This is a genomic window from Arthrobacter sp. NPDC097144, assembly GCF_044762205.1.
In the GTDB taxonomy this organism is placed as follows: Bacteria; Actinomycetota; Actinomycetes; order Actinomycetales; family Micrococcaceae; genus Arthrobacter_B.
The window spans coordinates 1-56,108 of the sequence record NZ_JBIWDW010000004.1; the positions used below are offsets into that span (position 1 = coordinate 1).

Below are 56,108 nucleotides of genomic sequence, written 5' to 3' on the forward strand. Positions count from 1 at the left end.
CCGTAGGTCGGATGAGTGTGGTAACCCATATCGAACCGGAGACCCTCGCCTATTTAACTTTTGCCACGCCGTTCACAACCACCGTAAGAGTTACAACTAGCGGCAGAGCCGGCGGGAAGCAGAAGCGGGAACCGCAAGGTTCCCGCTTCTGCCCGTTAAGCGGCCGTGCGGCGGGGGATCGTTGGGGCAGAGGGGCGGCCTGGTGTGGCCTGGATTGGCCTGGTCCCGGCCATCGGCACACTTCCCCCGGGTGGCCGGCGCGGCAGTTACTCTGATCCGACCCTGGCCCCGCCGCATGCGCCGGGACAAGGGACAACACCAGCCGTGGATGACACTGCGGCTTAGACCGATGTATCCGAGCAACGAAAGCGACTAGATGACAATGACGTCAGTGCTGCCTCAGGCATCCTCCATTTCCCGCGTGCCGGCTCTCTCCCATCCGGGACCGGCCGATGCCCCGGCAACAAAGTCGGCAGGCCACGTCATTGTTGATTCACTATCAGCGCATGGGGTGGAGCGGGCCTATGTGGTGCCGGGCGAGAGCTTCCTCGATGTGTTGGACGGACTGCATCATTCGTCGATTGAAACCGTCGTGTGCCGGCACGAGGGCGGGGCCGCCTACATGGCCGAGGCCGCCGGCAAGATGCAGCAGCTGCCGGGCATCGCCATGGTCACCCGCGGGCCGGGCGCCGCGAACGCGCACGTTGGCCTGCACACGGCCTGGCAGGATTCCACTCCCATGGTGCTCTTTGTGGGACTGATCCCGTTTGAGCACCGGGACCGCGAAGCGTTTCAGGAATTCGATATCAAGGCCTGGTTCGACACCGGAGCCAAGCGCGTTATGGTGCTGGACCACGCCGAGCGGGCGTCCGAAATTGTGGCCGAAGCGATCTTCGCCGCCATGAGCGGCCGTCCTGGCCCCGTCGTCGTCGGACTTCCTGAAGACATCATCCGGCAGGAAATCAGCGCGGTGCTGCATCCGCCGATTCCCGTTGCCCCGGGCGGCATGACCGTGACGGACTGGAAAGCCCTCAAAGCCGCCCTGAAGGAAGCAGACAAACCGCTGTTTGTCACCGGCGGCAATGACTGGACGCAGGAAGGAGCAGACGCCCTTACCCGGTGGCTGGAGGACCATCACCTCCCGGCCGCCGCCGAGTGGCGGTGCGAAGGCACGGTGCCGTTCGACTCACCCTCCTACGTGGGGCCGATCGGGTACGGCCGGCCGAAGCCGACCTATGACCTGTTGGAAGAGACCGATCTGCTGGTTTTTGTAGGCACCGTGCCCGGCGATGTGATCACTGACGGATTCCTGGTACGCCAGGACTGGACCAACAAGAATTTCCTCGTCACGATTGACCCCTCAATGCGGGGCCGGTCCGGACCTGTTTCCTACCAGATCGTCGCCAAACCGGACGTCTTTGTCCGTGACCTGGTGCTGATGGATCTGCCGGTCAAGGATGAGTGGAAGGCATGGACCTCGCGGATGCGCCGCGAACAGGAGGCGTTCTCCGCCCTGCCGCCGGCTGCTCCCGGAAACGGCCAGGCGCGGATGGACACCCTGATGGCCCATCTGGTGCCGATGCTGCCGGATGATGCCATGATCACCCTGGGCGCCGGTGAGCACACCAACTGGGCCCACCGCTATTTCCCCACCAAGACTTATGCCTCCATGGTCAGCGCCCGCAACGGGTCCATGGGTTATTCCGTTCCGTCGGCGGTCGCCGCGTCGCTGACCTACCCCGGCCGGCGCGTCGTGACCATCGCCGGAGACGGTGAGTTCCTGATGAACGGCCAGGAGCTGGCCACCGCCGCCCAATACGGGGCAACCCCGCTGGTGATCGTGATGGACAACCAGGAGTACGGCACCATCCGCACCCACCAGGAACGCCACTACCCGAACCGGGTTTCGGGTACCCAGCTGAAAAACCCTGAGTTCGCGCTCATGGCCCAGGCCTTTGGCGGTTTTGGCATCAAGGTGGAGCACGACGCCGATGTTCCCGCCGCCGTGGAGGCTGCGCTTCGAGCCATCGACGAGGAGAAGATCTTTGCGCTCATCCACCTGGTTGTCGAGCAGCGGGTTCGGGCCTACTGAGGAAGGCGTGCAGCGGGTAGTCACGTCCCGTCGGGCGGAGGTCCTTCCCCGGGGGAATAAGCCAACGCATCCGGGGCCGGGCTGGCTTGAAAGGGAAAGCCCGGCAGGCAACGGCGCTAACCGCGGGGTAAAGGGCGCCGCAAACAGGCACCGGGCAAGCCTCCGTTCGTGTGTGCCCGGGTCCCAAACCCTAGGATGGAACAGTGACCGGATCCTCGAAGTCCCCCAGCCTGACCCCATCCGCCCGCAGCACTGAACCGAATGCGGCAACCAGCCTCAGCTCGCTGCAGGCGGCCCGCTCCGCGGTTTCCGCGCTGGCAGCCGCGGGGGTGACCGACGTCGTCGTCGCCCCCGGCTCACGCAGCGCGCCGCTGGCCTACGCACTGGCGGAGGCCGAAGTGCAGGGCCGGGTCCGGGTCCATGTGCGGATCGATGAAAGGGTCGCCGGGTTCACCGCCCTCGGCCTGGCCCGGGGCGGGCACCGTCCCGCCGCCGTTGTCACCACCTCCGGAACGGCGGTGGGAGAACTGGTTCCGGCCGTGATGGAGGCTCACCACTCCGGTGTTCCCCTGGTGGTGCTTTCTGCGGACCGGCCCGCTGAACTGCACGGCACGGGCGCCAACCAGACCACCGTCCAGCCCGGTATTTTCGCGCAGTTCCCCGCTGCGGCCGCTGACGTTAGGGCCGGGGAGGATCCTGCCGGCGCCATTGCCGCTGCCTTTGGCCGGGTGGGTGCGGAAACGCCCGCCGGACCGATCCACATCAACCTGCAGTTCCGCGACCCGCTGATTCCGCAGGCCGGCGACGAAGGGGAGCTGCCCGCGGTGGACGACGACGGCGGTACCGCCGTTGCCCCGCCCTCCGAACCCGCCGCCACCGGCCGGGAAGCATCAGCGCTGAACCGCTCCGGTGTGCACCGAACCGTGGTGGTGGCCGGCGACGGTGCCGGAGAGATTGCGGCACTGTTTGCCCAGCGGGCAGGCCTGCCGCTGCTGGCGGAGCCCTCTTCCAATGCCCGTTTCGGGCCCAATGCGATCGGCGCGTACCGGCTGCTGCTGGAAGAACTCGGTCCGGACATTGAACGGGTGGTTGTCTTCGGCCGGCCCACCCTCTCCCGGCCGGTGGCCGGGCTGCTGGCCCGCCGCGACGTCGAAAAAGCCCTGTATGTGCCGCGCCCGGTCAACTGGTTCACGCCGGGCCGCCGGCCTGAAACCGTCATCACGGATCTGGGCGGGCTCTTCGATTTCGCCGGCGCCGGAGCACCGGGCTGGCTGCGGCGCTGGCAGGACGCATCAGCGGCCGCCATGGCCGCGGTGTCGGACCTGCTCGAGGCGGAACCCGAACTCACCGGACTGCACGTGGCGGATCTGGTCTGGGACCATGCGGACGGGAACCTGGTGCTCGGCTCATCCAACACCATCCGGGACATGGACCTGGTGGCCGCCCCGGACTGGCATCCGCTGGACGTCTATGCCAACCGCGGGCTGGCCGGGATTGACGGCACCATCTCCACCGCCGCCGGCATTGCCCTGGCCAACGGCATTCCCACCCGGCTGCTGATCGGGGACCTGACCTTCCTGCATGACGCCGGCGCCCTGCTCCTGGGGACCGGAGAACCGGAACCGGATCTGCAGATTGTGGTGCTCAACGACACCGGCGGCGGTATTTTCTCCCTGCTGGAACACGGGGAACTGGGGGAGCGCAAGGAATACGGAGCCGCCGTCGAGCGCTTCTTCGGCACCCCGCACACCGCCAACCTGGCCGCATTGGCCGCCGGCTACGGCGTTCCCCACCGGCTGGTGCACAGCATCGATGAGCTCGACGCCGCCCTGGACGCCCCGGTGTCCGGCCGCTCCATCATTGAGGTTCCGGTGCGGCGCAGCTCGCTGCGGAACCTGCATGCACGGGTCAAAGACGCGGTGAACGCCGTACTGGCCTGACCCGGCCGGCCGCTAAAGACAAACAGCAGCGCTCCCGCACTTTCCAGTGCGGGAGCGCTGCTGTTGTTACGGATGAAACCGCTAGAGCACTTTGGAAAGGAACTCGCGGGTGCGCGGGTGCTGCGGGTTGTCCAGCACTTCGCCGGGGGTCCCCTGCTCCACGACAACACCGCCGTCCATGAAGACCACGCGGTCGCCCACCTCGCGGGCAAAGCCGATCTCGTGCGTCACCACCATCATCGTCATTCCTTCTTCGGCCAGCTGGCGCATGACGGCGAGGACGTCGCCCACCAACTCGGGGTCCAGGGCGGACGTCGGCTCATCAAAAAGCATCATGTCCGGATCCATGGACAGCGCCCGGGCGATGGCTACGCGCTGCTGCTGTCCGCCCGAGAGCTGGGCGGGGAAGGCATCGCCGCGGTCCGCCAGGCCAACCTTGGCCAGGTTCCTGCGGGCGACTTCCTCGGCCTCAACCTTGCCGCGCTTCTTGGCCCGGCGCTGGGCCAGGGTGAGGTTCTTCAGCACGTTCAGGTGCGGGAAGAGGTTGAACTGCTGGAACACAATGCCGATCCGGGTGCGGACCTTGTCCAGGTCCGTCTCGGGGTCGGTGATGTCCACGCCTTCCACCAGGATGGTGCCGCTGGTGGGCTCCTCGAGGCGGTTGACGCAGCGCAGCAAAGTGGACTTGCCGGAACCGGACGGGCCGATCACGCAGACCACTTCGCCCTGGTCCACATGGAAGTCGATGCCCTTGAGCACCTCGTTGGAACCGAAGCTCTTGTGCAGGTCGCGCACCTGGATGGCGGGCACTGCGTTGCTGGCGGCGGCGGGGGAGCTGGTTGCTTCAGTGCTCATGACCTTCACCGGCCTCTCTGGTTGTGTCGTTCAAGCCGTGCCACGAGCTGTGTCAGCGGCAGCGTAATGATCAGGTACATCAGGGCGGCCAGCACCAGCGGGGTGGCGTTGGCGTTCTGCGAGACTGCATCGCGGGCAAAGGTGGTGAGTTCCCGGTCGCCCAGCGCCATGCCGGCGATGAACAGCAGTGAAGTGTCCTTGATCAGGATGACCAGTTCGTTGGTCAGCGGCGGAGTGATGATGCGGAAGGCCTGCGGCAGGGTCACCGAGACCATCGTCCAGGCCGGGCCCATGCCCAGGGAACGGGCGGCTTCGATCTGGCCTGCGGGAACAGCCTGGATGCCGGCGCGGATGGTTTCGGCGATGTAGGCTGCCGAGACCACGATCAGGGCAATCAGGCCGGCACCGGCGTTGCCGCCCGGCGGACGCCAGGAGAAGGCAATCGGCACCGCGAAGGCAAAGGCAAAGATCACCAGCAGGGCCGGAAGTCCGCGGAAGATTTCAATGTAGGCAGTGGCGGCCCAGCGGTAGGGCGCCACGGGAGAGAGCTTCATCAGGGCCAGGATGAGGCCCAGCGCCAATCCGCCGGCAAAGGCTATGGCGGTGTAGATGATCGTGTTCTTGGCAGCCACGGTGATGATCGTCGGGAAGGCCTTCTTGGCCACCTCGGGATCAAAGAAGTTCACCCCGATGGCTTTCCAGTCCGCGAGGAAGACTATGGCAGCGATGACCAGGATGAAGACGGCATACAGGACTCCCCGGAAGAGGAGTCTGCGGGTGGACGGTTTCAAGATGGAGCCTTCCGGGGAAGATGTATGTGGCGCCGTCCCGGATCGGTTCTGATCCGGGACAGCGGAACGTTCAGTGCTTTGTCAGTGCTTAGTCAGCGAAATACGAGTCGTAGATTTCGGTGTACTTCCCGTTGTCTCGCAACTCGGTCAGCTGGGTGTTGATTTGTTCGACCAGTTCGGTGTTGCCCTTCTTGGCGGCAAAGCCGTAAGACTCGTCGGTCGGGTACTCCTCGACAATATCGAAGGCACCGTCCTTGGTGTGGTTCGCATTGACGGCAATGTCCTGCAGGATCACGTCAATGCTGCCGGCCTTGATGGCCTGGAACATCTCGCCGTCGCCGGGGTATTCGATGATCTCGGCGTCCTTGGTGTTTTCCTTGGCATAATCCGCGCCGGTGGTGGACTGCTGTACGCCTACCGTCTTGCCGGCCAGGTCATCAATTCCCTTGATGTCGGAGCCTGCCGGAACCAGAAGAGTCTGCACCGAATCAAAGTAGGAGTCAGTGAATTCGATGTTCTGGGCACGCTCCTCCGTGATGGTGATGGCGCTGGCGCTGATGTCGCACATTCCCGCGTTCACCGCGGTACCGCTCTGGATAGCTTCAAACCCCTGCTGCTGGATTTCCACGTCCAGATCCATGCCGGCGCCGATCGCCTTCATCAAATCGATGTCGAAGCCGGTGTATTCGCCGTTTTCCTCATACTCGAAAGGCTCAAAAGGAATCTCGGAGCACACCGTCAGGGTGCCTTCGGATACCAGGCCAAGCCCGGCATCACCCGTGCCCTCGGCCGTTGAATCGTCACCGCCGCAGGCGGTCAGTGCCAGGGCGCTCAGTGCTACAGCGGTGAGCGCGGTTCTGCGTGCTTTGTTCAGCATGGATCTACAACCTTTTCGTGGACGGAGCCAGTGGCGATTGCCCCTTCATAAACAGATGAAAGCAATCTAGATTCTACGCACGTCATATTTCATTAAGATGAATACTCCCGCGCGCCGGGCCCCGTCCTGCCGAGTCAGGTATTTATTCGGTGAAGTACTCGTCGTAGATTTCCTGGTACTTTCCGTTGCTGCGCATCTCGGCCAGCTGGGCATTGATTTCCTTGATCAATTCCTCGCTGCCGTCCTTTTTGGCGGCCAGTCCGTAGGACTCTCCGGTGGGGTAGGTTCCCGCGATGCTGAACTTTCCGCCGTCGGTGTGGTCGAGGTTGACGGGCAGGTCCTGGAGGACGCCGTCAATGGTGCCGGCCTGCAGTGCCTGGAACAGCTCGCCGTCGGTCTGGAACGCGAGGACCTCGGCGCTGTCCGGGGCGTTGTCCCGGGCGTAGGTCTCTCCGGTGGTGCCCTGCTGGATGCCGATCTTCTTGCCGGCCATGTCTTCCAGCGAGGCGGCCGGCGAATCGGCGGGAACGAGCAGCGACTGCAGGGAGTCGTAGTAGGGGTCGGAGAAAGCCAGGTTGGCCGCGCGCTCTTCGGTGATGGTGACGGCGGCGGCAATGATGTCACACTGGTTGGCGGCCAGGACGGTCCCGCTCTGCAGGCCGTCGAAGCTGGCGTTCTGGACTTCCATTTCCAGGCCCATGCCGGCTGCGATCTCGCGGCTGAGATCCATGTCGAAACCGGTGTATTCACCGTCTTCGCCAACATATTCGAAGGGCTCGAAGGGGACATTCGAGCACACCGTCAGTGTGCCCTCGTTGACCAGGGGAGCCCCGGATTCTGTTTCCGCTGCGCCGCCGCCGCTGCAGGCGGTTGCGGTCAGGGCGGCGACGGCCAGAACGGCCGACAATGCGGTGCGGGCTTTGAACTGCATGGGAGTTAGAACCTCAGATCGGAAGGACGGGGCCGGCTCCGGTGAGCCGGCGCAGCTGCCTTGGTGGGCGATGCATAGTTATGCACGCTCACTCAATTATACGCACTCCGAGGCGATGTATATACACAACCTTCGTCACACCGTCAAGGGTGCCTCTTAAAGTCTAGGAGCAGGGCGGACGCGGTCCAGGTCCAGGGCTTCCAGCATCGGCCGGAACTTGCTCCAGGTCTCGGCCAGTTCCGCGGCCGGATTGGAGCCGGCGACGATGCCGCAGCCTGCATAAAGGCGCACGGTGCGGGGATCTTCGATCACGGCGCCGCGCAGCGCGATGCCCCACTCTCCGTTGCCCGCCGCGTCCATCCATCCCACGGGTCCCGCGTACGGTCCGCGGTCCATGTGTTCAAGTTCGCTGATCAGCTCGCCGGCCACGCTCGTGGGGAAACCGCACACCGCCGCAGTGGGGTGCAGCGCTTCCACCAGCGCGAGAGATGTGGGGATCCCGCCGTCGGGCCCGGGAGCCAACTCGGCGGCAACATCCGAGGCCAGATGCCACACATTGGGCAGTTCCAGGACAAAGGGTTCGCTGTGCGAGGTCATGGAAGAGGTGAAGGGCAGCAGCTGGCGGGTGAGCGAATCAATCGCGATCTGATGTTCGTGGCGCTGCTTGTCGGAGCCGACCAGCACCCGCTGCGGATACCCGGGGTCGTCAGCGGGGGCCGTGGCGCGGTCCAATGTTCCGGCCAGGACCCGGGCGCGGGCAACGCCGTTCTCCACTTTGATCAGCATCTCCGGCGTGGAGCCAATCAATCCGTCCACGGAATAGGTCCAGCAGCTGCTGTAACGCAGGGCCAGTTCCCGCAGGACCTGCGCTGCGGACACCGGAGAGGTGAGGGAGGCCACGATGTCACGGGCCAGCACAATCTTGCTGAGGTCCCCGGCGCTGATGTGCGCCACCGAGCGGGTGACGGCGTTCTTCCACTCGGCTTCGCTGAGGACGCCGGGCAGCAGGCGGTCACCGGTGTCCGGTTCACGGGCAGGCGGGAGGGCGTCCAGATGCAGGGCGAGGGCTGCCTGCGCGGACGCCAGGCTCAGCTCGGCATCAGGGTCCGCAGTGGTCTGGGTAATCCAGGCGACGCCGTCCCGGGAACCGACCACGATCTCCGGCACGATCAGCCGGGATTCAAAGGGGGAACGCTTGGAAAAAGCGAACGAGCCAAATGCTGCCAGCCCGCTGCCGGGGACGGACAGCGGATCATCGATCTTGGCGTCGGAAGCAACCTTCAGCCACCACTGCTGGGCATCGGCAAACCGCTCGGGCCCGGTGGCGGTGAAGCGGGCCGCTTCTCCGAAGCCCACCAGCCCCTCACCGCTGCGTATCCAGGCAAGCTGGTCGTTGAGGACCAGATACTCCAGCAGCCCGATTGTGGCGGACAATTCACCAAGGGGCACGGTCAGGGAACGCAGGGTGGTCATAATGACTCCAGCCTACTCCTCGCGACGGCATGCCCGGGCGTGCTTTCGGCGCCGCTGCGGGGGACGGGGCTCCCGTCCGTGAGGCGAAAGACACGGCACGCGTTCGGTCCCTTGGACATTCTTTGAGACAATGATCGAGTGAAGCGCGCATCGTTGGAAAAACGCCCGGATGAAGTCGCTGCCATGTTTGATGACGTGGCACCGAAATACGACATCGTTAATGACGTGCTGTCCATGGGACAGACCCGCCGCTGGCGCCGCCTGGTGGTGGATGCCGTAGGTGCCCAGCCCGGACAGCGGGTGCTGGACCTGGCCGCCGGGACCGGCACATCAAGTGAACCGTACGCGGATGCCGGCATTGATGTGGTTGCCTGCGACTTCTCGCTGGGCATGCTGAAGGTGGGCAAGCGCCGCCGTCCGGACATCGATTTTGTTGCCGGTGACGCCACCAACCTGCCGTTCGAGGACAACTCCTTCGACGCTTCCACCATCTCCTTCGGCCTGCGCAACGTGAACGAGCCCAAGAAGGCGCTCGCCGAAATGCTCCGGGTGACCAAGCCCGGCGGACGCCTCGTGATCGCCGAATTCTCTTCCCCCACCGTGCCCGGCTTCCGCACCGTCTACACGGAATACCTGATGCGGGCACTGCCCGCCATTGCCCGCAAGGTGGCCTCCAACCCGGATGCCTATGTTTACCTCGCCGAGTCCATCCGCGCCTGGCCCAACCAGGACGGACTGGCCACCTGGATCTCGGAAACAGGCTGGGACAACGTGGCGTACCGGAACCTCACCGGCGGCATTGTGGCTATCCACCGCGCCGTGAAGCCGGGTAGGACAGCCGTCTAAGTGAAGGTCCTCATTGTTGGAGCCGGCCCGGCCGGGTCCACCGTGGCTTATTACCTTGCCCGTGCCGGCGTGGATGTCACGGTTCTGGAAAAGACTGCCTTTCCACGGGAAAAGGTGTGCGGCGACGGACTGACGCCCCGCGCCGTCCGCGAAATCCAGCTCCTGGGCCTGCCTCATGAGGAGTCCGAGGGCTGGCGCCGCAACAAGGGCCTGCGCCTGATCGCCGCTGGCCGGACCGTTGAACTGCCCTGGCCGGTGCTTTCCAATTTCCCCGATTACGGGTTGATCCGCACCCGGCTGGGCTTCGACGAGGCCCTCGCCCGGCACGCCCAGGACGCCGGTGCTCGCATCCTGGAACGCCATTCGGTGACGTCCGCTCTCCGCGGCGACGACGGCCGGGTCACCGGCGTGACGGCCAACGTGCTCGACGACGCCGGCCGGCGCACCGGGGAAACTCGGGAGTTCTTTGCCGACGTGGTGCTGGCGGCGGACGGCAACTCCAGCCGCACAGCGCTCAGCCTCGGCATCGAAAAGCGAGACGACCGGCCGCTGGGCGTTGCCGTCCGCACGTACTTCCAGAGCCCGCGCACCAACGATGACTGGATGGAAGGCTGGCTGGAACTGCCCGACGCCGCCGGAAACCCCCTGCCCGGCTACGGCTGGGTGTTCGGCGTGGGAGACGGCACATCCAATGTGGGTCTGGGCATCCTGAACTCCTCCAAGGAATTCGGCAAGCTGGACTACCGCAAGGTCCTGCGTGACTGGACCGACGGCATGCCTGCCGAGTGGGGGTTCACGCCGGAAAACCAGGTGGGGGAGATCCGCGGCGCAGCGCTGCCGATGGGCTTCAACCGCACTCCGCACTACTCACCGGGCCTGCTGCTGCTTGGCGATGCCGGCGGCATGGTCAGCCCGTTCAACGGCGAGGGCATCTCCTACGCGATGGAATCCGCACGGTTCGCGGCGGACTTTATTGTGGCCGCCGAAGCCGAGGCACGTACTCCGGGAATCCTGTCCGCCCCGGCAGCCTTCGACCACCGGCTCTCGGGCTACGCGGACCACATCCGCGCAGAGTGGGGAAGCCACTTCACCCTGGGCCGGATCTTCGCCGGATTGATCGGCAAACCGGCCATCATGAAGCTTGCCCTGCGCACCGGAATGCCTCTTCCCGTGCTGATGAAGTTTGTGGTGCGGATGCTGGCCAACCTCACGGACCGCACTGACAAGGGTTTGGAGGATAGAGTTATTGCCGTCCTGGAAGCACTTGTCCCGGCAGCCTCGAACCAAGACGGGCCCTCCCGCCCGCAGTCCAACCCGCTCCGACGAAAAGTTAGTTCACACCGTGACTGAATCCTCGAACACCAGCCCGGATATTGCCGCTGACGACGCCTCGCCCGCCCTGCCGGCAGGATTTGCGCTTATTGCCGAAGACCCCCAGCTGGGCCCTTCCATTGCCGCGTCCCTGGAACTGGTGGAAACCCGGCTGCTGGAAGCGATCACCAACGCCGATCCCTTCGCCGATGCGACTTCGCGCCACCTGGCCCAGGCCGGCGGCAAGCGGATCCGCCCGCTGTTGGCGCTGCTGGCCTCCCACCTGGGTCCCGAGCCGGTGAACGACGCCGTCATCCAGGCCGCCGTGGTTGTTGAACTGACGCATCTGGCCACGCTCTACCACGACGACGTCATGGACTCCGCGCCGATGCGCCGCGGTGCGCCCACCGCTCACGAGGTCTGGGGAAACTCGGTGGCCGTGCTGACCGGAGACCTGATTTTTGCCCGTGCCTCCTCGCTGGTGTCCGAGCTCGGCGGCGAAGCCCTGGGTATTCAGGCCCGCACCTTTGAGCGGCTGTGCATGGGCCAGCTGCATGAAACGGTGGGACCGCGTGAAGGCCAGGATCCGCTGGAACATTATTTGTCCGTCATCTCCGGCAAAACAGCGTCGCTGATTGCGGCCGCCGGAGAGTTCGGCTCGCTCTTCTCCGGTGCGGACCGCCAGGCCATCAACGTGATGGTGGAGTACGGCGAGAAGGTGGGCACCGCGTTCCAGCTGGCCGACGACGTCATTGACGTCACCGGCCTCGAGGCCAAATCAGGCAAGACCCCGGGCACCGACCTGCGTGAAGGCGTCCCCACGTTGCCGGTGCTGCTGCTGCGCCGCAACGCCGCTGCCGGTGACGCCGACGCGGCCGCCGTCCTGGAACTGGTGGACGGAGACCTGAGCTCGGATGACGCACTGGACGCCGCCGTGCGTGCGCTGCGTGCGAACCCGGCCACGGCCGAGGCCTGGGCCGTAGCCCGGCAGTGGTCCGACGAAGCCGTTGCCGCGCTTCAGCCGCTGCCGGACACCGTGGTCAAGCAGGCACTGGCCAGCTTTGCCGTGGCCGTAGTGGAGCGGGACGTCTAGGGTCAAACCTTTGACAGTTTGATTTCTAATGGTTAGAGTTCTAATCATGAAAACTCCACAGCGCCCTGCAGAGACAAGCCTGGAACTGATCCGCTGGGTCGGTTGGGCGCAGCGCAAGGCCGCCGAGGAATGGATCCGCGAACGGGAACTCAGCCACGAGCAGGCCTTTGTGCTGGGCTATGTGGCACAAAACCCCGGTGTGGTGCAGCGTGAAATTGCCGAAATCAGCCGCACCACCCCTGCCAGCGTCACCAGCCTCCTGCAAGGCCTTGAGCGCCGCGGACTCTTGGAGCGACGGGCGGACAGCGCCAACGGACGGATCAAACGTGCCTTTGCCACGGCATCCGGCGCGGAGCTTATTGCTGGTTTTGACGACGCCATGGCTGCAGCGGACGCAGCTATCCTGTCACCCCTGAATGAAACCGAACAGGCTGCACTTCATCGGCTGCTGACAAAAGTCACCGCCGAAATACCTCCGCCCTCCCGGACCTAGTCCCAGTACCTAGCCCCGTTCGCGGACCGTATCTGCTCCGCGAATGGCACGTCTTCCCGTTTCCTTTTTACCCGGCGCGCCCCCGCTGCTCTTTCGGCGCGCCCAAAAACTCCTCTTCGGGCCGATCCCCGGGGCGGATCCGCCTGCCCGGAAAGGAGCAGCCATGAGCACTGCACACCCCGAGGACCTTCCGCCCCTGCGGGAGGCCAACGCCTCCGCAGCGACGGAGCACGGCTCCAACCGCTGGTATCTCTCCAGTGCACCAATCGTCAGGGCGCTGGTGCATCTGTGTGTACCGATGGCGGCAGCGCTGATTGTCAGTGCCGTCTACAACCTCATCAACGCCGGAGTCATCGGTGCAGTCCACAACACTGCGCTGCTGGCCGCAGTCACTCTGGGATCACCCGTGCTGGGACTGATCATGGCAATCGGCGACCTGTTCGGCACCGGAGGCGGTTCATTGATTTCCCGGCTGCTGGGAGCCTCCGAACACGATCCGGCGAAGGCCGGCGAGATCAAACGGGTGGCGTCCTTCGCTGTTCTTGGTGCATTTGGTGCCGGGGTGGTGATGGGCGGCGCCGGGCTGCTGGCGCTGGACCCGGTAGTCAGCCTTCTGGGCGCCGAGGGGGCGGCGGTTCCAGCAACCAGGGCCTATGTAGGCGTGATGCTCGCCTTCCTCCCGGTTTTTGCTGCCGCGTTTTGCCTGGAGCAGATTATGCGATCGGAGGGGGCGGCGCGGCAGGTCATGATCGGGCTGGTCGCATCCACTGCTGCGAATCTTGTCCTGGACGTCCTGTTTGTCCTCGTCCTGCACTGGGGTGTTGCGGGGGCCGCTCTGGGAACGGGGCTGGCGAATCTTGGCGTTGCCGTGTATTTCATACTGTGGCTGCACCGGCACAGCGAGCACGTAGTTGTGTCGCCGCGATGGTTCACGCTCGCGCCGGCCAAACCGGTTCTCGGTGTGGGGGCTGGCACCCTTGTCCAGTCGGGGTTTCTCATCGTCACCTCGCTTGTCCTGAACAACCTTGCCTCCGCCTACGGGGACGGTCCGCTGGCAGCGATGGGAGTTGCTGTCCGGATCGCCCAGGTCCCCGAGTTCCTGGTCATGGGCATTACCCTCGGAATCCTGCCGCTGCTGGCCTACAGCTACGGGAAAGGCGACCGTCATCGCTTTGCCGTGGCGCTTCGTGCCGCCGCCCTGACCGTGGGAGGCATCGCCGGACTGTTCCTCCTGGGGGGTTTTGCCTTCCGAACCCAAATTGTTGAGGCCTTCATCTCCGACCCCTCCGTGCTGAGCATCGGCGTCACTATCCTCACCGCTCAGCTGGTCGCCATGCTGGCAAACGGCTTCACCGGCCTGCTTACCTCCGTGTTTCAGGCCACGGGACAGGCACTCGCCGCCACGGTCACCTCTGCAACCCACGGCGTCCTGTTCATCCCGGTGGTTCTGCTTGGAAATCTCTGGTTCGGGCTGGGCGGGATCATCTGGTCCCTGACCCTGACTGAAGGTTCCGCGCTCCTGGTGGGACTGACCATGTGGTTCATCTGCCGGAGGGCAATAAACCGCGGAATGTCAGACGGGACTCCGGAACGTGGAGAGGCCGTGCTGCGGGGCGGTGATGAGTAGAGCCCGCTTGGGGTGCTCCCTACAGGACGGCCCGGAGCTCGGCAGCCTTGCGAGCCCGGACGGCTGGCGGCACGATGGGCCGCTTCGGCGTGAAGTACAGTCCGTCATCGGTCCAGCGGGGCAGCACATGCTGGTGGTAGTGCCACACATGCTGGCTGCCCGCGGGCTCGTTGTGCTGCCGGGTGGTCACGCCGTCGGGCCGCCAGGCCTTCTTGATGGCCACAGCCATGTCCCGGGTGACGAGCATGATGCGGGCCGCGACGTCGTCGGGCAGTTCGTAGAGCAGCTCAAAGTGCTCCCGCGGGGTCACCAGGACATGGCCCGGCTCCGGATCAAAGCCGTGCGAAGCGATGAACGCCAGGACAAGGTCATCGGAATACACCAGGTCCCCGGGCTCGCAGAGGTTCCCGGGGGAGGAGAAATCCCCGGATGCCATGTCGCAGAACGGACACTGGTAGTTTTCCGGCGCGTGGCTGGGCCACACATTGTCAACGGTGCCGGGCTGCTGCATTCAGGTTCCTTCCGGGGCAGGGATTAGTTCGGATCTTCCTCGAAGACCCACTCGAACATGTCAAAGACGTATTCGCTGAAGGTGCCCTCTTCGCTCTGCCAGTCGCCGCGGGCGTTGTTGCGGCGCCAGACGATCGGATCCGGGACATCCAGCTGGTCCACGCGGAAGCCCCACGCGAACTTCTCGTCCTCGTCTTCCAGGAAGAGCAGGTAGCCGTCTTCGATTTCCAGCTCGTCCGGATCCCAGAAGAAGTGGTAAGCCTCCATGAGGTCTTCGCTGTTGCCCAGGGCAAGGTAAAACTCCCGCAGCACCAGGGGGATGGGGAAGTCATGGGCGTCCAGCATCTCATTCAGGATGTCGGCGGGGATGCCGTCTTCTTCTTCGCGCCAGTCATCCTCAAGATACTTGGGGACCAGGGCTTTGAATTTGTCCAGGAACATTTGGCTCAATGGGGTCTCCAAAATTGCGGGTGGTGTACTTCAATCCTAGCCGCGGGCGGAGGCAGCCCGGTGCACCCGGCAACCGGGTCAGTGCATGCGGCGGGCTAGCCCGGGGTAGTCAAGGACAACTCCGTCGGCGTCCACGGTCAGCTCCGCCGTGAAGCCGTGGGAGGTGGAACTGAAGAGCACCACGCCGTAGCCCCGGTCCGGGTCATAAGCGGAAACCTGCGAATACACCTGATCGCTGGGCAGGACACGCAGGCTGGGCATTTCCACCCGCGCTGCGGTGAGCTTCGTGTCATCTGCCGGGGCGGAGGCGGTCAGCAGGTCGAGGCGAAGAATAGGCATTGTGTTGGTCAGGGCGCCCAGGGCCAGTTCCACGTCCTGGGCGTTGTCCAGGGCGCCGGGATCCTCGATTCCCGGGGCGGGCAGCCCTGCATCGCCGGATTCCCGGGCCTCGGCGGACCACTTGCCGTCACCGGAGCGGATCAGTTCCAGCGATCTGGACCAGCCCTGCCCCTCCACCCGGATGGAGAAGCGGGCGGTCACCCAGCCCGGAGATGTGGACAGCGACCATGACGCCGAATATTCGCCGGTGGTGGAAGTGCCGCTGGCGGCGAGTTCACGGGAGCGGAAGGAGACTGCTGCGGTGTCCCGGCGTGCGGAGTCGTCCTCGCCCTGCCAGCGGATGGTTCGGGCCGGCTGCACGCTGTTGGTCATCCCTCCAGAATATGGTTACCGGGCGGTAACGGGCAACGAGGGTTTTGGCAGGCTCACGCTGCGCCGAATGTCGAGATAATGCCCCTGCGCCCGCCGGGTGTCGAGGCGATGCTCTTTTCAGCGCCTCAATGCGGCGTCATCTCTACGCTCGATGAGCCGGTGCGGCGTCATCTCTACACTCACACCGAACCGAGGCCGAGCCTGCGGACGTTCAGCGCCAGGAACAAATGCACGCGGTCCGCGGTCACTGCCGGATCGTAGCCGGTCAGCTCGGTGATCTGCCCCAGCCGGTAGCGCACGGAGTTCCGATGCAGCCCCAGCTCATCGGCCACGGCAGCCACCGATCCGTTCAAGGCCAAATACTGTTCCAGCGTTTCCAGCAGCTGCGCATCATGGCCGGCGTCGAAATCCGTCAAGGGGTCCAGCGCCTCCGCGGCCAGATCTGCCAGCGGAACATCGGTGCCGGACATCAGCAGCGAGGTGAGGCTCAGCCGCTCGGGTTCGTTGATGCTTTGTCCGCGCTGCAGGGACTCCTTGGCCTCAAAATAGCTCCAGCGCAGTCCGGCGCTCTCCGCATACGACCCGCCTACGCCAATTTTCGCCGTCAGCCCGCTGCCGTAGAGGTAATCGCGCAGGATGCCGGCCAGATCCGTGCGGGCTCCCTCCGGAACCACCACGGCAAGCCGCCCGTCGACGACGGCGGTGGCAGCGCCGTCGAACTCGGCGGGCAGCGGCAGCGCGGGCAGCGACCGCACCTGCCCGGAGGCCACCTCCACCAGGAAGGTCAGATTCCGCCTGGCCATGGAGATCCCGGCACCCTGGAGACGGAGTGCGGCGTCGTTTCCGGCCAGCCGCCCGGCCACCACGTCGGTGAGCAGCTGCCCGGTCACTGCCCGGTCGCGGGCGCGGCGGCGGGCCTGGTTGCTGAGCTCCACACTGATCAGGCTTTGTGCGTAGGCCACGATATCCGGGCGCCGGTAAGGTTCGGTGATCACCAAAGCGCAGCGGTCCCGCAGTCCGGTGGCGATGGGAATGCGGTGCCTGGACGCGGCGTCGTCAGCCTCGGAACCGGTCGCGAACACCCGGGCCCCGTACTGGTGCAGGGACACATGGTTACCCAGCAGCCCGGCGAGTTCCTGCAGCAGCCCCGGCAGGCCCTTTCCGCCGAGCAGCGCTCCGGCCAGGGACTGGTGGGCGGCCAGCAGTTCCCGGAGCTGAGTGACGTGGTCCGCAGACAGGGCATCAGCCACCATTTTGCCCAAGGCAACAAAGGGAGTCTGATACGGCACTTCGAACACGGGCAGGCCCTGGCGGTTGGCGGCGTCGATCAGCGCCGCAGGCACCTTCGCATGGCTCAGGCCGGTGCCAAAGCCGATGGCCAGCGCCCCTGCCCGGTGAACGCTCTCCACGAAACTGCGCTGCACGGCCCCGGTGCGCTGCCGAAGTCCGGTGGTCAGGACCACCTCGCCGCCGCCGAGGAAGGGAAACGGATCTTCAAGTTCGGTGACGGCCACCCACTGCAGGGGAGCGGCGGCAACCGGGGCGGTGCCGTGCTGGATGAGGTCCAGCCCGGGGGCGGCCAGGAGGTCGGAGAGGAAAATCGGCATGAGGTAACTATAGGGGGAGCAATTTGGGCGTCTGCACAGGCGGCACGGAGGTGTCTTGTTCTATTGCCCCTATGTGACCTGCGTTGCACGGCATAGGTTGGGAGAAAAGCCCCGGGCAACGGAGTCCGGGGAACCGCCCTCTGAAAGGACAGTGCGAGCCATGGCCCAGACGCTGCAGAACTTTATCAACGGAGAGTTTGTTCCGGCACGGGGAACCGAACAGCTGGAAATCATCAACCCGGTCAACGGCGAAGTGGTTGCTTCGTCTCCCGTTTCCGTGCAGGCCGACGTCGACGCCGCCATGGACGCCGCCGCCGCGGCCTTCACCACCTGGAAGCGGACCACCCCGTCCGAACGCCAGCTGATGCTGCTGCGCCTGGCTGACGCCCTGGAAGCCAACTCGGATGAACTCGTGGCGGCCCAGCACCGCAACACGGGACAGGTGCCTTCCGTCATCGCCGCGGAGGAAGTGGCCGTGGGCGCGGACCAGCTGCGGTTCTTCGCCGGCGCGGCCCGCCTCCTGGAGGGCAAGTCCGCAGGGGAGTACCTGGAAGGGCACACCTCCTTCGTCCGCCGCGAGCCGATCGGCGTCGTCGCCCAGGTTGCGCCCTGGAACTATCCGCTGCTGATGGCCATCTGGAAGATCGGCCCCGCGCTCGCCGCCGGCAACACCGTGGTGCTCAAACCCTCCGACACCACCCCCGAATCCACGCTGGTCCTGGCCCGCCTCGCCGGCGAGATCTTCCCCGCCGGTGTCCTGAACGTCATCCTGGGTACGGGCGAAACCGGCGCCGCCATGGTGGAGCATCCCGTGCCCGGCCTGGTCTCCATTACCGGGTCCGTCCGCGCCGGCATCGCCGTGGCTTCCGGCGCAGCCAAGACGCTCAAGCGCGCCCACCTGGAACTGGGCGGAAAAGCACCGGCTGTGGTCTTCGCAGACGCGGATCTGCAGAAGACCGCCCAGGCCGTCGCCGAATTCTCCTTCTTCAACGCCGGCCAGGACTGCACCGCGATCACCCGCGTCCTGGTGGAGGAATCCGCGCAGGACGAGTTTGTGGCCGCCTTGGTGGAACACACCAAGACCCTGCAGACCGGGAACGAGGATTCCGAGGAGAACTACTTCGGCCCGTTGAACAACATCAACCACTTCAACGCGGTCAATGCAGTCATCGACTCCCTGCCGGAGCACTGCAGCATTGCCACCGGCGGCAAGCGGGCCGGTGCCAAGGGTTTCTTCTTCGAGCCCACCGTCATCACCGGCGCACGCCAGGACGATGACATTGTGCAGAAGGAAACCTTCGGCCCGGTCATCACGGTGCAGAGCTTCAGCACCGAGGAAGAGGCCGTGGAACTGGCCAACGACGTCGAGTACGCGCTGGCTTCCAGCGTCTGGACCTCCAACCACGGCCGGGCCATGCGCCTGGCCCGCGACCTGGACTTCGGCGCCGTCTGGATCAACACCCACATCCTGCTGACAGCCGAAATGCCGCACGGCGGATTCAAGAGCTCCGGCTACGGCAAGGATCTGTCCATGTACGGCGTGGAGGACTACACCCGGATCAAGCACGTCATGACCGCCCTGGACGCCTGACCGGCACACGCCGGCACCCACCGGCACCCGCCGGCACGCACCGCCGCGGCAGTGCTGAAAGCCCTGCCAAGACGCACCACCAATAACCCGCAGCACCGTTTGAAAGGCACAACCCATGAGCACCCAAGCCGTCTCACCCGCCTACCGGCTGGAACAGAAGCGCAGTATCAACGGCACCTTCCCCGGACCCAAGTCCGCTGAACTGAACCGCCGCCGGTCGGCCGTGGTGGCCAAGGGGGTTGCCTCCTCGGTGCCGGTATATGTCTCCGATGCCGACGGCGGGATCATCCGCGACGTGGATGGCAACTCCTTTATTGACCTGGGCTCCGGCATTGCCGTGACCAGCGTGGGTGCCTCGGACCCCGCCGTCGTTGGCGCCGTCAAGGACCAGGTGGAGCACTTCACCCACACCTGCTTCATGGTGACCCCCTACGAGGGCTACATTGCGCTGGCCGAAAAGCTGCACGAAGTCACTCCCGGGGACCATGAAAAGCGCACCGTGCTCTTCAACTCCGGTGCCGAAGCCGTGGAAAACGCGATCAAGATTGCCCGGTCCGCCACCGGCCGTGACGCCGTCGTCGCCTTTGACCACGCCTACCACGGCCGTACCAACCTCACCATGGCGCTCACTGCCAAGGCCATGCCGTACAAGACCGGATTCGGGCCGTTCGCCTCCGAGATCTACCGGATGCCCATGAGCTACCCGTTCCGCGAGGAAAATCCGGAGATCACCGGCACCGAAGCAGCGGACCGGGTCATCCTGGCCATTGAAAAGCAGATCGGCGCGGACCAGACGGCGGCCATCCTGATCGAGCCGATCCAGGGCGAGGGCGGCTTCATTGTTCCGGCCGAAGGCTTCCTGCCGCGGCTGGCCGAATGGGCCAAGTCCAAGGGAATCGTCTTCATTGCCGATGAAGTGCAGTCCGGCTTCTGCCGCACCGGCGAATGGTTCGCCGTGCAGCACGAGGGCGTCATTCCGGACATCCTGACCATGGCCAAGGGCATTGCCGGCGGCATGCCGCTTTCAGCCGTGACCGGCCGGGCGGAACTGCTCGACGCCGTCCACGCGGGCGGCCTGGGCGGAACCTACGGCGGCAACCCGGTTGCCTGCGCCGCGGCACTGGCAGCCATCGAGACCATGGAGACCGCTGACCTGGCCGGCCGTGCCCGCAGGATCGAGGAACTGGCGGTTCCGCGCCTGCGGCAGCTGGCGGAAGAGACCGGCGTGATCGGCGAGGTCCGCGGCCGCGGTGCCATGCTGGCGCTGGAATTCGTAAAGCCCGGGACCAAGACGCCGGACGCAGACATCACCAAGGCCGTTGCCGCGGCCTGCCTGGCCGAGGGTGTCATCATCCTGACCTGCGGCACGTACGGCAACGTGGTGCGCCTGCTCCCGCCGCTGGTCATCGGTGAGGAACTGCTGGCGGACGCCCTGGACGTGCTGGAAGCAGCTGTCCGCGCCCAGGCCTGACCCGCCGGTTCCTCCCGCTGGGAGGCTCAGGCCGCGCCGGACTCCGCCCGGAGTCCGGCGCGGCTGCCCAGACCCGTCACCAGCGCGTCCAGCCCCGCTTCGAAAGCGGTATCGGCGGCCCGTCCTTCGGCGCGGCCCGACTGTTGCTGCACTGCAGCGGTGAAATGCGGGCTGTCCGCCGCCAGCGTACCGGTGTCGAAAATGTCCGCGGGAGCCCCGGCGTCGTACGCCGAGCCGTAAATAAAGGATTCCAGCGCCACGATGGCGGGCACTATCTGGTTCGCCGGCCAGCCCGCACGTTCCAATCCTGCCGCAACTGTCTCGTACATCGCGAGCGTTCGCGGAGCGCCGCTGACCTGCAGCACGGCAATGACCGGAATCAGCGGCGTATGCCGGGCAAAAACGTTCCGGTAGGAGCGCGCCCACTCGCGCAGCGCCTCGTCCCAGGGCAGGCTGGAAAACCCGGACACATCCACTGAGGACATCGCGTAGTCCTGCAGCCAGCGCAGCACTTCCTGCTTGGATTCCACGTGGTTGTACAGGGCGGACGGCGCCACCCCCAGGCGGCGGGCCAGCGCGGACATGGTGAGGGCTCCGTACCCGCCGGAGGAGATGACAGCCAGAGCCGCCGTCACAATCCGCTCCTGCGAAAGGACCCGTTTCACCGGCCGTCCGGCACTCCTGCGGCGGCTTTCGTCCCTTGTCATGTGCCCTTTTCCCTTCGGCGGTACAGGTCTTCATGGTGTCACACGGGAGATTGCGTCCGCGGACCGGCTTCCCTGTGCACGTGACGCACGCTACAGTTCTTCCAGTAAATGAATAACATTCATTTACTGGAAGATCGGCGGCCTCCCGGCCGCGGGAAAGGACACCGTGAAAACGCTGGAACGTGACGTTGTAATTATTGGAGCCGGGCCCTCGGGCCTGAGCGCGGCCCGGAAGCTGAAGGCCGCAGGCCTGAGCGTGGCCGTACTGGAAGCCCGCGACCGGGTGGGTGGACGGACCTGGACGGACACCATCGACGGCGCCATGCTGGAAATCGGCGGCCAGTGGGTTTCTCCCGACCAGACAGCCCTGATTGCCCTCATTGAGGAACTGGGCCTGGAAACTTTCGAACGCTACCGCTCCGGCGAGTCCGTCTACATTGCCCCGGACGGGACGCGCAGCACCTATACCGGTGAGATTTTCCCGGTGAACGCTGAGACGGAAAAGGAAATGCTCCGGCTCATCGAGCTCCTGGACGGGCTGGCCGCGGAAACGGATCCGGCAGCACCCTGGAACCACCCCCGTGCCCGGGAACTGGACACCATCTCCTTCCATCACTGGCTCCGCGAGCAGTCCGCAGATGAAGAAGCGTGCAACAACATCGGACTGTTCGTAGCCGGCGGCATGCTCACCAAGCCCGCCCATGCCTTCTCCGCCCTGCAGGCGCTGCTGATGGCCGCCTCCGCCGGCTCCTTCTCCAACCTGGTGGATGAGGACTTCATCCTGGACCGCCGTGTGTCGGGCGGAATGCAGCAGGTATCCGAGCGCATGGCCGCAGACCTGGGCGACGACGTCGTCCTCTCGGCCCCCGTACGCTTCCTGCGCTGGCCGGGGGAGGACGGCACCGCGCACCACGGCGTGACCGCCGTTGCCGACAATGTCACCGTTCACGCCCGCCGTGCCGTCATGGCTGTGCCGCCGAACCTGTATTCCCGGGTCTCCTTCGACCCGCCGCTGCCGCGCCGCCAGCACCAGATGCACCAGCACCAGTCCCTGGGCCTGGTCATCAAGGTCCACGCCGTGTACTCAACCCCCTTCTGGCGGGAAGCCGGACTGTCCGGCACCTGCTTCGGTGCCGGCGAGCTGGTCCAGGAAATCTATGACAACACCAACCACGAGGACCCGCGCGGCACCCTGGTCGGCTTCATTTCCGATGAGAAGGCCGACCGGATGTTCGAGCTGTCGGCTGAGGACCGCCGCAAGGCCGTCCTGGCCTCCCTGGCCGCGTTCCTGGGCGACGAGGCGCTGACGCCCGAGGTCTATTACGAATCGGACTGGGGTTCGGAGGAATGGACGCGCGGAGCCTACGCGGCCAGTTATGACCTCGGCGGCCTGCACCGCTACGGACCGGATCAGCTCAAGCCGGTGGGCCCCATCTACTGGTCTTCCTCCGATCTCGCGGCCGAGGGGTACCAGCACGTGGACGGCGCGGTCCGGATGGGCCAGCTCACCGCCGAGCGCATCCTCGTCTCAGACCCCGGCAAGGGCTAAGGCACGCCCATGCGCTACGTCGTCGGATACACCGCCAACGAACGGGGACGGGATGCCCTGAACCTGGCTGCAGCCCTGGCCCGGACCCAGGATGCGGAGCTGGACCTGGTCATGGTTGACCCGGTGCACTCTCCCTACACAGCCGTCTATCCGCCCGAAAGCGGGTACCGGGACCTGCTGGAAGAACAGCTGGAACAGTGGTTGTCCGACGGGCTGGCCCAGGTGCCCGACGACGTCCGCGCCGCCGGATACATCCGCAACGCCGACTCCGATGCCCACGGGCTCATCGATGCCGCGGATGAACTGGGCGCCGGCCTGATCGTGGTGGGCGCCTCGAGCAACGGCATCTTCAAGCGCTTCACGGTCGGCAGCGTGGCCAATGCCCTGCTGCACGCCGCGCAGGTTCCGGTGGCGCTGGCTCCGCACGGCTACAGCCGGACCGAGCCGTTGACCCGGATCACCTGCGCGGTGGGCAACCGCCGCGGTGCCGAAGATGTCCTGGAAACCGCGGTGCAGACCGCTGCGCGCAGCGGGCTGCCCCTGCGCCTGGTCTCACTGGTTGCCCTTGATGCGCCGTCCCGGGATGAAAACACCGTGCTGGAGGCAGGGCTGCACGCCCAGGACCGCCTGGCCCGTGCCCGGGAGCTGGCTGCCGGACGGTGCCAGGTTACCGCCGTCGTCGCCTCCGGCCGCACCATCGAAAATGCCGTAGACGATCTGGACTTCGACGACGGCGACATCATGCTTATCGGTTCCAGCAGGCTGGCCGCAAACAACCAGCTTTTCCTGGGACCCACTGCCAGCAAAGTGCTGCGCAGCCTCCCCGTCCCCATGGTCGTAGTGCCCCGGAATTTCCGGGCCGGCGGCACATCCAGCCCCACAGAGGTGACCGAATGAGCTCCAGCAAAGTACTTCCCGGCCGGGAAGGTGCAGCCGGCGGACTCAGCCGCAAGGGCCTGAAGTCCGGAACAGTGGGCCTGCTCGGGGCGGTGGTGATCGGAGTGTCCTGCATCGCGCCGGCGTACACGCTCACCGCGGGCCTGGGCCCAACCGTCTCCGAGGTGGGCGTGCAGCTGCCGGCCATCTTCCTGGTGGGCTTTATTCCGATGATCCTGGTGGCCCTGGGCTACCGGGAACTGAACAACGCCATGCCGGATTCGGGCACCTCCTTCACCTGGGCCACGCGTGCCTTCGGTCCGTGGATCGGCTGGATGGGTGGATGGGGGCTGATTGCGGCGACCATCATCGTGCTCTCCAACCTTGCAGCCGTGGCCGTGGATTTCTTCTACCTCATGCTCGCGCAGGTCACCGGCAATGACTCCCTTGCCGATCTGACCACCAATCTGCCCCTGAATATCCTCACCACATGCATCTTCATTGCCGGCGCCTGCTGGATTTCCTACCGCGGGCTGGAAACCACCAAGGTCTTCCAATACGTCCTGGTGGGGTTCCAGCTGCTGGTTCTGGGCTGGTTCTCCGTGGCAGCGTTTATTCATGTGGGAGCCGGAACGGCATTTGACGCCACTCCCATCACTGCCGAATGGTTCAACCCCTTCGCCGTGGACTCCTTCTCCAGCTTCGCAGCGGGAGTGTCACTGTCCATCTTTGTGTACTGGGGCTGGGACGTCACCCTGACCATGAACGAGGAAACGAAGGACCCGGACAAGACCCCCGGGCGCGCCGCCACGGTGACCGTGTTTGTGATTGTGCTGGTCTACATGATGGTGTCCCTTGCCGTGCTGTCCTATGCCGGAGTGGGCGAGGGTGAATTGGGGGCAGGAAACCCGGACAACCAGGAAAGCATCTTTGCCGTGCTGGCCGGACCGGTCATGGGGCCGTTCGCGATCCTCATGTCCCTGTCCATCCTCAGCAGCTCGGCCGCGTCGCTGCAGTCAACCTTCGTGTCACCGGCACGCACGCTGCTGGCCATGGGCCACTACCGTGCCCTGCCCCGGCGGTTCGGCAGCATCAGCCCGGTCCACAAATCACCGGGCTACGCCACGGTGGCCTCCGCCATCGCCGCCGCCGGCTTTTACACGCTCACCCGGCTGCTTTCGGAAAACGCGCTTTGGGACACGATTACCGCCCTGGGCCTGATGATCTGCTTCTACTACGGCATTACGGCACTGGCCTGTGTCTGGTTCTTCCGGGCGGAAGCGTTCAGCTCGCTGCGCAGCTTCCTGCTGAAATTCCTCGCCCCGCTGATTGGCGCCGTCATCCTGTTCGTCATGTTCCTCAAGACGGCGGTGGATTCCCTGGACCCGGACTACGGGTCCGGCTCGTCCATCGGCGGTGTTGGGCTGGTGTTCATTCTGGGGACCGGAGTCATTGCCCTCGGCGCCGTGTTGATGCTGCTGATGTATTGGCGCAACCCGGGATATTTCCGCGGTGAAACCCTGCGGAAGGGCGCCTCGCGGCAGGCTTCGGAGCAGTAAATCCTCGCCCTGGGAATCCTTCGGGCAGCTGACGGGCTCAAAACTTGTTCGGCGGAATCCTTCGGGCAGCTGAGGGGCTCAAACTCCCCGTTTGAGCCCCTTTAGGCCCGTCAGCTGCACGAGCGATTTTCGATAGCCCCGCTAGCTGCACGAGGAATGCCGGCAGGCTGACCACAGGTCCGATTGTGACGGGTTGGACGGCCATCAGATTTCTCGGATCAGCGGAGGCTAAAGATGTCCACGGCCCGAGCTTGGTCTGCTCGTGCCATATTCATCACAGTCCCGCGTGTCCAGTTTGTTGGCATTGTTACTGGTGATAATGATGGTTCCCTTGTTGATCAAGTGACCCCTGCGGTAAATTCACTGGGTTGCCTCGCCCTTTTTGCCGGGCACCGCAGCTTTTGGGGAAGCTGCGCACGTTCCGGCTTCGGTGTTTTCACTGGGTCTCGAGGCATAAGGATGCCCTATGCGCATAAAGAAACTTGTGAGCGTCTTCGCGGCGCTTGCCATTGCACTTACGACCGCGGTGATCTCAATCCCGTCAGCCTCCGCAAGCAGCTCCGGGGATGCGCAGTTCGCGCAACGCCTGTACGCCCTGATCAATGATTATCGGGCGCAGCATGCGCTGGCACCGCTGCGATGGAATGACCAGATGGCTGCGGAATCGCAGTCCTGGACCCAGCAGTCAGCGGATCTGGCCAACATTCACGGCGCCGGTGCCTTCCGGCACAGCCCGGGCTCCTATGCCTTCCACGAAAACATCGTCTGGAACATGAGCGCCGATGAGGCCTTCACCTGGTGGGTGAATTCGCCCGCACACCGTGCGAACATGCTGGGAGCCGCGGACACGGACATCGGACTCGGCGCGGTCCAGCTGACCGCTGGCCCCAATCGGGGTGCGTATCTGGCCACCGCCAAGTTTGGCCAGTACGCAGTCTCACCGGAGGAAGAGGCGGCAGCGCGTGAAGCTGCCGCTCGTGCCGCCGCCGAAAAGGCGGCTCAGGAGGCTGCGGCCCGTGCTGCTGCTGAGGAAGCAGCGGCTCAGGTTGCTGCTGAAAAGGCAGCCCAGGAAGCGGCTGCACAGGCAGAACAGGAGGCTGCGGCACAGGAGGCTGCCGTCGAAAAGGCGGCTCAGGAGGCTGCGGCCCGTGCTGCTGCTGAGGAAGCAGCGGCACAGGAAGCTGCGGCGGAAAAGGCCGCACAGGAAGCGGCTGCACAGGAGGCTGCGGCAGAAATGGCAGCTCAGGAGGCTGCGGCCCGTGCTGCTGCTGAGGAAGCAGCGGCCCAGGAAGCTGCGGCGGAAAAGGCAGCTCAGGAGACTGCGGCTCAGGCTGCGGCTGACAAGGCAGCTCAGGAGGCCGCTGCAGAAAAGGCGGCACAGGAAGCGGCAGCACAGGAGGCTGAGGTCGAAAAGGCAGCTCAGGAGGCTGCCGCTCGTGCTGCTGCGGAAGAAGCTGCGGCTGAGAAGGCTGCACAAGAAGTTGCCGCAGAAAAGGCAGCTCAGGAAGTTGCCGCACAGGAAGTTGCCGCAGAAAAGGCGGCTCAGGAAGCGGCCGCACAGGAAGCTGCGGCGGAAAAGGCAGCTCAGGAAGTTGCCGCACAGGAAGCTGCGGCTGAGAAGGCAGCTCAGGATGCCGCGGCTCAGGATGCTGCGGCCGAAGCCGCTGCAAAGGCCGCCGCCGAAAAGGACGTGCAGTTGGCCGCAGAACAGGCAGAGGCCCGGGCTTCAGTCCCCGTTGCCACTGTTGAAGAGGTTGTTTCCGGGCGGGGCTCGCTCCTCACTGCATCGACCCAGGGCAACGTGAGCGCAGTTGCTTCCGGCAGCAGGCTGCGAATCTCCGGCCTTGAAGCCGGCGCAGCTTATGACGTGGTGATTTCCTCCGCAGGGGTCACTCTGGGCACGCTCACTGCAGATGCCGGCGGCTCGCTTGCGGCCGGGGTTCCTGCCGTTTTGGCAGCCGGTGAGCACAAGGTGGCTCTGTTCCGGGACGGAGCCCTCGCCGGCTGGAGCACCTTCAGCGTGGAACAGGCAGTCACGGTCCTTGCCGCCCAGCAGGGTCCGGCTGGAGCGGATGGACCTGTGGAACTGGCCGCCACCGGGTCGAATGCAGCCGAACTGGCCATCGGTGGAATTGGAACCCTGATGGCGCTGACCGGAGCCGGAGCCCTTGCAGTGGTCCAGCGGCAGCGCCAAACCGCAGCTCGGCGATAGACATACGGCGGCAGCAAAAAGCCCCTGCCACCCGGTGAAACCGGGCTGCAGGGGCTTTTTACTGCCAAAAATCCTAGTCGGCTGCCGCTGGCGTTGCCGCAGCGGTCCGCAGAACGCGGTTGCGGCGGGGACCACCCATCATGTCCACCGACAGGATGACCAGTGCCACCCAGATCAGGCCGAAACCTGCCCAGCGCTCCGGAGGCATGGCTTCGTGGAGAACGGCCAGGGCAATAATGAACTGCAGTGTGGGGGCCAAATACTGCAGCATTCCGATGGTGGACAAGGGCAGCCGGCGTGCAGCTGCCCCAAAGAAGATGAGCGGAACGGCTGTGAAAATACCGGAGGCGGCGAGCAGCCAGAAGTGCCCCGCACCGTTGGAGAGGATGGTTGCTTCCCCGCTGGCCATCAGCCAGATCAGGACGCCGATGGACAGAGGCGTCAAAGCTGCGGTTTCGATGGTGAGGCTGGAGACCGCATCCACCTTTCCGCCCACTCCCTTCTTGACGAGCCCGTACAAGCCGAAGCTGAAGGCGAGGATCAGTGCCACCCAGGGGACGGTGCCGTAGGCAAAGGTCAGGACCAGTACCGCAATGAATCCCACGGCCATCGCCACCCACTGCAGCGGCCGCAGCTTTTCCTTGAACACGATGACGCCCAGCAGTACGGAGACCAGCGGGTTAATGAAGTAACCCAGAGCTGCTTCCACAGCGTGTTCATTCAGGACCGCCCAGGCATAGGTTAGCCAGTTGACGGCGATCAGCGCGGCGGCTCCGGTCAGGGTGCCCACCAGCCGCAGATCACGTCCGGCCGCAGTCGTTGCCTTCCAGGACCGCATGACGGTAAGAAGTACGGCGCAGAACACGAGCGAGAAAACGATGCGGGAAGCAACAATTTCCACCGCTCCGGCCGGCACCAGAAGGACAAAGTACAGGGGCAGCAGCCCCCACATCACGTAGGCAGCGGCACCAAAGAGGACTCCGGTTGTGGTTTCGCTGCGGCCGGATGACGGCGGCTGCGCTGCCGGCGCACCCGGAGCAGGGCGGACGGATTGGGACAAGGATGCGGAGCGCTGGGCGCCTGTTCCGTTGGATGAAGACACGTGAGCCACAACATGGCGCCCGGGCCGCCTATTCCCGCCATCCGGGAGGCGGTTGAAACAGGTCGCAGTCCGGAGCTGCCGGCCATCCGAGGCAACCTTCGCACCGAACCGTTTAGACGCCGTCGTACGCGGCATTTAGAATAGGAAACTGTGCGTTATTCCGCACGAGGTTTCCCCCGAGACGAAGGACTATCAGTGTCTAATTCAGCCGCGGACCGGTCGCAGCGCCCCATGCGAGTCGCCATTATCGGCGCTGGCCCCGCCGGTGTTTATGCCGCAGATATCCTCACCAAAGCTGAACGGGACTTCGAGGTCAGCATCGACCTTTTCGACAAGTACCCCGCGCCGTATGGCCTGATCCGTTACGGGGTTGCCCCCGACCACCCACGGATCAAGGGCATCGTGAACGCACTGCACAAAGTGATGGACCGCGGGGACATCCGTTTCCTGGGAAATGTGCACTACGGCAAGGACCTCACGCTTACGGACTTCCGGCACTTCTACGACGCGATCATCTTCGCCACCGGTGCCATCAAGGACGCTGACATGAGCATCCCCGGCGTGGAACTGGAGGGATCCTTCGGCGGAGCCGACTTTGTCTCCTGGTATGACGGACATCCCGACGTCCCGCGTGAATGGCCACTGGACGCGAAGGAAGTTGCCGTTATCGGCAACGGCAACGTGGCCCTCGACGTCGCCCGGATCCTTTCCAAGCACGCCGACGACCTGCTGACCACCGAGATTCCGCACAACGTCTACGAGGGCCTGAAGAAGTCCCCGGTGACGGACGTTCATATCTTTGGCCGCCGAGGCCCGGCCCAGGTGAAGTTCACGCCGCTGGAACTGCGTGAGCTTTCGCATTCGCGCGACGTCGACATTGTGCTTTACCCGGAAGACTTCGAATTCGACGAAGGCTCCGATGAGCAGATCCGCACCAACAACCAGACCAAGACCATGGTCAACACGCTGACCAACTGGCTGGTCGAGGAACAGGACTCGGGCGCCTCGCGCCGGCTGCACCTGCACTTCCTGCACAGCCCGGTGGAGATCTACGACGACCCCGCCAACCCCGGCAAGGTGGCCGGCATGAAGTTCGAGCGCAATGAACTGGACGGAACCGGCAATGCCCGCGGCACCGGAGAGATTGTTGACTATCCGGTGCAGGCCGTTTACCGGGCCATCGGCTACTTCGGTTCCGAACTGCCCGAGGTGGGCTTTGACGCCCGCCGCGGCGTCATCCCCAACGAGGGAGGCCGCGTCATCGATGAGTCCGGCAATCCCGTACCGGGCATCTACACCACAGGCTGGATCAAGCGTGGCCCGGTGGGACTGATCGGGCACACCAAGGGTGACGCCCTGGAAACCATCGGCTTCCTGCTGGAGGACCGGCTGAACCTGCCTTCCGCCGAGGAACCGGAGGAAGACTCCATCATCAAACTGCTCGAAGAGCGCGGTGTGGAGTACACCACCTGGGAGGGCTGGCTGAAGCTGGACGCCTATGAGAAGAGCTTGGGTGCCTCCTACGTCCACCCGGATCCCGCCACGGGCGAACTGGTGCGCGAACGGGTCAAGGTTGTGGACCGCGAAGAGATGGTCCGCATCGCCCGCGGCCAGTAGCGGCCCCTGCTCCGGTTTCACACTGCGGCCTCCTGCCCATGGAAGGGGAGGAGGCCGCGTGAGTAGACTGTGCTGAACCCGGTATGACGCCGGTGTTCAATGGTCTCCTTATCAGTGTGGATAGGTCGGGGCAGTGCATAATCAGGACTTTCTTGTTCCGCCGCGGCGCACGGCTGCCTCCATGCAGCATGACGCTTTTCGTGCCCATGAGCTTCTGGGCTCACCCGATGGGCTGAGCCGCTGGCTGCGGCCGCCGGTCCGGGAATCTTGGCAGCGCTCCCTGGAGCACCACACAGACCCGGACAAAGCGGTGCCCCGGCTAGTGTTCAGCGGTCCGGAGCTGGCCGAATACCGCAGTTCCCACCCCCTGGCATCCATCATGCCGGTCATCCGGCAGCTGCTGGTCCGTCCGGGCACGGACAGCGGGCTGCTGGTAGCGGTGGGTGATGAACTGGGCCGCCTGTTGTGGGTGGACGGCGATGAAGAACTGCGACGCCGCGCGGAGGACATGCTCTTTGTCCCGGGCACTGATTGGTCCGAACCTTCGATCGGCACCAGCGCTCCGGGAACGGCACTGGCCTCGGGGCGAAGCGTCCAGATTTCCGGGGCTGAGCATTTCAGCCGGCAGGTCCATTCCTGGAGTTGCACCGCCGTGCCGGTCCGTGACCCGGACACCGGATCCCTGATTGGCGTCGTCGACATCACCGGCCGTGAGCAGGCGGTGGCGGCCCACACGCTGGCCCTGGTGGAAGCCACTGTGGCGGCAGCTCAAACCCAGCTGCGCGTGGAACGGCTGCAAAACACCGGCCGGAACAGGATCCGCCCGCGACCGCGCCGTTCGTCCTCGGATTCGGCGCCGGCCCCAGCCCGCACCGGCGGAATGCGTCCCGTGCGGCCCGCGCTCCCGCGCCGGGACAGCCTGCAGATTCTGGGCCGGGACCAGGCTGTGGTGAACGTCGGGGGGCGGCCCGCTCCGCTGAGCACCCGCCACGCCGAGCTGCTGACTCTGCTGGCGCTGCACCCCGGGGGCCTCACCTCCGACGAACTCTCCGTAATGGTCTACCCGGAACGCACCTCCGTCAGCACCGTCCGCGCGGAAATGCTGCGGCTGCGCAACCTGCTGGGCAAACACAGCGAGGGCACCCCGGAACCCCATCTGATCCCGCAGTCCCGCCCCTACCGGCTGCCGCATGAGCTGCAGATCGATGCCCGGCAGGTGCTGGGGTACCTGGAGCAGGGGGCGTACGGACTGGCGCTGGAACTGTACCGGGGGCCGGTCCTGCCGCGTTCCGAGGCTCCGGCCATTACTGCGCTGCGCAGCGAGGTCAGTTCAGTGCTCCGGGAGGCCATGCTCTCCGATGCGGGTCCGGATTCGCTGCTGTCCTACCTGTCGCTCCCTGAAACACGGAACGACGTCGAAGCCTGGACGCTGGCGCTGCGGCTGCTGCCGCAGCGCTCACCCCGGCGGGCTTCCGTTACAGCCCATCTGGAGCGATTGGAAGGGGAGCTGGGCTAGCAGCTAGCCGTGCCGCGGTCGTTCCCCGTCCCGCGGCGGCGACCCGCCGTCGGTTTGCGCGGCATCCTGCGGCCCGTCCTCGGGCTGAGCCTGGGGTCCCGACACCGGGCGGATCCGCAGACTGGTCAGCAGCCCAATCAGCAGGGCCGCAGCGGCAATCCACCCGGCCAGGGACGCGCCGTCGGTCATGGCTGCACGGGCGGCATCGGCAATCGGGGCGGTCTGCGGATCAGCGGCCAGAGCGGCGATGCTGCCGCCGGAGCTGGCGTTGACCGAGTCCACGAGGGGAGCCAGCATTGGGTTCGCCCCCACGTCGTCGGCCAGCCGGGACTCGGTGCCCTCCTTCAGCGTGGTGAAGAACGCCGTGCCCAAAACAGCGATGCCCAGGGCGGACCCGGTCTGCCGTGCGGTGCTTTGAGTTGCGGACCCTTGTCCGCTGCGGGCCACCGGAACCTCGGCCAGGACCACTGACGTGAGCTGTGCGGTTGCCAGCCCCACGCCCATTCCGTAAACCAGCAGGATCGGCGAGGTCAGCCACGCCGTGCTGTCGGGGCGCAGCAGCAGGGCCAGCGAAGCGATGGCCACGATTTCCAGGCCCAGGCCGATGCGGACCACCAGGACGGGGGAGAGCCGGCGCGAGAGTGCCGCCACCGCGCCGCTGGCCAGGAAGGAACCGACGGCCAGGGGAACCAGGGCCAGCCCTGCCTGAAACGCCGAGTAGCCCAGCACGTTCTGGAACCACAGCGGCAGCGACAGAATCAGGCCGAATTCCCCGAAACTGACAATCAGTGCCGTGACGTTGCCGTTGGCGAAGGAAGGAATCCGGAACAGCGAGAGGTCCAGGATGACGCCTTTGCCCTCGTTGGTGCGCTTGTGCTCCCAGAGGATGAAGGCGGTCAGTGCAAGAACGGCAACAAGGAAGGCCAGCGGAACCGGCGACAGGCTGCCCACGGTGAAGGGGGCGTCGTCGTCGGCGTTCCACCAGCCGTAGCTTCGGCCCTCGATCAAGCCGAACACCAGGGAGCCGAACCCCAGAATGGACAGCAGTGCCCCCACAATATCCAGGCGCTGGAGCGCACCTGTGACGGGTTCGGAGGATTCCGCCACGAACAGCAGGAGTCCCACGGCCACGAGAATCCCGATTGGCACGTTGATTCCGAACGCCCACCGCCAGCTCGCGTGCTCGGTCAGCCATCCGCCGAGCAGCGGCCCAACTGCTGCCATCCCGCCGATGGTTGAGCCCCAGACAGCAAAAGCGATTCCGCGCTCGCGGCCGGTAAAGTTGGCGTTGAGCAGTGCCAGCGTGGTGGGCAGGATCATCGATCCGCCGAGTCCCTGGAGCGCACGCCCGGCAATCAGCAGGCCGCCGCTGCCGGCAAATGCGCACAGGACGCTTGCCACCATGAAGATGATGATGCCGATGAGCATGATCCGCCGCCGGCCCACCCGGTCCGCTATCCGGCCCCAGGTCAGGAGCAGGGCGGCAAAGAGGAGGGTGTAGATTTCCTGCACCCACTGGATCTGCGTGCTGGAAATCCCCAGGTCAGCCACGATCGAGGGAATGGATACGGACACGATGGTGGCGTCCATGATGATGATGGCCACGCCCAGGCTGATGGCCACCAAACCCCACCAGCGGTAACGAAGATAGCGGTCCGCTGCGGCGGGTTCTGAATTCGGGAGCTGAGTCATTCGCGTTCCTTCGGGGCCAGGAATACTTTACTCAGGCAACCATAATGCCCGACGCCGCCGCACGGCACTGCGGCGCGGCTGTCCTTTCGCCATGCAACCTTCGTGCAACGTCCGGTTCCGTACTCTCGGGGTACGCCAGACATCGACGTCACGACTTCAGGGAGCAAACATGACCGTATATGCGCAGCCCGGCACCGAGGGATCCAAGCTCTCCTTCAAACCCCGATACGAGAACTGGATTGGCGGCGAGTGGGTGCCGCCGGTCAAGGGCGGCTACTTCGAGAACGTTTCTCCCATTACGGGCAAGGTGTTCTGCGAAGTTGCGCGGGGCACCTCCGAGGATATCGACCTGGCACTGGACGCAGCGCACAAGGCGGCTCCGTCCTGGGGCAAGACCTCCGTGGCCGAACGGGCGCTGATCCTGAACCGGATCGCGGACCGCATGGAGGAAAACCTTGAGCTGCTTGCCGTCGCCGAAACCTGGGACAACGGCAAGCCGGTGCGTGAGACCCTCGCCGCGGACATGCCCCTGGCAGTGGACCACTTCCGCTACTTCGCCGGAGCGGTCCGCGCGCAGGAAGGCACGCTCTCCCAGATTGATGACAACACCACGGCGTATCACTTCCATGAGCCGTTGGGTGTGGTGGGACAGATCATTCCGTGGAACTTCCCGATCCTCATGGCCGTCTGGAAGCTGGCCCCCGCGCTCGCCGCGGGCAACGCAATTGTCCTCAAGCCGGCCGAACAGACCCCGGCCTCGATCATGGTGCTCATGGAGCTGATCTCGGACATCCTGCCCGCCGGAGTGCTCAACGTGGTCAACGGGTTCGGAGTGGAAGCCGGCAAGCCGCTGGCATCTTCCAAGCGGATCCGCAAGATCGCTTTCACCGGGGAAACCACCACCGGCCGCCTGATCATGCAGTACGCCTCACAGAACCTGATTCCCGTCACCCTGGAGCTCGGCGGCAAGAGCCCAAACATCTTCTTTGCGGACGTCGCTCAGGAGGATGACGCGTTCTATGACAAGGCGCTGGAAGGGTTCAACATGTTTGCCCTGAACCAGGGTGAAGTATGCACCTGCCCCTCCCGGGCCCTGGTCCAGGAATCAATCTATGACTCCTTCATGTCCGACGCCCTTGCCCGCACGGCACAGATCATCCAGGGCAACCCGCTGGACACCAACACCATGGTGGGTGCCCAGGCTTCCAATGACCAGCTGGAGAAGATCCTCTCCTACATGGACATCGCTGCCCAGGAAGGTGCAAAGGTGCTCACCGGAGGTGAACGGCTGATGCTCGACGGCGACCTCGCCGGCGGCTTCTACGTTCAGCCCACGGTGTTCGAGGGCACCAACAACATGCGTATTTTCCAGGAGGAGATCTTTGGGCCGGTAGTGTCCGTGACCCGGTTCTCCGACTACGGTGAGGCCCTGGCCATCGCCAATGACACCCTGTACGGCCTCGGCGCCGGGGTCTGGTCCCGCAACGGGAACACGGCCTACCGCGCAGGCCGGGACATCCAGGCCGGCCGGGTCTGGGTGAACAACTACCACGCCTATCCCGCCCATGCGGCTTTCGGCGGCTACAAGTCCTCCGGCATCGGGCGCGAAAACCACGCCATGATGCTGGACCACTATCAGCAGACCAAGAACCTGCTGGTCAGCTATGCCGAAAACAAGCAGGGATTCTTCTAAGCCTGCTGCTTCGTCCCACGCCCGATAAACCCCTTTATCTATGGAACGGACACGAAAATGACACAGATGAAAGCAGCAGTCGTCAACGAGCTGGGCAAGGAACTGAGCGTGGAGGATGTGAGCGTGCCGGAGCCGGGGCCCGGGCAGGTTTTGGTCAAGCTGGTGACCACCGGCGTCTGTCACACCGACCTGCATGCAGCCCAGGGTGACTGGCCGGTCAAGCCCGCTCCGCCGTTCATTCCCGGCCATGAAGGAGTGGGTGAAGTTGTCTCGGTGGGAGAGGGCGTGACGGACATTGCCGTGGGAGACATGGTCGGCAACGCGTGGCTGTGGTCCGCCTGCGGTGCCTGCGAATACTGCCGTACCGGATGGGAAACGCTGTGCGAGCAGCAGCAGAACGGCGGCTACTCAGTCAACGGATCCTTTGGCGAGTACATGCTGGTTGACGCAAAATTCGCCGCCCGCATTCCCAAGGGTGCGGACCCGGTGGAGATTGCGCCGGTGCTCTGCGCCGGAGTGACCGTCTACAAGGGCCTGAAGGTCAGCGAAGCCCGGCCCGGACAGTGGGTGGTGATCTCCGGAATCGGTGGACTGGGCCACATTGCGGTCCAGTACGCCAAAGCCATGGGTTTGCGCGTTGCCGCGGTGGACGTCGCTGACGACAAACTGGAGCTGGCCAAGTCCTTCGGGGCCGAAGTGGTGGTCAACGCGCTCAACGAGGACCCCGTTGAGGCCATCCAGGACAAGATTGGCGGCGCCCATGCCGTCCTGGTCACTGCCGTGCATCCCTCCGCTTTCGGTCAGGCTATCGGCATGGCCCGCCGCGGCGGAACCATCGTGTTCAACGGTCTTCCCCCGGGAGATTTCCCGGCACCGATCTTTGACATTGTGCTCAAGGGGCTGACCATCCGCGGCTCGATCGTGGGCACCCGGCAGGACCTCGCCGAGGCCATCGACTTCTATGACCGGGGCCTAATCCATCCAAAGGTGAGCACCCGGGCCCTCGACGAAATCAACGCCGTGATGGATGAGCTGGAACACGGGAAGGTCGACGGACGGGTGGTTGTTCAGTACTGATGATGCCGAACCAGGAAAGCGGCCGGGGTTCTTCGGCACTACCAGCAGGAGCGGTCCTGGAAGCTGCCGTCACGCTGCCCGGGGAGAACTTCTCCCGGGTAGCGCTGACGGTTGAAGCCCAGCAGCTCCTCCTGAAGCTGAGGGAACAGCACGGGCCGCTGATGTTTCACCAATCAGGGGGCTGCTGTGACGGCTCGTCGCCCATGTGCTATCCGGACGGGGATTTCATTACCTCGGAAGCGGATGTCCTGTTGGGAACCTTCGAGCTGACGCCCGGAGAGCGTCTGGACTTTTGGATGTCCCTGGAACAGTTCGAATACTGGAAGCACACGCACCTGACCGTGGACGTTGTCACGGGCAGGGGGAGCGGGTTTTCCGTTGAAGCTCCGGAGGGCAAGCGGTTCCTGATCCGCTCCCGCCTCATGGGTTCCTGACCGGGAAACAGGGCCGCAGCATGCCGGTCCCGGGCGGGGTGAACACAGCAGCCGCCAAGCATAGTAAGGTTGCTGTTGATTCTTCCGCTTACGGCGGTAGTGTGCATATGAACAACGGTTCTGACGGTATTCGCAATGCCCCTTAGCGGGCAGGATTGAGGAAAACCATGGTTAAGAAGTTCGTATTTCTCGCCGGTATGGGCGTGGGCTACCTGGTCGGCTCCAAGGGCGGCCGTGAAAAGCTGATGGAACTGTGGAAGGACCCCAAGGTTCAGGACACGGTTTCCCATGGCACCGACTGGGCCAAGGAGAAGGCTCCGGGACTGCAGGAAAAGGTTACCGAGGTCGCTTCCACGGCCAAGGACAAGGTCTCGCACTCCTCCGATTCCGGAAAGCCGGCATCAAGCGCATCCGCCGGTTCCAGCAGCAGCTCCGCCGCTGCGTCCGGTTCCACCCCTGCCGCAGCCGAGGCCAGCGGAACCAGTGCCACCGGCAACGGTTCCTTCACGACGGGCGGCCAGCACACCATGACGCCCGCAGAGGTGCAGCCCGAACCCAAGAAGTAAACCTCATATCCGCATCGGTGCTGCACTGATGCGGGAGGGCGCCGGTTTAACGGCAGCGTGATGTCCCCGAAGGGGTGCTCCGGTAACGGAGCGCCCCTTCGTCGCGTCCCGGGCGCGTTTGACGTGGCAGAACACACATATTCGGCCTGCGGCGAATATCGGCCGATTGTTGGCCCGCATGGCAGGAGACCCGCCTTCCATCCGTTACGATCGAGGCCGGATCCGAAGTTACAGCAGAAGAAAAGGAGTGTGAGCCAACAAAAATGGCAACTGATTACGACGCACCGCGCAAGACCGAGGACGACGGAGCCTCCACGGCTTCCCTCGAAGAACTGCAGGCCCAGCGCAGTGTGACCCCGTCCGCCACCGCCGTGGACGTGGACGAGACCGATGCCGCCGAGAACTTTGAACTCCCGGGCGCGGACCTGTCCGGCGAGGAACTGCTGGTTCGGGTGGTCCCTGCACAGGATGACGAATTCACCTGTGCCTCCTGCTTCCTCGTTCGCCACCGCTCACAGGTGGCCCTCGAGAAGAACGGCATGAAGTACTGCTCGGACTGCGAAGGCTAAATACAGTGCCTGCCCCGATAGCCGGACTTGTCCTGGCGGCCGGGGCGGGCGCCCGTCTCGGGGTTGGCCCCAAAGCGTTGTTGTCCTTTCGGGGCAGGCCCCTGATCGAATACATCCTCACCCAGCTGGACCATGGCGGCTGTGCCGGTCTCACCGTGGTCCTGGGGTCGCAGGCTCCCCAGGTATGTGAGTTCGCTCAACTGGGCGCTGCCCGCACCATGCTGAATCCGGACTGGCAGAGCGGCCTGGGCTCGTCCTTCCGCTGCGGGGTGGAAGCGTCACTGGCTGACAACCCGGAGACTGCGGGCCTGTTGGTGGCCCTGGCCGACCAGCCCGGCATCACTGCCGCCGCCGTCGCCCGCCTGATCGGAGCGCACCGCACCGGACGCATCACGGCGGCCGGTTACCTTCAGGGCGGCTCAAACGTTCTCCGCCGCGGGCATCCCCTCATTTTCGACCCGGAACTGGCAACCGCAGCAGCAGGCACGGCCTTCGGCGACTCCGGTGCCCGTGCCTATCTGCAGGCCAATCCATCCCTGATCGACGTCGTGGACTGTTCGGACCTGGGCCACGGGCGGGATGTGGACACGCCTGCGGACCTATCGCTGCTGGGTGTCGCCGCGCCGAAGTGGCAAGACCAGCGAAAGTACAGTTAGACTGAACCCTTCGTAGGGGAGTATCCACCTCGCCGACTTCCGTCAACACGTTGGGCACCGAAGCCCCAGCCGGAAGCGGCGGGCACCCATTCACAAGGGCGCCGGAGAGACCTATGGTTCTTTCACGACCCTACGAAAGTGGATACCCATGACTGTTTCCCCCTTGATCTGGGGAGTGACGATCATCGTCATTCTGGGCCTGCTGGCCTTCGACTATTTCTTCCACATCCGCAAGGCCCACATTCCAACGCTCAAGGAAGCCGCCGTCTGGTCGGCAATCTATGTGGGCCTGGCCGTTCTCTTCGGAATCCTGGTCCTGGTTTTCAGCGGACCCACGGACGGCGCTGAATACTTCGCCGGGTACATCACCGAGAAGGCCCTTTCAGTGGACAACCTCTTTGTCTTCCTGATCATCATGGCCAGCTTCCGGGTTCCGCGCGAGGATCAGCAGAAGGTGCTGCTGTTTGGCATCGTGTTTGCGCTGATTGCCCGCACCGGCTTCATTTTCCTGGGCGCGGCACTGATCAACTCCTTCTCCTGGGTGTTTTACATCTTCGGGCTGATCCTGCTGATTACCGCCGGGAACCTGCTCAAGCCGGAGGGGGACAAGGACGAAGCAAATAACTTCATCATCCGCATCGCCAAGCGGGTCCTTCCCACCACTGACCACTACGACGGCGACAAGCTGTTCACGATGGAAAACGGCAAGAAGGTCCTGACCCCCATGCTGCTGGTGATGGTGGCCATCGGCGGAACCGACATCCTGTTCGCCCTGGACTCCATCCCCGCGATCTTTGGCTTGACCCAAAGCACCTTCATTGTCTTCACCGCTACGGCCTTCTCCCTTATGGGCCTGCGTCAGCTCTACTTCCTGATCGACGGACTGCTGGACCGCCTGATCTACCTCTCCTTTGGCCTGGCCGCAATTCTCGCCTTCATCGGCGTGAAGCTGGTGCTGCACGCCCTGCATGAGAACACCCTCGGCTTCATCAACAACGGCCAGCACGTGGAGGTTGTTGAGATCAGCACGGGACTGTCGCTCAGCGTCATCATCGGCATCCTGGTGATCACGGTCATCGGCTCGCTCGTCAGCCCGGCGGGCAAGGCACAAACAGCCGTCAACAACGCCCGCCGGCATGCCAACGCCTATCTGGACCTGTCCTACACGGCAGACGAGGGCGAACGCGAGCGCATCTACGCCGCCCTCTGCGAGGAGGAACGGCAGATTTCCCAGATGGACAAGAAGTACCGGGACAAAGTGAAGGACATCGAGGACATCCGCGCCGAGGTGGCCCGTGCCCATGGCGCCCATGAGAAGTACATCCGCAACTAGCTTTTGCACCTAACGCATTTCACGGAAGAGCCGGCGCCGCACTGAGGCGCCGGCTCTTCTCCTGTGCTGCTCCTCAGCTCCGAAGGCGGCGCAGCGGCCGCGGGTTCTCCCGAAGCGTTGACCTGCCGTGCGTGCCCGAACGGAGCGCCGACACGCTCATGACGATTCCCGCAAGGAGCGAACCAAGGCCGCCGGCAGCCAAATCACCCATGGTGTCCTGGTAACCGACGTTGATGGTGGAATCCACGTAGGAATGTCCCCACCATTCGCCGAGTTCCCACAGGACACTTACCGCCAGCCCTAGGGACAGGACCAGGACCGGAACTGTGAAACGTCCCAGGGCAGGCGCTGCACGGTCCGCCGGAAAGGGCACCGCATCGAGCCTGGCGAGCAGGAAGTACGTCATGGCGGCAATCACGGCGGTCGCGGCGAAATGCACCGGAAGATCCCACCAGCCCACGCGCTCATAAAGATTCAGGACACTGCTCCAGGCCGCAGCCAGCAGTGTCAGGCCGTAAATTCCGTCAAAGAGCCGGGAAATGTCCAGGCAACGGGAAACGAGTGTCCCCATGAGAACCAGCAGGAACAGGGCCACATCCACCGGTCCGTGCCAGAGGGCGGCAGCGGCGAGACTAAACACGCACAACAGCCGGACGCCGTCGGCGAAGAACTCTCCTGAACCAGCGGGGCGGCGGAGGAGTGCGTCGATCATGGACTCACGCTATCGCAGCACGCTCACCGGGTGCAGCTAAACGGGGCCGTCCGGCCGCTGCCGCGCGGGGGAAAGAAGAGCTGCGCGCTAGACTTCCTCCATGTCTGCCGTCCTTCCCACAGTCAGCGTGGTGATTCCCTGCCTGAATGACGCAGCCGCCCTGGAAGCCTGCCTGTCCTCCCTCGCCGGGCAATCGATTTCACCCCACGAAGTAGTGGTGGTGGACAACAACAGCACCGATTCCAGCGCCGCAGTGGCCCGCCGGTTCGGTGCCCGGGTGGTCTTCGAAGCGGAGCCTGGAATCCCGGCTGCGGCGGCCGCAGGGTATGACGCGGCGGCCGGCGAGATTATTGCCCGATGCGACGCCGACTGTCTCCTGCCGGCGGACTGGGTTCAGCGGATAGCAGAATCCTTTGCCGCAAAGCCTGCCCTCGGAGCGCTTTCGGGACCGGGTTCCTTCTACGGTTTTCCCAAGCCGGCAGGTGCCCTTCTCAGCGTCCTGTATCTGGGCTCATATTACCTGGCGATGGGCTCGGCGCTGGGCCATCTGCCGCTTTTCGGCTCGAATCTGGCGCTGCGGACATCGGTGTGGAACCAGGTTCGCTCCGAGGTGCACCGGCATGACCCGGAGATGCACGACGACGTTTGCCTGAGCCTGCACCTCGGCCACCGGTATGCCTGCCGTTTTGAACGGTCCCTTGTGGTGGGAATGGCGCCGCGGGCCCTGATTGGAACGGCGAACCTTCGCCGGCGATTCCGACGGGCGTTCCACACCCTGCGCGCGCACTGGCCCGCAGAGGCTCCGTGGGTGCGCTGGCCGCGCCGCTACGCCGGCAGGGAAGAGTTGCCGGCAGCGAAAACCTGCGGATAAAGCAGGGGCAGCTGCAGCACCAGCCAGGGGCTGAACGCCCAGGGAGTCAGCCGTACGGATTCGGCGAGGGCCAGCGGATCAGCCCACTGCCAGTCCATGACTTCGTCCGCCGCGGGCACCGGGTCCGCGTCTGTCACGGCCGTGTAGACCGGGCAGATCTCGTGCTCCACGATGCCGGAGGCGTCCACGGCCCGGTAGCGGAAGTCCGGCAGCCGAAGGGTGAGCTGTTCCGGATCGAGGACAAGCCCGAGTTCACGGCCGGCCCTGCGCAGGACCGCGTCCTGGGTCGACTCTCCCGGTCCCGGATGTCCGCAGAAGGAATTGGTCCATACTCCCGGCCAGGTGAGCTTGCCCAGGGCGCGGCGGGTCACCAGCAACTGGCCGGCCCGGTTGAAGACATGCGTGGAGAACGCCAGGTGCAGGGGCGTGTCCGTGGTGTGGACAGTGGATTTTTCCCGGGTTCCGATGGGCGTGCCATCCGGATCCACAAGAACTACCAGTTCTCCGCGTTGCGCCATTTCTCCTCCGTATATTCACCGTGTTTACTGGACCTATGGAGACCGAACCCCTGCTTGACCCAGCCATCGGACGTGAGCAGGTGGAAAGTGTCCTGCAGGAATTTTTTGGACAGGCGAAGCTTCGCGCGGCCAAACTCAGTCCCAGCTACCTTAGCCTCTGGGAAACACTGGAAAAATCCACGTCCGGCGGCAAGCGGGTCCGCCCGGGCATCCTGATGACCGCGTACCAGCACCTGGGCGGCACCGACACGGAGGCGGCGGCCAGAGTTGGTGCTGCCTTTGAACTGCTGCACACCGCCCTGATCGTGCACGATGACGTCATCGACCTGGATTTCATGCGCCGCGGGCACCAGAACGTCTCCGGCACGTACCGGTCCTTGGCCGAGACTTCCGGGCAGACCGCGGAATCGGCCCGGCATCGCGGCATGTCAGCTGGAATCATTGCCGGGGACCTGGCACTGGTGGGAGCATTCCGGATGCTGGATACCGTGGACACTGATTCGGCGACCCGGCTCCGCCTGGCCGCGATACTCGATGAGGCAGTGTTCGCGTCCGCCGCCGGTGAGCTGATCGACGTCGACTTTTCCTTCTCGCCGGGAGCTCCGCAAATTCCCGAGATCCTGGACATGGAGCGGCTGAAAACCGCGGTGTATTCCTTCGAAGCCCCGCTCCAGGCCGGCGCGGTGCTGGCCGGAGCGGACGACGACGCCGTGACCACCCTCGGTGATTTTGGCCGGGACACCGGAATCGCCTATCAGCTGGTTGATGACCTGCTGGGGGTTTTCGGCAAGGAGAGCGCCACCGGGAAATCGAACCTAAGCGATTTGCGCGAAGGAAAGCGCACGGTCCTCATTGCCCATGCCGCCCGCGGAGAGGCCTGGGCGGAACTCTCACACCTGATCGGCTGCCCGGACCTGACTGCCGAGGAAGCGGACCGTGCCCGGGAACTGCTGATCAGCTCCGGCGCCCGTGATTATGCCCGGTCCCTGGCGGAGGAATACGCAGACCGCGCCCGGTCCCACTTGGACTGTCCATCCATCCCGCCGTCGCTGCGCCTGGTGCTGGAACGCATCGTAGCCGGCGCCGTGAACCGGGGGCGGTAGGGGATGGACCGTGAAAGCGGCCTGGCGCTCTACAACAAGGTGGCAGTTCAAACGGCATCCGTGGTGATCGGTTCCTACTCCACCTCCTTTGGCCTGGCCTCCCGGCTGCTGGATCCCGGGACCCGGCTGCAGATTGAATGCATTTACGCGCTGGTGCGCCTCGCAGATGAAATCGTGGACGGCGTGGCAGCCGCAGCCGATCTGCCGCCTGCCGAGGTGGCCCGGGTGCTGGATGCGCTGGAGGCTGACACCCTGCAGGCCCTGCGCACCGGCTACAGCGTGAACCTTGTGGTGCATGCCTTTGCCCTGACGGCCCGGAGCACCGGCATCACCGAGGAGCTGACAGTCCCGTTCTTCCGTTCCATGCGGGCGGACCTGCTCCGCGCCGAGCACACCGCCGAGTCCTTTGACGACTACGTCTACGGCTCGGCGGAGGTTATTGGCCTGATGTGCCTGCTGTGCTTCCTGCAAGGCACCGAGGTCAGCGAGGACCGCGCCAAACGGCTTCGGGAGGGCGCCCAGCGACTGGGAGCCGCCTTCCAGAAGGTCAATTTCCTCCGCGATCTTGCCGCCGACTTTGACGAACTCGGCCGCAGCTATTTTCCCGGCATCAGCGTGGCGTCCTTTTCGGAGGCCGACAAACACCGCCTGCTGGATGACATCGACGCCGACCTGCTGGTTTCCGGTGCTGCCATCGCCGAGCTCCCGCCGTCGGCCCGCGCCGCCGTCGCGCTGGCGCAGGAACTCTTCAGCGAACTGTCCCGCCGGCTGCGCGCCACCCCGGCCAGCGAACTGCGCAGCACCCGCATCCGGGTGCCCAACCCGGTAAAGCTGCGCATTGCCGCCGAAGTTCTCCTCACTCACCGCGTCCGCCGCCCGGCGCTTCGCCGCACCAAGGCCGGAAGGCAGCCATGACCCGCAGGACCGTTCCCGCACCGCCCCGCACCGCCGTCGTCATTGGCGGCGGCATCACCGGCCTGGCCACCGCTGCGCTGCTGGCGCGGGAAGGTCTGAGCGTCACCATCCTGGAGAAGCAGCCCGTCCCCGGCGGGCGAACCGGGACCTGGCAGAGTGCCGGATTCAGCTTTGACACCGGGCCGTCCTGGTACCTGATGCCCGAAGTCTTCGACCACTTCTTTGCCCTGATGGGCACCTCCGCCGACGAGCAGCTGGACCTGGTCCAGCTCGATCCCGGCTACCGGGTCCTTTTTGAGGGGGCCGAGGAGCCGGTGGACATTGCCGCCACCCGTGCCGAAAACGTCAAGCTGTTTGAATCCCTTGAGCCCGGCGCCGGAGCCAAGCTGGAAAAGTACCTGGATTCCGCCGTGGACGTGTACGACATGGCCAAGAAGCGCTTCCTGTATTCCACCTTCGCTTCCTTCCTGCCCCTGCTGCGTGCCGATGTGCTCAAGCGCGGCCCCCGGCTGGCGCAGCTGCTGCTGCAGCCGCTGAGTTCGTTTGTGGCAGGAAAGTTTACGGACCCACGGATCCGGCAGATCCTGGGTTACCCGGCGGTATTCCTGGGTTCCTCCCCGTTCACCACGCCCAGCATGTATCACCTGATGAGCAGGCTGGACCTGGCCGACGGTGTGCTCTATCCGATGGGCGGCTTCACCCGGCTTATCAGCGTCATTGCTGACCTGGCCACCGCGGAGGGTGTCACCATCCGCACCGATGCCACAGTTACCCGAATCCGCACCGCCGAGCCGGCTGCGGGTCCGGCAGGCCGGGGACGCCTGAGCCGTTTCCGGCGGGGGTCCGCTGCCCGGGCCACCGGCGTCGAGTACACCAACGTTGCCGGGCAGACATTGGTTTTGGATGCGGACGTGGTGGTTTCCGCCGCGGATCTGCACCACACGGAAACCTCGCTGCTGCCGCGGCACCTGCAGACCTATCCGGAAAGCTATTGGAAACACCGTGTTCCAGGCCCGGGCGGGTTGCTGCTGCACCTGGGCGTCCGGGGAGAGCTGCCGTCCCTGGCCCACCACACGCTGCTCTTCACGAAGGACTGGGAAGAGAACTTCGGCAAGATTTTCGGCAAGGAAACCTCCGTGCCGGATCCGGCGTCGCTCTATGTCTGCCGGCCCAGCGCCACGGACCCGGACGCCGCTCCGGAGGGGTTTGAGAACATCTTTGTCCTGGTGCCGGTGCCCTCGGATCCGTCCCTGGGTGCCGGCGGCATGGACGGCGGCGGCGATGAGCGGATCGAGCGGATGGCCGACGCCGTGATCGCCCAGATTTCCGAGTGGGCGAACATCCCTGACCTCGCCGAACGGATCACCGTCCGCAGAACCGTAGGACCGCAGGACTTTGTCTCGGACCTCAATTCCTGGCGCGGAACGCTGCTTGGCCCCGCCCACGTCCTGAAGCAGAGTGCCTTCTTCCGCGGTTCCAACGCCAGCCGCAAAGTGGACGGGCTGCTCTATGCCGGTGGTTCCACGCTTCCGGGCATCGGCCTGCCGATGTGCCTGATCAGTGCCGAGCTGGTGCTCAAGCGCCTGCGCGGTGACACCAGCACTGAAGAGCTGCCGGTTCCGGGCCGCGGCTCCGGCCGGGGTGCCGGAAAGTCCGGCACGTTCCGGGCACCGGGAAGCGGCGCCTAGTGGGGTTTCTCTACCTTCTCCTGCTGCTGGCTTCCATTGGCTGCATGGGGCTTCTGGACCACCGGTTTAAGCTCTTCTTCTTCGCCGACGCGCGTCGGGCAGCACTGGTCACGGTCATCGGACTGGCGTTCTTCCTGCTGTGGGACCTGGGCGGCATTGGGCTGGACATCTTCTACCGCGGTGAAACCCCCGTCATGCTCGGCCTCGTCCTGGCCCCGCACCTGCCCGTCGAGGAGGTCTTCTTCCTGGCCTTCCTCTGCTACCTGACGATGGTCCTGTTTGGCCTGGTCTCGATGGTGCTGCGCCGCGCCGGCTCCCGGCAGGACGTGAACCGGTGACCTACTGGGCGCTGAACGCCGTCTTCCTGATTCCGGCAGCCGCGGTGCTGATCCTCGCGCTGCTGCGCCGCACCGTCCCCGGACCGGGCAGAAAGGGTGTCCTGGCCGCATTGGGGATCACCGCCGTCGTGCTCCTGATCCTGACCGCCGTGTTCGACAACGTGATGATTGCCGCCGGGCTGTTCGGCTACAACCCGGAGCGCATTTCCGGCGCCTTCATTGGCAGTGCCCCGTTGGAGGACTTCGCCTACACGCTGGCTGCGGTCATGCTGCTGCCGGCGCTGTGGATGCTGCTGGGACGCAGGGGATCGCCGGGCAAGCGCGCTGCCGCCGATCCAGCCAACGTCACTGATCAAGCCAACGCGAACACCAAGGAGAACCAGTGAGCACATCAACCCGGACCCCGGGCTCGACGCTGCGGATGCTGCTGGTCTCCTCCCGGCCGCTGTCCTGGGTGAATACGGCCTATCCGTTTGCCGCGGCGTACCTGATCACCACCGGCCGGATCGACCTAACCTGGGTGCTGGGAACCCTGTACTTCCTGATTCCGTACAACCTGGCGATGTACGGGATCAACGACGTTTTCGACTACGAGTCGGACCTGCACAATCCCCGCAAGGGCGGCGTGGAGGGTGCGGTGCTGGACCGCGGATTCCACCGCATCACCCTGTGGGCTGCGCTGGCCACGAACGTGCCGTTCCTCATCGCGCTGGTGCTGCTGGGCAGTCCGCTGTCCTGGCTGGTGCTGGCAATCAGCGTTTTTGCCGTCATCGCCTACAGTGCGCCCGGGCTTCGGTTCAAGGAACGTCCCTTCCTGGACTCGATCACCTCCAGCACGCACTTTGTGTCCCCGGCGGTCTACGGGCTGGTCCTGGCCGGAGCCGTGTTCACCCCCGGATTGTGGGCCGTGCTGGGGGCGTTCTTCCTCTGGGGCATGGCCAGCCAGGCCTTTGGCGCCGTGCAGGACGTGGTGCCGGACCGTGAAGGCGGCATCAGCTCCATCGCGACGGTGCTCGGCGCGAAAACCGTGGTCCGCATTGCGGCCGCTGCCTACCTCGCCGGCGGACTGCTGATGCTGCTGACCCCCTGGCCCGCTTCCCTGGGCGGACTGCTGGCGCTGCCGTACATCCTCAACCTGCTGCCGTTCCTGGGGATCTCCGATGCCGATTCCGAGCGGGCCAATGCCGGCTGGAAGAGGTTCCTGAAGCTGAACTTCCTTACCGGATTCCTGGTGACCATGCTGATCATCTGGTACTGGCCCAACCGCTAGCGCGAGCGGGTTCCGGCAGTGCTCCCCCTCCCACCCGTCCACGCGAGATGGCAGAAAGTGCTTCTCTGAGCGCTGGGGCGTGCACCTTCTGCTATTTCGCGGGGGAGCGTGGGGGAGAGGGAGAGGGAGGGACACAAAAGCGGCCGGCCCCCGAAGGGACCGGCCGCTGCTGTGTGAGGCTGAGCTGCCGGAAACCGGTATCAGCAGGTTACGGAATTACTCCGAAACGCCCACAAACTCAGCCTTTTCGATGGGCGTCGTGTCGCCGGAGGCCAGGTTCAGGCGCAGCTTCTCGCCCAGGGTCGCGTCAACGTTGGTCCAGTACTGGATCGCTGCTTCGCGGATGTGCGGACGCTGCACGCCGGAGACGGCACCGGTGATCGTTTCCAGGAAACGCTCCTTGGCGGCGTCGTCGAACACCTCGCGGTACAGCGTGCCGGCCTGGCCGAAGTCGCTGTCCTCGGAGTGCAGGGTAGCGGCGGCGCGCACCAGCATGCCGTCGCTCTCCCAGGATCCTTCACCGGCACGTGCGGCGTCGGCTACGGGGCCGCCCAGGGTGTTGGGCGCGTAGACCGGGGTCTCGGGGGAGTTGAAGAAGTGGCGCTGGGCGCCGTCCTGCGAGTAGTTGTTCACCGGAGCCTTCGGTGCGTTCACCGGCAGCTGGTTGTAGTTGGCGCCGATGCGGTAACGCTGTGCATCCGGGTAGGAGAAGATGCGGGCCATCAGCATCTTGTCCGGGCTGGCGTCAATGCCGGGGACCAGGTTCGCGGGGGACAGGGCAACCTGTTCGATCTGCGCGAAGAAGTTCTCCGGGTTCCGGTTCAGGGTGTGGGTACCCACCTTGATCAGCGGGTAGTCCGCGTGCGGCCAGACCTTGGTCAGGTCGAACGGGTTGAACCGGTACGTCTTGGCATCTTCGTACGGCATGACCTGCACGTGCAGGTCCCAGGACGGGAAGTTGCCTTCGGCGATGGCCTCGTACAGGTCGCGGCGGTAGTAGTCGGCGTCGGCGCCGGCGATCTTCTCGGCCTCGGCACCGTTGATCTCGTGGTTGCCCTGGTTGGACGTGAAGTGGTACTTCACCCAGAAACGCTCACCGGCGGCGTTGATCCACTGGTAGGTGTGCGAGCCGAAGCCGGGCATTTCGCGCCAGGACGTCGGGATGCCGCGGTCACCCATCAGGTACGTGACCTGGTGTGCGGACTCGGGGGAGTTCGTCCAGAAATCCCACTGCATGTCAGCGTCGCGCAGGCCGGAGCCCGGGAGGCGCTTCTGGGAGTGGATGAAGTCCGGGAACTTGATGCCGTCGCGGATGAAGAACACCGGAGTGTTGTTGCCGACGATGTCGTAGTTGCCCTCGGACGTGTAGAAACGCATCGCGAAGCCGCGGACGTCGCGCCAGGTGTCGGGGGAGCCCTGCTCGCCGGCCACCGAGGAGAAGCGCTGAACGGTGTCCGTCACGGTGCCGGGCTGGAAGACAGCGGCACGCGTGTACTTCGAGACATCTTCAGTGACAACAAATTCACCGAATGCGCCGCCGCCCTTGGCGTGCACAATGCGCTCCGGGATCCGCTCGCGGTTGAACTGGGCGAGCTTCTCGACCAGGTAACGGTCGTGCAGCGCAATGGCTCCGTTGGCTCCGGCGCTCAGCGAGTTGGCATCGCTGCCAACCGGAGTGCCGGTCTGGGTGGTGGTGAAATTCGACATACTCTCTCTTTCTTTCAGGTGATGCTGGGGAAGTCAGGAAGCTTTTGCTGCGCAGTCGGCGCAGAGTCCGCGGTAGAGCACATCCGCAATCTGGATGGTCATGCCGTGGGTGTTTTCCGGGGTGAGGCAGGGCGCGTGTCCGACGGCGCAGTCCACGTCCTCGATCCGGCCGCAGCCGGTGCAGATCGCGTGGTGATGGTTGTCATCCACGCGGGTCTCGTACCGGGCCGGGGAGTGCGGCGGCTCGATTTTCCGCAGCAGCCCGGTCTCGGTCAGGTCCGCCAGGACCACGTAGACCGACTGCAGGCTGATGTCCGGAAGGTCGGTGCGCACTGCGGAAGCGACGTCGTCGGCCACCGCGTGCGGGAACTGTTCGACGGCGGTGAGGACCGCCAGACGCTGTTTCGTGACCCGGCGTCCGTGGGCACGCAGCTCTTCGGACCACTTGGCGGTGGTCTTTGCGGAGGCTGCTGGTGAGGTCATGTCCACCAGCTAACCACTTATTATGAATAATTCATAATAAGACGCGCGGTGGCACACTAGTCTGGTTCAGGTATTCGGGCACGTTGCAACAGAGAGCAGGGGAATCCTTTGGCAGGCACCAAGATGCGGCCGGTCCATCAGCGGGTGCGGGCGGGGGAGTACGACGTCGACATCCGCACCTACGGCGGCGGCGCGGACCACGTGGTGCTGGTGCACGGCATTGGAGCATCCGGGCGCTATTTCTCCCGGCTGGTGGAGGAACTGGCGCGGACTTCCACTGTCCATACCCTGGAGATGCCGGGGTTCGGTTCAACGCCCCGGCCCGACGGCAGTCTGGGGATGGCGGACTTCGCCGCCGTGAACTGTGAAGCGCTGCGGGCCGCCGGGATTGGGCCGGCGCAGTGGGTGGGCCACTCCATGGGGTGCCAGGTGGTGACGGAAATGGCGCTGCAGGCACCGGAGCTGGTCACCTCCGTGGTGCTGCTGGGCCCCACCATTAACCGCGGCGAACGCCATGCCGTGCTGCAGGGTCTGCGGCTGGCACAGGACTGCCTGCGGGAATCTGCTGCCGTCAACTGGATTGTCTTCACCGACTATCTGCGTGCCGGACCGCTGTGGTATCTGCGCACCCTGCCAAAGATGGTGCGGCATCCGCTGGAGGAGCGCATCGGCAAAGTGCTGGCGCCGGTGACACTGGTCCGTGGTGCCAGGGATCCCATTGTGCCTGCCCGCTGGCTGCAGGAACTGGCCGCCGCCCGGCCGGGAGCCGTTGCCGTGGAACTGCCGGGGCAGCCGCACGTGTGCATGTTCACCGAACCGGCCCGGACGGCTGAATTGTTGCGGGAAGCAGCCCTCGCGCGGTGAACCGGAGGCAGCAGAATCCGAAGCGTTGGCGGCGCTGGTTCACCTACGCCCGTGCCTGGGCCGCGGACTATGCGTACGTGGGGTACTGGCAGGTGAACGGTTTCCTGTTCCGGAAGGATCCCGCCAAGTTCTTGACGCCGGTGGGAGGCGCCCGCAAGTCTCCGGTCATCCTCATTCCGGGCGTTTATGAAAACTGGCAGTTCCTCCGCCCGCTGGCCGAGGCGCTCTCCGCGCAGGGCCACCCGGTGCACACGGTGGCACCGCTGGGCTACAACCGCGGCCGGATTGACCGCATGGCGGCGCTGGTCCAGCAGTATCTGGTGGACCGGGACCTGACCGAGGCCGTGGTGGTGGCGCACAGCAAGGGCGGGCTGATCGGAAAGGAGCTGATGCTCCTGCCGGAGGGCAGCCGCAGGATCAAGCGCATGGTCGCCGTCAACACCCCCTTCTCCGGATCGGTGTACGCCACGTTCTTCCTGGTGCCGTCCATCCGTGCCTTCTCGCCGCGGAACAAATTTCTTCGCCGGCTGCAGGACAGCCGGGACATCAATTCCCGCATCACCTCGGTGTACAGCCGCTTTGACCCGCACATTCCGGGCGGCAGCCAACTTCCCGGGGCGCGGAACATACAGCTGGAAACCATGGGCCACTTCCGGCCGATCGGAGATCCCCGGCTGCTGGAGGTCCTGGAGCGCGAACTGGAGGCAGGCGCGGGGGACGGCTCATCAGCCGGCGGCCCGGCGTCCGGCGGTAACTAGGACCCGGGAATGAGGACCCGGAACCTAGGAGCTGGAAGCTAGGACAACCCGGAAGCTAGGAGGCCCCGCGCGCCAGTGCCTGCTCCACGGCCGGCTGTGCCCCCTTCGTCCACGGCTCGCCGTGTCCGGTCAGCAGCGTGCCGGCCCCGGTCTCTGCAAGCCGTTCCAGGGATGCGAGGGCCTGCGGGCTGTTGGCGGTGGCGGCACCGGACACAATCTGCGGGCCCTTTGCCCCCGTGTACGGGTTGAGGGTCACCAGGGAGTCTCCGCAGATCACCACGTTCCGGTCCGGATAATGCAGGGCCACGTGGCCTGCGGTGTGACCCGGGGTGAGGAGGACCCGGGGCTTGCCGGGAAGACTGGGGCCCGTACCGGAGTCCAGGCTGTGCACATCGGTGACGCCGCGGACGTTCAGTGCGCCGGCAAGGGTCATGGCTCCCAGATAGGGGATGGATTTGGGATAGCGGACCGGATAGAGGAACCGCTTGTTTTCATGCTCATACCGGTAGGGGTGCGCGGCAATGTACCGGTCGTCGTCGTGCACCAGGATCGGCGTGCGGAATTCCCTGCGAATGCGGGCTGCGGATCCCACATGGTCAAAATGGGCGTGGGTCAGGACCAGGGCCGTGACGGATCCGGGCCCGTAGCCGAGGTCCCGGACAGCCCGCTGGAGTTCCGGCCACATGCCCGGCAGGCCGGCGTCGATGATGGCGAGCCCGCCCTCGTCCTCCACAAGATAGGTGTTGACATAGGCGTGCTCAATGCGGTGGATGCCCTCCGCAACGTTCCGAATAAACATCTGACCTCCCGGGTAAGACAACAGCGGCGTTCCCCCTATCCTAAGCATGCTGTCTATTAACGCGCACGGTTCCGGCAGGCAGCCGCTGCCCGTCCCGGACCTCCGCGGCCGGACCGGCACCGGCGCCGGTCTAGACTGCTCGGGTGCCCAGACTCCTCGCTGACCTCAGTCCACTGCGTGAAAGCCCCGATTTCCGTCGGCTCTGGACCGGAACGGCGCTTTCCGCCGTCGGCACCCAGCTAACCCTGGTGGCCGTCAGCCTGGAGGTTTACTCGCTGACGCAGTCAAGTTTTTATGTCGGGCTGCTTGGCCTGGTGGGTTTGGTGCCCCTGGTGGTGGCAGGCCTGTACGGCGGATCCATCGTGGACGCCTACGACCGGCGCAAGGTGGCCCTCTTTTCCTCGGTGCTGCTCTGGGGCTCCACCATCGGGATCGCAGCCCAGGCATGGGCGGGCCTGGGCAACATCTGGCTGCTCTATGCGCTGGTGGCCATTAACGCCGGGGCGGGCGGCCTGAACCAGCCTGCGCGCAGTGCCATCATTCCGCGGCTGGTCCGGCCGGAGCTGCTGCCGGCTGCGAATGCCCTAAGCATGATCACCTTCGGCCTGGCTATGACCATCGGCCCGCTGACGGCAGGGGTCCTGGTGGCCCGGGTGGGCTACGGCTGGACCTATACGATCGACGTCGTCACCTTTACTGCCGCCATGTGGGCCCTGTACCGGCTGGACCCGATGCCGCCCGTGGGAGAGGTTCAGAAAGCCGGACTGAAGTCAGTGCTGGAGGGATTCCGGTTCCTGGCCACCAGGCCGAACATCCGCATGACGTTCATGGTGGACCTGGCGGCCATGGTCATGGCGCAGCCCCGTGCCCTGCTCCCGGCGATCGGCGCCGTCCTGCTGGGCGGGGGAGCCACCACGGTGGGTGTCCTGCTGGCCGCCACCGCCGTGGGCGCCTTCCTCGCCGGCCTCTTTTCCGGCCCGCTGGGTGCGGTCCGGAGGCAGGGCCTGGCGGTGCTCTGGTCAGTGGTGGCGTGGGGCCTGTCCGTGTCCGCCTTCGGTGTGGTGGTGGTAATGGCCGGGCACGACGACGGCGCCGAACCCACCGCCTGGCTGATTCCCGCCGCCGTCGCCATGGGCTGTGCCGGCATCGCAGACTCGATCAGCGGAGTCTTCCGCTCCACCATCCTGCAGTCCGCAACCCCGGATGCCATGCGCGGACGGCTGCAGGGCGTCTTTGTAGTGGTGGTGGCCGGGGGACCGCGCCTGGGGGACCTCGTGGCAGGCGTGGACGCATCCTTCCTCGGGGAAGGCTGGGCAGCAGTCATCGGGGGACTGGTTTGCGTAGCGCTGGTGGCTGTCCTGGCCCGGAGCCAGCCGTATTTCGCCCGGTACGACGCCCGGCATCCGGAGCCGTAAGAGTCCGTCGCAGGCCATTGCCCGCACCCGGGCGCTCTGGAACACTCCCACCCTGTGGCGCGTTGATACCGGTGGATAGACTGATGATTCGCGGATCCGTCGTCGTCACCCGCAGTGTTGCGACCAGATCCGCCGAGGAAGGATCACATAAGTGCATCAACATTTCAATGGACTGAAGACAGCCGCCCTGTTCGGGGTGCTCTTCGCCGTGCTGCTGGGCATTGGCGCCCTGCTTTCCAGCGGAACAGGCAACTCCAGCTTCATCTGGATTTTTCTGTTCATCGGGCTGGCCACCACGGCGTACAGCTATTGGAACAGCGACAAGCTCGCCATCCGCGCCATGCGGGCCGTCCCCGTTACGGAAGCCCAGGCGCCGGAGATGTACCGCATTGTGCGTGAACTCTCCGCCCGTGCCGGCCAGCCGATGCCCCGGCTGTACATCTCGCCCACCATGGCGCCCAACGCCTTTGCCACCGGCCGCAACCCCCAGCACGCCGCAGTGTGCTGCACCCAGGGGATCCTGGCACTGCTCAACGAACGCGAGCTGCGCGGGGTCCTCGGCCACGAGCTCATGCACGTCTACAACCGGGACATCCTTACCTCTTCCGTCGCGGCAGCCATCGCCGGCGTCATCACCTCGCTGGGCCAGTTCCTGCTCTTCTTCGGCGGCGGCGACCGCCGCAATTCCAACCCGCTGGCAATGATCGCCATGGCGATCCTGGCTCCGTTTGCGGCTTCCCTGATCCAGATGGCCATTGGCCGGACCCGGGAGTACGACGCCGACGAAGACGGCGCCAGGCTCACCGACGATCCGCTGGCGCTCGCCTCTGCCCTGCGCAAGCTGGAAACCGGCACCCAGCGGGCACCTCTTCCGAACAATGACCAGAGGCTGGTCAACACATCGCACCTGATGATCGCGAACCCGTTCCGCAACGGGGTCCGGGGATTGATGGCCACCCATCCGCCCATGGCCGACCGCATCCGCCGGCTGGAAAACATGGCCGGCCGCCCGCTGGGCTCCTGACCTGCCACGGGATCCCGACCTTGCCCCGGGTTCTGCCGTAGGCTCGGGTCCATGCGTCTGATACTGATCCGGCACGGCCAGACTCCGTCCAATGTGGAACACTTCCTCGACACTGCAGTGCCCGGACCGGGGCTGACCGAGTTGGGGCTGGCTCAGGCGGCGGCCCTGCCGGACGCCTTGGCCGGGGAACCGATCGACGGCGTTTTCGCGTCGAACCTGGTCCGCACCCAGCTCACCGCCGGTCCACTGGCGGCTGCGCTGGGCTTGCCGGTGGAAGTGCGGGACGGCCTGCGCGAGGTCTCCGCGGGCGACTTGGAAATGCGCAATGACCGCGACGCCATCGTCGCCTACCTCAAGACCATTTACAGCTGGGTCAGGGGCGACCTTGACGTGCGAATGCCCGGCGGACCCGACGGCCGGGAAACCTTTGACCGGTTCGACGCCGTCATCGATGAGCTGCGGGCATCCGGGCTGTCTAACCCCGTCATAGTCAGCCACGGCGCGATGATCCGCGCCTGGTCCACCGCCCGTGCCGCGAATACGCCGCCGGACTTCATCGTGGAAAACGCGCTGAGCAACACCGGCGTGGCTGTGATGGAATCCGTTGACGGTGACGGTGACGGCGACGGCGGCGGTGACTGCGAGCGCGGCAGCACAGGCGAGCGCGGCAGCTGGAAACTGCTGACCTGGATGGGGGAAGCCGTAGGCGGCCGCGATCTGCGCGACCACGGCGAAGACGGCCCGGCCGGCGAAGACGTGCAGCTCTAGGAGCAAAACCGGGCCCGGGGCCTCCTTCGTACAGATAACGGGCTGATGAAAATTCCTTCGTACAGATGAAGGGGTCATTCGGTGCTTTGGGGCCCGTTTGAGCCCTCTATCTGTACGAAGGATTCGTGGCAGGCCCGTTTGAGCCCTCTATCTGTACGAAGGATTCGCGGCAGGCCCTTCTGACCCCGGCCCGGGCGGAGCTGCAGACCTGCTGAGGTGCTCCAGCGGGGAATGCAACGCAAAACGATGCCCAGGATGAGCACGTCCAGGCATGAGCACGGTCCGGGCATGACGACGGCGCCGCACCCCCGAAAGGGGAACGGCGCCGTCGTCGTACTCTCGCTGGGCCACAGGACCACTGGGCCATTGGGTCCCGGGGACGGTGAGTGAACCGCGGAAGGCTTAGCGGTAGTTGATGAACTGCAGATCCACGTCCAGGTCGGCGCCCTTGAGCAGTGCCATGGTGGCCTGGAGATCATCGCGGGACTTGGAGGTGACACGCAGCTCGTCGCCCTGGATACGGGAGTTCACGCCCTTGGGGCCTTCATCGCGGATGATCTTGTTGATCTTCTTCGCCTGGTCCTGGGCAATGCCTTCCTTCATGGAGGCTTCAATCCGGTATTCCTTGCCCGAGGCAAACGGCTCCCCGGCATCGAGGGACTTCAGTGAGATGCCGCGCTTGACCAGCTTGGACTGCAGGACGTCCAGGACCGCCTTGACGCGTTCCTCGGAGTTGGCCTTCATCAGGATCTTCTCGCCGCTGAAGTCCACCTCGGCGCCCACGCCTTTAAAGTCGTAGCGCTGGGACAATTCCTTCTGCGCCTGGTTCAGGGCGTTGGCAACTTCCTGTTTGTCGATCTTGCTCACAACATCAAATGATGACTCGCTGGCCATGGGCTCTCCTTGCAGTAGTTGTGTTTCTCCTGCTCCCAGCCTAGTAGCTCCGGACATCCGTGGCAGCCCTCACAGGTTGCACTCAGGCTTTCCCGGGAGTTGTCCCATCTTGGCGGGCAACAGTATGGGGGTGACTGACACCGCAAACGTCCCC

The 56,108-nt window shown here is 65.0% G+C and carries 53 protein-coding genes (1 of these 53 running past the window's edge); 35 read left to right on the forward strand and 18 right to left on the reverse strand.

Annotation, left to right across the window (positions count from 1 at the left end; all coding sequences use genetic code 11):
- Window positions 1-376 precede the first annotated feature (376 nt).
- Complete coding sequence (locus tag ACIQXM_RS09885; RefSeq protein ID WP_400930958.1) at window positions 377-2,092, forward strand: thiamine pyrophosphate-dependent enzyme; 1,716 nt, start codon at window positions 377-379, stop codon at window positions 2,090-2,092.
- A gap of 203 nt (window positions 2,093-2,295) precedes the next feature.
- A complete protein-coding gene (gene menD / locus ACIQXM_RS09890) occupies window positions 2,296-4,032 on the forward strand; it encodes a 2-succinyl-5-enolpyruvyl-6-hydroxy-3-cyclohexene-1-carboxylic-acid synthase (protein WP_400930960.1) in 1,737 nt (578 codons plus the stop codon).
- Between the two features lie 81 nt (window positions 4,033-4,113).
- On the opposite strand, the gene ACIQXM_RS09895 is transcribed toward menD, so the two are convergent.
- The 5 genes from ACIQXM_RS09895 to ACIQXM_RS09915 all read right to left on the reverse strand — a co-directional run bounded on the left by ACIQXM_RS09895 (window position 4,114) and on the right by ACIQXM_RS09915 (window position 8,959).
- Window positions 4,114-4,887 (reverse strand): amino acid ABC transporter ATP-binding protein, encoded by a 774-nt coding sequence (locus tag ACIQXM_RS09895; protein WP_400930962.1) that lies wholly within the window; start codon window positions 4,885-4,887, stop codon window positions 4,114-4,116.
- A gap of 5 nt (window positions 4,888-4,892) precedes the next feature.
- Window positions 4,893-5,678: an amino acid ABC transporter permease gene (locus tag ACIQXM_RS09900; RefSeq protein WP_400930964.1), complete on the reverse strand. Its 786-nt coding sequence runs from the start codon at window positions 5,676-5,678 to the stop codon at window positions 4,893-4,895.
- Window positions 5,679-5,766: 88 nt separating this feature from the next.
- A complete protein-coding gene (locus ACIQXM_RS09905) occupies window positions 5,767-6,555 on the reverse strand; it encodes a transporter substrate-binding domain-containing protein (protein ID WP_400930966.1) in 789 nt (262 codons plus the stop codon).
- A 142-nt stretch (window positions 6,556-6,697) separates the two neighbouring features.
- A complete protein-coding gene (locus ACIQXM_RS09910) occupies window positions 6,698-7,486 on the reverse strand; it encodes a basic amino acid ABC transporter substrate-binding protein (protein WP_400930968.1) in 789 nt (262 codons plus the stop codon).
- Between the two features lie 156 nt (window positions 7,487-7,642).
- A complete protein-coding gene (locus ACIQXM_RS09915; protein WP_400930970.1) occupies window positions 7,643-8,959 on the reverse strand; it encodes an isochorismate synthase MenF in 1,317 nt (438 codons plus the stop codon).
- A gap of 138 nt (window positions 8,960-9,097) precedes the next feature.
- Here ACIQXM_RS09915 and ACIQXM_RS09920 point away from each other — a divergent pair, with 138 nt between their 5' ends.
- The 5 genes from ACIQXM_RS09920 (at window position 9,098) to ACIQXM_RS09940 (ending at window position 14,329) form a co-directional block, all read left to right on the forward strand.
- A complete protein-coding gene (locus ACIQXM_RS09920; RefSeq protein ID WP_400930972.1) occupies window positions 9,098-9,805 on the forward strand; it encodes a demethylmenaquinone methyltransferase in 708 nt (235 codons plus the stop codon).
- Window positions 9,806-11,155, forward strand: a complete 1,350-nt coding sequence (locus tag ACIQXM_RS09925; RefSeq protein ID WP_400930974.1) for a geranylgeranyl reductase family protein — start codon at window positions 9,806-9,808, stop codon at window positions 11,153-11,155.
- Entirely contained in the window at window positions 11,148-12,209 is a 1,062-nt protein-coding gene (locus ACIQXM_RS09930; protein WP_400930976.1) for a polyprenyl synthetase family protein, read from the forward strand. Before ACIQXM_RS09925 ends, ACIQXM_RS09930 begins: the two co-directional genes overlap by 8 nt.
- Before the next feature lie 46 nt (window positions 12,210-12,255).
- Window positions 12,256-12,702 (forward strand): MarR family winged helix-turn-helix transcriptional regulator, encoded by a 447-nt coding sequence (locus ACIQXM_RS09935; RefSeq protein WP_400930978.1) that lies wholly within the window; start codon window positions 12,256-12,258, stop codon window positions 12,700-12,702.
- A 163-nt stretch (window positions 12,703-12,865) separates the two neighbouring features.
- Entirely contained in the window at window positions 12,866-14,329 is a 1,464-nt protein-coding gene (locus tag ACIQXM_RS09940; protein WP_400930980.1) for an MATE family efflux transporter, read from the forward strand.
- Window positions 14,330-14,348: 19 nt separating this feature from the next.
- Here the strand turns inward: ACIQXM_RS09940 and ACIQXM_RS09945 are convergent, their stop codons facing one another.
- The 4 genes from ACIQXM_RS09945 to ACIQXM_RS09960 all read right to left on the reverse strand — a co-directional run bounded on the left by ACIQXM_RS09945 (window position 14,349) and on the right by ACIQXM_RS09960 (window position 17,607).
- Complete coding sequence (locus ACIQXM_RS09945; protein WP_400930982.1) at window positions 14,349-14,840, reverse strand: HIT family protein; 492 nt, start codon at window positions 14,838-14,840, stop codon at window positions 14,349-14,351.
- Window positions 14,841-14,863: 23 nt separating this feature from the next.
- Window positions 14,864-15,289, reverse strand: coding sequence for a hypothetical protein (locus ACIQXM_RS09950; RefSeq protein WP_354178213.1), 426 nt, complete (start codon window positions 15,287-15,289; stop codon window positions 14,864-14,866).
- Window positions 15,290-15,367: 78 nt separating this feature from the next.
- A complete protein-coding gene (locus tag ACIQXM_RS09955) occupies window positions 15,368-16,000 on the reverse strand; it encodes a putative glycolipid-binding domain-containing protein (RefSeq protein ID WP_400930985.1) in 633 nt (210 codons plus the stop codon).
- Between the two features lie 179 nt (window positions 16,001-16,179).
- Window positions 16,180-17,607, reverse strand: coding sequence for a PucR family transcriptional regulator (locus ACIQXM_RS09960; protein WP_400930987.1), 1,428 nt, complete (start codon window positions 17,605-17,607; stop codon window positions 16,180-16,182).
- A gap of 160 nt (window positions 17,608-17,767) precedes the next feature.
- On the opposite strand from ACIQXM_RS09960, the gene ACIQXM_RS09965 reads away from it, so the two are divergent.
- On the forward strand, window positions 17,768-19,198 hold the full coding sequence (locus tag ACIQXM_RS09965) for a gamma-aminobutyraldehyde dehydrogenase (protein ID WP_400930989.1): 1,431 nt from the start codon (window positions 17,768-17,770) through the stop codon (window positions 19,196-19,198).
- A 115-nt stretch (window positions 19,199-19,313) separates the two neighbouring features.
- Window positions 19,314-20,669 (forward strand): 4-aminobutyrate--2-oxoglutarate transaminase, encoded by a 1,356-nt coding sequence (gene gabT / locus ACIQXM_RS09970; protein ID WP_400930991.1) that lies wholly within the window; start codon window positions 19,314-19,316, stop codon window positions 20,667-20,669.
- Between the two features lie 26 nt (window positions 20,670-20,695).
- Here the strand turns inward: gabT and ACIQXM_RS09975 are convergent, their stop codons facing one another.
- The gene (locus ACIQXM_RS09975; RefSeq protein ID WP_400930993.1) at window positions 20,696-21,376 is read right to left on the reverse strand and encodes a TetR/AcrR family transcriptional regulator; all 681 of its coding nucleotides are present in this window, start codon (window positions 21,374-21,376) and stop codon (window positions 20,696-20,698) included.
- Window positions 21,377-21,542: 166 nt separating this feature from the next.
- Between ACIQXM_RS09975 and ACIQXM_RS09980 the strand changes: the two genes are divergently transcribed.
- The 4 genes from ACIQXM_RS09980 to ACIQXM_RS09995 all read left to right on the forward strand — a co-directional run bounded on the left by ACIQXM_RS09980 (window position 21,543) and on the right by ACIQXM_RS09995 (window position 27,572).
- Window positions 21,543-22,925, forward strand: a complete 1,383-nt coding sequence (locus ACIQXM_RS09980) for a flavin monoamine oxidase family protein (protein ID WP_400930995.1) — start codon at window positions 21,543-21,545, stop codon at window positions 22,923-22,925.
- Between the two features lie 9 nt (window positions 22,926-22,934).
- On the forward strand, window positions 22,935-23,822 hold the full coding sequence (locus tag ACIQXM_RS09985; protein WP_400930997.1) for a universal stress protein: 888 nt from the start codon (window positions 22,935-22,937) through the stop codon (window positions 23,820-23,822).
- Window positions 23,819-25,360, forward strand: a complete 1,542-nt coding sequence (locus ACIQXM_RS09990) for an APC family permease (protein WP_400930999.1) — start codon at window positions 23,819-23,821, stop codon at window positions 25,358-25,360. The genes ACIQXM_RS09985 and ACIQXM_RS09990 overlap by 4 nt, the downstream gene beginning before the upstream one ends.
- A 466-nt stretch (window positions 25,361-25,826) precedes the next feature.
- The gene (locus ACIQXM_RS09995) at window positions 25,827-27,572 is read left to right on the forward strand and encodes a CAP domain-containing protein (protein WP_400931001.1); all 1,746 of its coding nucleotides are present in this window, start codon (window positions 25,827-25,829) and stop codon (window positions 27,570-27,572) included.
- A gap of 73 nt (window positions 27,573-27,645) precedes the next feature.
- On the opposite strand, the gene rarD is transcribed toward ACIQXM_RS09995, so the two are convergent.
- Complete coding sequence (rarD, locus tag ACIQXM_RS10000) at window positions 27,646-28,674, reverse strand: EamA family transporter RarD (RefSeq protein WP_400931003.1); 1,029 nt, start codon at window positions 28,672-28,674, stop codon at window positions 27,646-27,648.
- 195 nt (window positions 28,675-28,869) lie between these two features.
- Here rarD and ACIQXM_RS10005 point away from each other — a divergent pair, with 195 nt between their 5' ends.
- Together ACIQXM_RS10005 and ACIQXM_RS10010 are read left to right on the forward strand one after the other, a co-directional pair.
- The gene (locus tag ACIQXM_RS10005; protein WP_400931005.1) at window positions 28,870-30,291 is read left to right on the forward strand and encodes an FAD-dependent oxidoreductase; all 1,422 of its coding nucleotides are present in this window, start codon (window positions 28,870-28,872) and stop codon (window positions 30,289-30,291) included.
- Between the two features lie 133 nt (window positions 30,292-30,424).
- Window positions 30,425-31,807: a GAF domain-containing protein gene (locus ACIQXM_RS10010; RefSeq protein ID WP_400931007.1), complete on the forward strand. Its 1,383-nt coding sequence runs from the start codon at window positions 30,425-30,427 to the stop codon at window positions 31,805-31,807.
- 3 nt (window positions 31,808-31,810) lie between these two features.
- Here ACIQXM_RS10010 and ACIQXM_RS10015 read toward each other — a convergent pair whose 3' ends face one another.
- Window positions 31,811-33,499, reverse strand: coding sequence for a DHA2 family efflux MFS transporter permease subunit (locus ACIQXM_RS10015; protein ID WP_400931009.1), 1,689 nt, complete (start codon window positions 33,497-33,499; stop codon window positions 31,811-31,813).
- 169 nt (window positions 33,500-33,668) lie between these two features.
- Here ACIQXM_RS10015 and ACIQXM_RS10020 point away from each other — a divergent pair, with 169 nt between their 5' ends.
- From ACIQXM_RS10020 to ACIQXM_RS10050, 7 genes are all read left to right on the forward strand, one after another.
- Entirely contained in the window at window positions 33,669-35,192 is a 1,524-nt protein-coding gene (locus ACIQXM_RS10020) for an aldehyde dehydrogenase family protein (protein ID WP_400931011.1), read from the forward strand.
- A gap of 66 nt (window positions 35,193-35,258) precedes the next feature.
- Entirely contained in the window at window positions 35,259-36,269 is a 1,011-nt protein-coding gene (adhP, locus tag ACIQXM_RS10025; protein WP_400931880.1) for an alcohol dehydrogenase AdhP, read from the forward strand.
- Complete coding sequence (locus ACIQXM_RS10030; protein WP_400931013.1) at window positions 36,269-36,703, forward strand: DUF779 domain-containing protein; 435 nt, start codon at window positions 36,269-36,271, stop codon at window positions 36,701-36,703. Before adhP ends, ACIQXM_RS10030 begins: the two co-directional genes overlap by 1 nt.
- 167 nt (window positions 36,704-36,870) lie before the next feature.
- On the forward strand, window positions 36,871-37,269 hold the full coding sequence (locus tag ACIQXM_RS10035) for a hypothetical protein (protein WP_400931015.1): 399 nt from the start codon (window positions 36,871-36,873) through the stop codon (window positions 37,267-37,269).
- A gap of 263 nt (window positions 37,270-37,532) precedes the next feature.
- Window positions 37,533-37,838: a DUF4193 domain-containing protein gene (locus ACIQXM_RS10040; RefSeq protein WP_400931017.1), complete on the forward strand. Its 306-nt coding sequence runs from the start codon at window positions 37,533-37,535 to the stop codon at window positions 37,836-37,838.
- 5 nt (window positions 37,839-37,843) lie between these two features.
- A complete protein-coding gene (locus ACIQXM_RS10045; RefSeq protein WP_400931019.1) occupies window positions 37,844-38,494 on the forward strand; it encodes an NTP transferase domain-containing protein in 651 nt (216 codons plus the stop codon).
- 148 nt (window positions 38,495-38,642) lie between these two features.
- Window positions 38,643-39,827 (forward strand): TerC family protein, encoded by a 1,185-nt coding sequence (locus ACIQXM_RS10050; RefSeq protein ID WP_400931021.1) that lies wholly within the window; start codon window positions 38,643-38,645, stop codon window positions 39,825-39,827.
- A 73-nt stretch (window positions 39,828-39,900) separates the two neighbouring features.
- Here the strand turns inward: ACIQXM_RS10050 and ACIQXM_RS10055 are convergent, their stop codons facing one another.
- A complete protein-coding gene (locus ACIQXM_RS10055; RefSeq protein WP_400931023.1) occupies window positions 39,901-40,539 on the reverse strand; it encodes a hypothetical protein in 639 nt (212 codons plus the stop codon).
- Between the two features lie 100 nt (window positions 40,540-40,639).
- On the opposite strand from ACIQXM_RS10055, the gene ACIQXM_RS10060 reads away from it, so the two are divergent.
- Window positions 40,640-41,410 (forward strand): glycosyltransferase family A protein, encoded by a 771-nt coding sequence (locus ACIQXM_RS10060; protein WP_400931025.1) that lies wholly within the window; start codon window positions 40,640-40,642, stop codon window positions 41,408-41,410.
- On the opposite strand, the gene idi is transcribed toward ACIQXM_RS10060, so the two are convergent.
- Window positions 41,365-41,928 carry an isopentenyl-diphosphate Delta-isomerase gene (idi, locus tag ACIQXM_RS10065; protein WP_400931027.1) on the reverse strand — a complete coding sequence of 188 codons (564 nt, stop codon included), beginning with the start codon at window positions 41,926-41,928 and terminating at the stop codon, window positions 41,365-41,367. The two genes, ACIQXM_RS10060 and idi, sit on opposite strands and share 46 nt — an antisense overlap.
- Window positions 41,929-41,963: 35 nt before the next feature.
- On the opposite strand from idi, the gene ACIQXM_RS10070 reads away from it, so the two are divergent.
- Genes ACIQXM_RS10070 through ACIQXM_RS10095 form a run of 6 tightly spaced genes read left to right on the forward strand, consistent with a single transcriptional unit; the run spans window position 41,964 to window position 47,242 of the window.
- Complete coding sequence (locus ACIQXM_RS10070) at window positions 41,964-43,031, forward strand: polyprenyl synthetase family protein (protein ID WP_400931030.1); 1,068 nt, start codon at window positions 41,964-41,966, stop codon at window positions 43,029-43,031.
- A 3-nt stretch (window positions 43,032-43,034) separates the two neighbouring features.
- On the forward strand, window positions 43,035-43,946 hold the full coding sequence (locus tag ACIQXM_RS10075) for a phytoene/squalene synthase family protein (protein WP_400931032.1): 912 nt from the start codon (window positions 43,035-43,037) through the stop codon (window positions 43,944-43,946).
- Window positions 43,943-45,634, forward strand: coding sequence for a phytoene desaturase family protein (crtI, locus tag ACIQXM_RS10080; protein ID WP_400931034.1), 1,692 nt, complete (start codon window positions 43,943-43,945; stop codon window positions 45,632-45,634). Before ACIQXM_RS10075 ends, crtI begins: the two co-directional genes overlap by 4 nt.
- Window positions 45,634-45,972, forward strand: a complete 339-nt coding sequence (locus ACIQXM_RS10085) for a lycopene cyclase domain-containing protein (RefSeq protein WP_400931036.1) — start codon at window positions 45,634-45,636, stop codon at window positions 45,970-45,972. Before crtI ends, ACIQXM_RS10085 begins: the two co-directional genes overlap by 1 nt.
- Entirely contained in the window at window positions 45,969-46,358 is a 390-nt protein-coding gene (locus ACIQXM_RS10090; RefSeq protein WP_400931038.1) for a lycopene cyclase domain-containing protein, read from the forward strand. Before ACIQXM_RS10085 ends, ACIQXM_RS10090 begins: the two co-directional genes overlap by 4 nt.
- Before the next feature lie 35 nt (window positions 46,359-46,393).
- On the forward strand, window positions 46,394-47,242 hold the full coding sequence (locus tag ACIQXM_RS10095; RefSeq protein WP_400931882.1) for a prenyltransferase: 849 nt from the start codon (window positions 46,394-46,396) through the stop codon (window positions 47,240-47,242).
- A 216-nt stretch (window positions 47,243-47,458) separates the two neighbouring features.
- Here ACIQXM_RS10095 and ACIQXM_RS10100 read toward each other — a convergent pair whose 3' ends face one another.
- Complete coding sequence (locus ACIQXM_RS10100) at window positions 47,459-48,949, reverse strand: catalase (RefSeq protein ID WP_400931040.1); 1,491 nt, start codon at window positions 48,947-48,949, stop codon at window positions 47,459-47,461.
- 33 nt (window positions 48,950-48,982) lie between these two features.
- Window positions 48,983-49,432 carry a Fur family transcriptional regulator gene (locus tag ACIQXM_RS10105; protein WP_400931042.1) on the reverse strand — a complete coding sequence of 150 codons (450 nt, stop codon included), beginning with the start codon at window positions 49,430-49,432 and terminating at the stop codon, window positions 48,983-48,985.
- A 108-nt stretch (window positions 49,433-49,540) separates the two neighbouring features.
- On the opposite strand from ACIQXM_RS10105, the gene ACIQXM_RS10110 reads away from it, so the two are divergent.
- Window positions 49,541-50,296 (forward strand): alpha/beta fold hydrolase, encoded by a 756-nt coding sequence (locus ACIQXM_RS10110; protein WP_400931044.1) that lies wholly within the window; start codon window positions 49,541-49,543, stop codon window positions 50,294-50,296.
- A complete protein-coding gene (locus ACIQXM_RS10115) occupies window positions 50,293-51,054 on the forward strand; it encodes an esterase/lipase family protein (RefSeq protein ID WP_400931046.1) in 762 nt (253 codons plus the stop codon). Before ACIQXM_RS10110 ends, ACIQXM_RS10115 begins: the two co-directional genes overlap by 4 nt.
- Window positions 51,055-51,109: 55 nt before the next feature.
- On the opposite strand, the gene ACIQXM_RS10120 is transcribed toward ACIQXM_RS10115, so the two are convergent.
- Entirely contained in the window at window positions 51,110-51,853 is a 744-nt protein-coding gene (locus tag ACIQXM_RS10120) for an MBL fold metallo-hydrolase (RefSeq protein ID WP_400931048.1), read from the reverse strand.
- A 143-nt stretch (window positions 51,854-51,996) separates the two neighbouring features.
- On the opposite strand from ACIQXM_RS10120, the gene ACIQXM_RS10125 reads away from it, so the two are divergent.
- From ACIQXM_RS10125 to ACIQXM_RS10135, 3 genes are all read left to right on the forward strand, one after another.
- Window positions 51,997-53,268: an MFS transporter gene (locus ACIQXM_RS10125; RefSeq protein WP_400931050.1), complete on the forward strand. Its 1,272-nt coding sequence runs from the start codon at window positions 51,997-51,999 to the stop codon at window positions 53,266-53,268.
- 151 nt (window positions 53,269-53,419) lie between these two features.
- Window positions 53,420-54,292 carry a zinc metalloprotease HtpX gene (htpX, locus tag ACIQXM_RS10130; protein ID WP_400931052.1) on the forward strand — a complete coding sequence of 291 codons (873 nt, stop codon included), beginning with the start codon at window positions 53,420-53,422 and terminating at the stop codon, window positions 54,290-54,292.
- Window positions 54,293-54,343: 51 nt separating this feature from the next.
- Entirely contained in the window at window positions 54,344-55,060 is a 717-nt protein-coding gene (locus ACIQXM_RS10135; protein ID WP_400931054.1) for a histidine phosphatase family protein, read from the forward strand.
- A 402-nt stretch (window positions 55,061-55,462) separates the two neighbouring features.
- Here the strand turns inward: ACIQXM_RS10135 and ACIQXM_RS10140 are convergent, their stop codons facing one another.
- Window positions 55,463-55,954 carry a YajQ family cyclic di-GMP-binding protein gene (locus tag ACIQXM_RS10140; protein WP_290169697.1) on the reverse strand — a complete coding sequence of 164 codons (492 nt, stop codon included), beginning with the start codon at window positions 55,952-55,954 and terminating at the stop codon, window positions 55,463-55,465.
- 130 nt (window positions 55,955-56,084) lie between these two features.
- On the opposite strand from ACIQXM_RS10140, the gene ACIQXM_RS10145 reads away from it, so the two are divergent.
- Window positions 56,085-56,108: the start of a hypothetical protein gene (locus ACIQXM_RS10145; protein WP_400931056.1), read on the forward strand. It continues 333 nt past the right edge of the window; only the first 24 of its 357 coding nucleotides appear in the window; the start codon lies at window positions 56,085-56,087; its stop codon lies beyond the right edge, outside the window.

What these genes read in the sequence shown, in the direction of transcription:
- ACIQXM_RS09885 (WP_400930958.1), top strand. Translation starts at nt 377, where the DNA reads ATGACAATGACGTCAGTGCTGCCTCAGGCATCCTCCATTTCCCGCGTG.
- ACIQXM_RS09895 (WP_400930962.1), bottom strand. Translation starts at nt 4,887, where the DNA reads ATGAGCACTGAAGCAACCAGCTCCCCCGCCGCCGCCAGCAACGCAGTG.
- ACIQXM_RS09905 (WP_400930966.1), bottom strand. Translation starts at nt 6,555, where the DNA reads ATGCTGAACAAAGCACGCAGAACCGCGCTCACCGCTGTAGCACTGAGC.
- ACIQXM_RS09910 (WP_400930968.1), bottom strand. Translation starts at nt 7,486, where the DNA reads ATGCAGTTCAAAGCCCGCACCGCATTGTCGGCCGTTCTGGCCGTCGCC.
- ACIQXM_RS09915 (WP_400930970.1), bottom strand. Translation starts at nt 8,959, where the DNA reads ATGACCACCCTGCGTTCCCTGACCGTGCCCCTTGGTGAATTGTCCGCC.
- ACIQXM_RS09935 (WP_400930978.1), top strand. Translation starts at nt 12,256, where the DNA reads ATGAAAACTCCACAGCGCCCTGCAGAGACAAGCCTGGAACTGATCCGC.
- ACIQXM_RS09940 (WP_400930980.1), top strand. Translation starts at nt 12,866, where the DNA reads ATGAGCACTGCACACCCCGAGGACCTTCCGCCCCTGCGGGAGGCCAAC.
- ACIQXM_RS09945 (WP_400930982.1), bottom strand. Translation starts at nt 14,840, where the DNA reads ATGCAGCAGCCCGGCACCGTTGACAATGTGTGGCCCAGCCACGCGCCG.
- ACIQXM_RS09955 (WP_400930985.1), bottom strand. Translation starts at nt 16,000, where the DNA reads ATGACCAACAGCGTGCAGCCGGCCCGAACCATCCGCTGGCAGGGCGAG.
- ACIQXM_RS09960 (WP_400930987.1), bottom strand. Translation starts at nt 17,607, where the DNA reads ATGCCGATTTTCCTCTCCGACCTCCTGGCCGCCCCCGGGCTGGACCTC.
- ACIQXM_RS09965 (WP_400930989.1), top strand. Translation starts at nt 17,768, where the DNA reads ATGGCCCAGACGCTGCAGAACTTTATCAACGGAGAGTTTGTTCCGGCA.
- gabT (WP_400930991.1), top strand. Translation starts at nt 19,314, where the DNA reads ATGAGCACCCAAGCCGTCTCACCCGCCTACCGGCTGGAACAGAAGCGC.
- ACIQXM_RS09975 (WP_400930993.1), bottom strand. Translation starts at nt 21,376, where the DNA reads ATGACAAGGGACGAAAGCCGCCGCAGGAGTGCCGGACGGCCGGTGAAA.
- ACIQXM_RS09985 (WP_400930997.1), top strand. Translation starts at nt 22,935, where the DNA reads ATGCGCTACGTCGTCGGATACACCGCCAACGAACGGGGACGGGATGCC.
- ACIQXM_RS09990 (WP_400930999.1), top strand. Translation starts at nt 23,819, where the DNA reads ATGAGCTCCAGCAAAGTACTTCCCGGCCGGGAAGGTGCAGCCGGCGGA.
- ACIQXM_RS09995 (WP_400931001.1), top strand. Translation starts at nt 25,827, where the DNA reads ATGCGCATAAAGAAACTTGTGAGCGTCTTCGCGGCGCTTGCCATTGCA.
- ACIQXM_RS10015 (WP_400931009.1), bottom strand. Translation starts at nt 33,499, where the DNA reads ATGACTCAGCTCCCGAATTCAGAACCCGCCGCAGCGGACCGCTATCTT.
- ACIQXM_RS10020 (WP_400931011.1), top strand. Translation starts at nt 33,669, where the DNA reads ATGACCGTATATGCGCAGCCCGGCACCGAGGGATCCAAGCTCTCCTTC.
- adhP (WP_400931880.1), top strand. Translation starts at nt 35,259, where the DNA reads ATGAAAGCAGCAGTCGTCAACGAGCTGGGCAAGGAACTGAGCGTGGAG.
- ACIQXM_RS10030 (WP_400931013.1), top strand. Translation starts at nt 36,269, where the DNA reads ATGATGCCGAACCAGGAAAGCGGCCGGGGTTCTTCGGCACTACCAGCA.
- ACIQXM_RS10035 (WP_400931015.1), top strand. Translation starts at nt 36,871, where the DNA reads ATGGTTAAGAAGTTCGTATTTCTCGCCGGTATGGGCGTGGGCTACCTG.
- ACIQXM_RS10040 (WP_400931017.1), top strand. Translation starts at nt 37,533, where the DNA reads ATGGCAACTGATTACGACGCACCGCGCAAGACCGAGGACGACGGAGCC.
- ACIQXM_RS10050 (WP_400931021.1), top strand. Translation starts at nt 38,643, where the DNA reads ATGACTGTTTCCCCCTTGATCTGGGGAGTGACGATCATCGTCATTCTG.
- ACIQXM_RS10055 (WP_400931023.1), bottom strand. Translation starts at nt 40,539, where the DNA reads ATGATCGACGCACTCCTCCGCCGCCCCGCTGGTTCAGGAGAGTTCTTC.
- ACIQXM_RS10060 (WP_400931025.1), top strand. Translation starts at nt 40,640, where the DNA reads ATGTCTGCCGTCCTTCCCACAGTCAGCGTGGTGATTCCCTGCCTGAAT.
- idi (WP_400931027.1), bottom strand. Translation starts at nt 41,928, where the DNA reads ATGGCGCAACGCGGAGAACTGGTAGTTCTTGTGGATCCGGATGGCACG.
- ACIQXM_RS10070 (WP_400931030.1), top strand. Translation starts at nt 41,964, where the DNA reads ATGGAGACCGAACCCCTGCTTGACCCAGCCATCGGACGTGAGCAGGTG.
- ACIQXM_RS10075 (WP_400931032.1), top strand. Translation starts at nt 43,035, where the DNA reads ATGGACCGTGAAAGCGGCCTGGCGCTCTACAACAAGGTGGCAGTTCAA.
- crtI (WP_400931034.1), top strand. Translation starts at nt 43,943, where the DNA reads ATGACCCGCAGGACCGTTCCCGCACCGCCCCGCACCGCCGTCGTCATT.
- ACIQXM_RS10095 (WP_400931882.1), top strand. Translation starts at nt 46,394, where the DNA reads ATGCTGCTGGTCTCCTCCCGGCCGCTGTCCTGGGTGAATACGGCCTAT.
- ACIQXM_RS10100 (WP_400931040.1), bottom strand. Translation starts at nt 48,949, where the DNA reads ATGTCGAATTTCACCACCACCCAGACCGGCACTCCGGTTGGCAGCGAT.
- ACIQXM_RS10105 (WP_400931042.1), bottom strand. Translation starts at nt 49,432, where the DNA reads ATGACCTCACCAGCAGCCTCCGCAAAGACCACCGCCAAGTGGTCCGAA.
- ACIQXM_RS10120 (WP_400931048.1), bottom strand. Translation starts at nt 51,853, where the DNA reads ATGTTTATTCGGAACGTTGCGGAGGGCATCCACCGCATTGAGCACGCC.
- ACIQXM_RS10135 (WP_400931054.1), top strand. Translation starts at nt 54,344, where the DNA reads ATGCGTCTGATACTGATCCGGCACGGCCAGACTCCGTCCAATGTGGAA.
- ACIQXM_RS10140 (WP_290169697.1), bottom strand. Translation starts at nt 55,954, where the DNA reads ATGGCCAGCGAGTCATCATTTGATGTTGTGAGCAAGATCGACAAACAG.